At 41.5% G+C, this 41836-nt stretch carries 32 protein-coding genes; 16 read left to right on the top strand and 16 right to left on the bottom strand.

The genetic code is table 11. The annotated features are described in order from the left end of the window. The 4 genes from F9K23_18020 to F9K23_18005 form a co-directional block, all read left to right on the top strand. The coding region (locus tag F9K23_18020) for a class I tRNA ligase family protein (protein ID KAB2913124.1) at positions 1 to 918 on the top strand (918 nt) is incomplete at its 5' end. A gap of 1 nt (position 919) precedes the next feature. Beyond that, positions 920 to 1312, top strand: a complete 393-nt coding sequence (locus tag F9K23_18015; GenBank protein KAB2913123.1) for a TraR/DksA family transcriptional regulator — start codon at positions 920 to 922, stop codon at positions 1310 to 1312. Between the two features lie 22 nt (positions 1313 to 1334). Then, positions 1335 to 1976: a lipoprotein signal peptidase gene (locus F9K23_18010; GenBank protein ID KAB2913122.1), complete on the top strand. Its 642-nt coding sequence runs from the start codon at positions 1335 to 1337 to the stop codon at positions 1974 to 1976. A gap of 102 nt (positions 1977 to 2078) precedes the next feature. After that, positions 2079 to 2729, top strand: coding sequence for an ABC transporter ATP-binding protein (locus F9K23_18005; GenBank protein ID KAB2913121.1), 651 nt, complete (start codon positions 2079 to 2081; stop codon positions 2727 to 2729). A 7-nt stretch (positions 2730 to 2736) separates the two neighbouring features. Here F9K23_18005 and F9K23_18000 read toward each other — a convergent pair whose 3' ends face one another. Then, the gene (locus tag F9K23_18000) at positions 2737 to 7194 is read right to left on the bottom strand and encodes a PKD domain-containing protein (protein ID KAB2913120.1); all 4458 of its coding nucleotides are present in this window, start codon (positions 7192 to 7194) and stop codon (positions 2737 to 2739) included. 151 nt (positions 7195 to 7345) lie between these two features. Here F9K23_18000 and F9K23_17995 point away from each other — a divergent pair, with 151 nt between their 5' ends. From F9K23_17995 to F9K23_17980, 4 genes are read left to right on the top strand one after another with little or no spacing between them, the layout of a single operon-like run. After that, positions 7346 to 8377, top strand: a complete 1032-nt coding sequence (locus F9K23_17995) for an ATP-grasp domain-containing protein (GenBank protein KAB2913119.1) — start codon at positions 7346 to 7348, stop codon at positions 8375 to 8377. Positions 8378 to 8386: 9 nt separating this feature from the next. Continuing rightward, entirely contained in the window at positions 8387 to 10315 is a 1929-nt protein-coding gene (locus tag F9K23_17990; GenBank protein KAB2913118.1) for a RecQ family ATP-dependent DNA helicase, read from the top strand. Continuing rightward, positions 10291 to 11397 carry a glycosyltransferase family 4 protein gene (locus tag F9K23_17985; protein ID KAB2913117.1) on the top strand — a complete coding sequence of 369 codons (1107 nt, stop codon included), beginning with the start codon at positions 10291 to 10293 and terminating at the stop codon, positions 11395 to 11397. The genes F9K23_17990 and F9K23_17985 overlap by 25 nt, the downstream gene beginning before the upstream one ends. Next, positions 11378 to 12514, top strand: coding sequence for a glycosyltransferase (locus F9K23_17980; GenBank protein KAB2913116.1), 1137 nt, complete (start codon positions 11378 to 11380; stop codon positions 12512 to 12514). Before F9K23_17985 ends, F9K23_17980 begins: the two co-directional genes overlap by 20 nt. On the opposite strand, the gene F9K23_17975 is transcribed toward F9K23_17980, so the two are convergent. After that, positions 12507 to 13190 carry an ATP-binding cassette domain-containing protein gene (locus tag F9K23_17975; protein KAB2913115.1) on the bottom strand — a complete coding sequence of 228 codons (684 nt, stop codon included), beginning with the start codon at positions 13188 to 13190 and terminating at the stop codon, positions 12507 to 12509. The genes F9K23_17980 and F9K23_17975 overlap by 8 nt on opposite strands. 196 nt (positions 13191 to 13386) lie before the next feature. Here F9K23_17975 and F9K23_17970 point away from each other — a divergent pair, with 196 nt between their 5' ends. After that, positions 13387 to 15171, top strand: a complete 1785-nt coding sequence (locus F9K23_17970; protein ID KAB2913114.1) for a hypothetical protein — start codon at positions 13387 to 13389, stop codon at positions 15169 to 15171. A 256-nt stretch (positions 15172 to 15427) separates the two neighbouring features. Here the strand turns inward: F9K23_17970 and F9K23_17965 are convergent, their stop codons facing one another. Together F9K23_17965 and F9K23_17960 are read right to left on the bottom strand one after the other, a co-directional pair. Next, the gene (locus tag F9K23_17965) at positions 15428 to 16117 is read right to left on the bottom strand and encodes a uracil-DNA glycosylase (protein KAB2913113.1); all 690 of its coding nucleotides are present in this window, start codon (positions 16115 to 16117) and stop codon (positions 15428 to 15430) included. Positions 16118 to 16163: 46 nt separating this feature from the next. After that, positions 16164 to 20435 (bottom strand): PKD domain-containing protein, encoded by a 4272-nt coding sequence (locus F9K23_17960; protein ID KAB2913112.1) that lies wholly within the window; start codon positions 20433 to 20435, stop codon positions 16164 to 16166. A 101-nt stretch (positions 20436 to 20536) separates the two neighbouring features. Between F9K23_17960 and F9K23_17955 the strand changes: the two genes are divergently transcribed. Further along, positions 20537 to 21022 carry a hypothetical protein gene (locus tag F9K23_17955; GenBank protein KAB2913111.1) on the top strand — a complete coding sequence of 162 codons (486 nt, stop codon included), beginning with the start codon at positions 20537 to 20539 and terminating at the stop codon, positions 21020 to 21022. On the opposite strand, the gene F9K23_17950 is transcribed toward F9K23_17955, so the two are convergent. Then, on the bottom strand, positions 21017 to 22381 hold the full coding sequence (locus F9K23_17950; protein ID KAB2913110.1) for an NAD-dependent succinate-semialdehyde dehydrogenase: 1365 nt from the start codon (positions 22379 to 22381) through the stop codon (positions 21017 to 21019). The genes F9K23_17955 and F9K23_17950 overlap by 6 nt on opposite strands. A gap of 90 nt (positions 22382 to 22471) precedes the next feature. Here F9K23_17950 and F9K23_17945 point away from each other — a divergent pair, with 90 nt between their 5' ends. Continuing rightward, positions 22472 to 23107, top strand: coding sequence for a PorT family protein (locus tag F9K23_17945; GenBank protein ID KAB2913109.1), 636 nt, complete (start codon positions 22472 to 22474; stop codon positions 23105 to 23107). 34 nt (positions 23108 to 23141) lie between these two features. Here F9K23_17945 and rocD read toward each other — a convergent pair whose 3' ends face one another. From rocD to F9K23_17910, 7 genes are all read right to left on the bottom strand, one after another. Continuing rightward, on the bottom strand, positions 23142 to 24371 hold the full coding sequence (gene rocD / locus F9K23_17940) for an ornithine--oxo-acid transaminase (GenBank protein ID KAB2913108.1): 1230 nt from the start codon (positions 24369 to 24371) through the stop codon (positions 23142 to 23144). A gap of 123 nt (positions 24372 to 24494) precedes the next feature. Continuing rightward, complete coding sequence (locus F9K23_17935) at positions 24495 to 24971, bottom strand: toxin-antitoxin system YwqK family antitoxin (GenBank protein ID KAB2913107.1); 477 nt, start codon at positions 24969 to 24971, stop codon at positions 24495 to 24497. A 141-nt stretch (positions 24972 to 25112) separates the two neighbouring features. Further along, a complete protein-coding gene (locus F9K23_17930; GenBank protein ID KAB2913106.1) occupies positions 25113 to 25451 on the bottom strand; it encodes a carboxypeptidase-like regulatory domain-containing protein in 339 nt (112 codons plus the stop codon). A gap of 154 nt (positions 25452 to 25605) precedes the next feature. After that, a complete protein-coding gene (locus F9K23_17925) occupies positions 25606 to 26436 on the bottom strand; it encodes a mechanosensitive ion channel (protein KAB2913105.1) in 831 nt (276 codons plus the stop codon). 130 nt (positions 26437 to 26566) lie between these two features. Beyond that, complete coding sequence (locus F9K23_17920) at positions 26567 to 27595, bottom strand: hypothetical protein (protein KAB2913104.1); 1029 nt, start codon at positions 27593 to 27595, stop codon at positions 26567 to 26569. Between the two features lie 24 nt (positions 27596 to 27619). Next, a complete protein-coding gene (locus tag F9K23_17915; protein KAB2913103.1) occupies positions 27620 to 28117 on the bottom strand; it encodes an OmpA family protein in 498 nt (165 codons plus the stop codon). A 73-nt stretch (positions 28118 to 28190) separates the two neighbouring features. Continuing rightward, complete coding sequence (locus tag F9K23_17910; GenBank protein KAB2913102.1) at positions 28191 to 29789, bottom strand: hypothetical protein; 1599 nt, start codon at positions 29787 to 29789, stop codon at positions 28191 to 28193. Here F9K23_17910 and tilS point away from each other — a divergent pair. The 3 genes from tilS (at position 29608) to F9K23_17895 (ending at position 33471) form a co-directional block, all read left to right on the top strand. Further along, complete coding sequence (gene tilS, locus F9K23_17905; GenBank protein KAB2913101.1) at positions 29608 to 31188, top strand: tRNA lysidine(34) synthetase TilS; 1581 nt, start codon at positions 29608 to 29610, stop codon at positions 31186 to 31188. The genes F9K23_17910 and tilS overlap by 182 nt on opposite strands. 249 nt (positions 31189 to 31437) lie before the next feature. Further along, a complete protein-coding gene (locus F9K23_17900) occupies positions 31438 to 32067 on the top strand; it encodes a TetR/AcrR family transcriptional regulator (GenBank protein ID KAB2913100.1) in 630 nt (209 codons plus the stop codon). Between the two features lie 63 nt (positions 32068 to 32130). Next, the gene (locus F9K23_17895; GenBank protein KAB2913099.1) at positions 32131 to 33471 is read left to right on the top strand and encodes an AarF/ABC1/UbiB kinase family protein; all 1341 of its coding nucleotides are present in this window, start codon (positions 32131 to 32133) and stop codon (positions 33469 to 33471) included. Between the two features lie 126 nt (positions 33472 to 33597). On the opposite strand, the gene F9K23_17890 is transcribed toward F9K23_17895, so the two are convergent. Next, positions 33598 to 34146 carry a DinB family protein gene (locus tag F9K23_17890; protein KAB2913098.1) on the bottom strand — a complete coding sequence of 183 codons (549 nt, stop codon included), beginning with the start codon at positions 34144 to 34146 and terminating at the stop codon, positions 33598 to 33600. Positions 34147 to 34257: 111 nt separating this feature from the next. Between F9K23_17890 and F9K23_17885 the strand changes: the two genes are divergently transcribed. Beyond that, positions 34258 to 36114, top strand: a complete 1857-nt coding sequence (locus tag F9K23_17885; protein KAB2913097.1) for a M1 family metallopeptidase — start codon at positions 34258 to 34260, stop codon at positions 36112 to 36114. 2 nt (positions 36115 to 36116) lie between these two features. Here the strand turns inward: F9K23_17885 and F9K23_17880 are convergent, their stop codons facing one another. Beyond that, on the bottom strand, positions 36117 to 38612 hold the full coding sequence (locus tag F9K23_17880) for a gliding motility-associated C-terminal domain-containing protein (protein ID KAB2913096.1): 2496 nt from the start codon (positions 38610 to 38612) through the stop codon (positions 36117 to 36119). 156 nt (positions 38613 to 38768) lie between these two features. Between F9K23_17880 and F9K23_17875 the strand changes: the two genes are divergently transcribed. Next, positions 38769 to 40058 carry an NAD(P)/FAD-dependent oxidoreductase gene (locus F9K23_17875; GenBank protein KAB2913095.1) on the top strand — a complete coding sequence of 430 codons (1290 nt, stop codon included), beginning with the start codon at positions 38769 to 38771 and terminating at the stop codon, positions 40056 to 40058. Between the two features lie 40 nt (positions 40059 to 40098). Here F9K23_17875 and F9K23_17870 read toward each other — a convergent pair whose 3' ends face one another. Next, complete coding sequence (locus F9K23_17870; protein KAB2913094.1) at positions 40099 to 41103, bottom strand: glycosyltransferase family 9 protein; 1005 nt, start codon at positions 41101 to 41103, stop codon at positions 40099 to 40101. An 18-nt stretch (positions 41104 to 41121) separates the two neighbouring features. Beyond that, positions 41122 to 41556 carry a hypothetical protein gene (locus F9K23_17865; protein KAB2913093.1) on the bottom strand — a complete coding sequence of 145 codons (435 nt, stop codon included), beginning with the start codon at positions 41554 to 41556 and terminating at the stop codon, positions 41122 to 41124. Positions 41557 to 41836 lie beyond the last annotated feature (280 nt).

Below are 41836 nucleotides of genomic sequence, written 5' to 3'. Positions count from 1 at the left end.
ACCTTATACACTTGTCTTAACACAGTTACCAAACTGATGGCAAGCTTTGCACCCTTTTACGCCGATAGGTTGTTTAGAGACTTGAATAGCGTTAGCAAAAAAGAAACCAGCCAATCGGTACACTTAAGCGATTTCCCGGCCGTTAATACCAAAGCGATTGATAAAACCCTTGAAGCCCAAATGCAATTGGCGCAGGATATATCGTCGATGGTATTATCACTTCGCAAAAAAGTGAACATTAAGGTGCGTCAGCCGTTGCAAAAAATACTGGTACCGGTGAGCAACAATACCTTTGCCGAAAACTTGCAACACGTGAAAGACCTGATACTTTCAGAAGTGAACGTGAAGGAGTTGGAATACCTTACCGACGATACGTTGAAGCTGGTAAAAAAAGTGAAACCTAATTTTAAAACCTTAGGGGCTAAATTAGGTCAGAACATGAAAGTGCTGGCTGGCAAAGTGGCAGGACTTACCCAGGATGAAATACGTACCCTTGAAAACGAAGGCGGTATAGATTTACAACTTGGCAACGAGAATTTCCGTCTCTTGTTAGCAGATGCCGAAATAATATCGGAAGATGTGCCCGGATGGCAAGTAGCTGTTAACGGCAGTCTTACGGTGGCATTGGATGTAAATGTGAGCGACGAATTGCTGAAAGAAGGTATTGCCCGTGAATTTATCAACAGGATGCAAAACCTTAGAAAAGAGGCTGGATTTGAGGTTACAGACAAAATACACGTTGCTGTGCAGGAACATCCACAAGTGGGGCCTGCGATAATTGAGTACAAAAATTATATTTGCGCCGAAATATTGGCTCAGGATTTGCAACTTGTTCCAACTATAAACGATGGGAAGACCATTGATATTAACGAGATAGATATTTACGTTACTATAAGCAAAGTACAAACCAACAATTAAAATGGAAAATAACGAGAAAGAAAAAACACGTTACAGTGATTCTGAATTACAGGAGTTTAGAGAACTAATAAACAAAAAACTTACCATTGCCCGCGAAGAGCTGGGAGCGTTGCAGGAAGAAATTTCAAACTCAAACGACCATGGTATTGATGATACAAACAATGCCTATAAAACGTTGGAAGACGGTTCAGCTACACACTCAAAAGAAAATTTGAGCCAATTGGCAGCTCGCCAGCGCAAGTTTATTGATAACCTTGAAGCAGCTATTATTCGTATCGAAAACAAAACTTACGGTATTTGCAAAGTTACAGGTAAGCTGATTGCCAAAGAAAGGTTACGCGCTGTGCCCCATACTACAATGAGCATGGAAGCTAAAAGCGGTCAGTATAAATAAGTATTGTCAATAAATTTTAATAATGTCCGAAACTCTTAAGCGTATCAAGCCATTGTGGCTTGTGGTTACTGTCCTATTGGTTTTAATTGCCGACCAAAGCCTTAAATATTGGGTAAAAACCAATTTTGCCTTCGGCGAAGAAAAACACTTGGCAGGCAACTGGTTTATCCTACATTTTACTGAAAACAACGGAATGGCCTTCGGGATTGGTTTTGGCGGTCAGCACGGCAAACTTATCCTTACATTGTTCCGCATTGTGGCAGTAGGGGGCATTATTTATTACATTATCCATCAATACAAAAACGGCGGTCACAGGGGCTTTTTACTTTGCCTAGCCCTAATACTTGCCGGAGCAGTGGGAAACATTATCGACAGCGTTTTTTACGGTGTATTTTTTGAAGAAATTAACCGTTACCACGGTGGTTGGTTCCATGGTCAGGTGGTTGATATGTTGTACTTCCCCGTTATCGAAACTCATTACCCCGAGTGGTCTCCTTTTAACCCCGGTGAAGAGTTTATTTTTTTCCGCCCTGTGTTTAACCTTGCTGATGCATCTATCAGTGCGGGGGTAATAGCTATTTTTATATTCCAACGCCGCTATTTCAAAAAAGAAGAAACAGCTGAGATTATTCAGCCACCTTCAAACGATGAGGCGGTAGCCTAAGCATAACTTTATTGTATGGGTGTGGTGGTATCATTACACCAAATACTGAAAAGAGCCACAAAGTGGTGAAACTTTCATGCAGTATCCTATCTTCGCGCTTAAATGATTACCGCGCAAAACTTACACAAATCGTATGGCAAGCTGCACGTATTAAAAGGCGTGAACCTCGAAATTAAAAAAGGAGAGATTGTGAGCATTGTTGGTGCCTCAGGCGCAGGCAAAAGCACACTGCTTCAAATTTTGGGCACCCTTGATAATGCCGACGAAGGCAGCATGACTGTGAACGGCATACAAGTAAACAAACTGCGTGGTAAAGAGTTGGCCAAATTTCGCAACAAACACTTGGGTTTTGTATTCCAGTTTCACCATTTATTGCCTGAGTTTACGGCACTGGAGAATATTTGCATTCCGGCCTTTATTGCAGGCACCGGTAAAGCCGAAGCTGAAAAACGCGCTTTGGAATTACTTGACTTTTTAGGCTTGAAGGAACGCGCCAACCACAAACCATCTGCACTTTCGGGGGGCGAGCAGCAACGCGTAGCCGTAGCAAGAGCGTTGGTAAACAATCCCGATGTGGTAATGGCCGATGAACCTTCGGGTAACTTGGATTCAAAATCAGCAGGCGAGTTGCACCAGTTGTTTTTTGATTTGCGGGATAAATTCGGGCAAACCTTTGTAATTGTAACCCACAACGAAGCCTTAGCAGACAGAACCGACCGCAAGCTGGTAATGAGTGATGGTTTGATTGTTTAAGCCGGAGTTAGCGCACAACATTAATAGTGCCGTATACCGATGATTTCAAGCGGCTGTAGGCCTCGGATTGCAGCAAATACATATAAACACCCTCAGGCACGGGTTGCCCGTCATAAGTGCCGTCCCACGCGCAATTTTCACATTGTAGTACTACTTGCCCCCAACGGTTAAATATGGTAAGTGTATAATCTTTTACTCCAACACAAACCGGGGCAAAATAATCATTTAGGTAATCGCCGTTGTTAGGTGTAAAGCCGCTGGGAATAGTACAATTAATCTTATCAAACAGTTTAATTTGCTTGCTAAGAGTATCCTTGCAGCCTTTATCATTCTCTGCAATTAAGCTAACAATAAAAGTACCCGAATCTTTATAGGTATGTATTATATCCTCTCTGTTAATCTTAAAAAGGGTTGTTCCGTCTCCAAAGCTCCAGTTATAAGCAACGGCATTTTGACTATGATTAAACAACAATACAGGTTCCTCAACTTCTGTAATGTCCGGTTTTACGGTGAACAAAGCATTAGGTTTTTCAAATACTGTAATGCTGTTGTTTTTTTGTAAAAAGTCAGTGCAGCCCAAAGTATTACTCACCGTCAAGCGTGCTGAATACACTCCTTGTTTAATAAAAGTGCGGGCGAAGTTTCCAACACCCGTGGTTTCGGTTAACTCAACTTTCCAAATGTTTTGTATGGTATCGGTATTGGTTGAACGGTCTGCAAAAACAACATTCAAAGGAGGGCAACCTTGCGCCGGTGAGAAATCGAAATCAGCCTTAGGTGCCGGGAGAACGATAATCTGTTTTGATACTGAAACAGCAGGGCTACAATTATCAGTCACTTTGGCTGTATAGGTAGTTGTTACTTTTGGGGTATCAGTAGTTTGAGTTTGGGAAGAATTCCAAGAACTGTTATCAGCAAGCCATAATAGTGTGCGAGCAGCAATATTACCGCCCGAAACTGCAGCAGTAAGCAAAACTGTTTGGTTAGAGCAAATACTGTCTTTAGCTATGATGCTTAGAGAAAGTTTAGGGCGAACAGTAATAGTTACAGACGTGCTGTCATTGGGAGTGGTGCAACCGTCGGAAATAACAGCTTTGTACCGTGTTGTTGCTGTTGGGTATACTGATATGGTATCGGAGCCTGAAATTAGCCCGACTGCTGTGTCAAACCATTGGAATTGATATGTTGGTTGATTACCGCCTGCTGCCATAGCTTTTAGTTTAACTGTTTCGCCAAAACAAACAGTAGTATCCTTAGCTGTTATAACTGAAAGAGGTAACCGTACGGTTACTGTAATTGTAGCAGTGTCATCAGGCGTTGTGCAGTTGTCAGCCAACACAGCTTTATATGCAGTAGTTACTTTGGGAGAAACAATATTATTATAAGTTGTTGAAGTCCAAGAGCCGCTTGTTTCATACCAATGTATTTTATAACTCGTTACATTTCCACCTTTAGCAATTGCTCTTAGTTCGGCACTTTGCCCTACACAAATTGTAGTGTCAGCATTTACTGTTATGTCTAACGCAGGGCGAACCGTTACTGTTATTGCGGCACTATCATTATTAGCCGAACAACCGTCGCTTAATACAGCTTTATATGTGGTAGTAGTTTTTGGGGTAATCGTTTCCGTAAAACTGTTACTTGTCCACGGGGTATTATCTGCCGTCCACAATATTTTATAAGCAGAGGAGATACCTCCCGATGCAGTAGCATACAGTTGTGCGTTTTCTCCAAAACAAATGGCTGTATCAGCGTTCACACTAATTTTTAAAGGGGGAGTAACCGTAACAATAACTTTAGCAGTATCGCTTAACCCGTTAAATTTATTAGTGCCAATTACCATATATGTGGTAGAGGATAGGGGAGTAATAGTTTTGCTGGAACCTTTTCCCAAACCATTGTCCCAAACATATTCCATTTGCGATGTGTCGCAACTACTTACAAAGGCCTCTAAACTCAGGGTTTGCCCATGACAAATAACCGTGTCGGGAGATACACCTACATCAAAAATATTGTCAACACTAACTTTTATTTCAGCAGTGTCGCGTAATAGGGAGCGCGTATCGCTCAATATCACTGTGAAGGTAGTTGTAGTTTGCGGAGCTACCGTTATTGTATCGGTATTACCTATCATAGTAGGGCTTCCGGTCTTGTACCATTCATATTTGTAGTATTGCGAATCGCAACCGATGCCGGCTACTCTCAAAGTACTGCTTTTACCCTTACATATAACCGTGTCAGGACTTGTAACAGCGGTTAATACTGTATTTACATACAGCGTAAAATAGGAGGTGTCTATTTTATCACCGCAACTGTCTCCCACAATTGCCATGTAAGTAGTAGTTGAGTGTGGGGCAACAAAAACAGAATCTTTGGCCGATAACGTGGTACCCGAACCCACTGTTTTCCAGCGATACCAGTATTTACTTTCATTACCTCCGGTAGCAACAACACGCAGGTATTGGGCAAATCCTTTGCATACAGTACTATCACCCGTTATTTGGGTGTTAATGTATGGACGTACATTAACCATAACGTAATCCGTATCGGTAGCTCCGCAACCGCTGCTATCACTAATAATGATGCGGTATTGAGTAGATTGGGCGGGCTTTACTACAAGTTGTCTTTTAGCACTATCGGCAGGGTTTAGTAGCGCTGAAGTCGGGCTCCAATGCCATTTGCTTCCTCCCGTTGTTCCCAATCTGATGTTTTGCCCGCTACAAAGAGTCGTATCAGAACCGGCATTGGCGGTATCTTTACTATATATTAGTAATCGTAAGCTATCAAAGCGGTAATAGCTTTGTACAACAGGGTTGGTACTTATTATCCGTATTCGGTATTTGTTGGTGGTAGCTACATTAAACAGCGGTACTCTGCCGTTTACCGTTCCGCTTTCAGTACTTGTAAGCCTTCCTAACTCTATTTCAGCACCCTCAAAGTTTCCTGCACTATCACTCAATTCAGCAATAAACTGGTTACCTGTGTTAAAATATCCTCTTTTTACAAAGGGTATTTTTATTGAATCCCCCGCACAATACGGACCTGCACTAACAAAACCTCGGTTAATAGAAAAGTCGAATATTTTAGCGGTAAACAAGTCGGGCATTGGCATATTTGCGTTTGAAGCCAAGCCGTTTTTCAGCTTATTAAACACCTTAATGCTTTTATAAAAATTACCGGTAATAAGCACATCTCCTTCATTATCTACTGATACATCAGCAAGTTGGCTAGTGGCAGTGGTATCGTCGTTAATGGTAGACCAAAGAAAGTTTCCCAAAGCATCAATTTTTGAAATGAAAAACTGATAGGAAGTTCCTGTATTAGATAGAACGGTACTTCCAAAACGGGATATTCCACTCATAGTCCCTCCCAAATAAATATTATTGTTTTTTATGGTAACAGTTATTGGGAGAGCATGCATTCCGTTTGATGCTACAGTATCATTTTTCCGGGCCCACTTTGCAGTCAATGTCGAATCATAATAGATAATGCCTGTTGTAGCTGAGGGTTGAGAGTATCGCCAAGGTGAGCGCAGATATATACCGTTACCATAATTCACTGAGTCGTACACAAAGTGAGTAACTACTAAATTGCCATCACCTTTCACCGCCATGTCGCCGTGATAGAATAAAAACTTGTCGTTTATGTCGGTCTTCTTTCCATTTACAGGAATTAAAGAGGGATTAAGCTTTAGCAATACATAGCCGGAATCAGTGAGGTTTTGTTGGCCAAAATCGAAGGTGCCTGAAGAAAAGCCAAAAGCATATACTGCGTTGGTATTATCCGTACCAATGCTAACAAAATCATCATTGTTATAACCTCCTATGCTAGTGCCGGATACAAATGTGCCCGAGTTAGAGTATTTAAGTAGGGCGATATCACTACCTCCGTTTGAAACAAGTTGCACCGACGACCCACCCATAGTAAATGCATTGTTAAAACTAAATCCCAAGAGTACATTTCCGTTTGCATCTGTGGTAACACGTGTGTTTTGGTGAAGGATACCTCCAGAGGATTTGGCCCACTGAATAATGCCGTTACTGTCATATTTTGCTATAAAGGAACTATTATACCCCGAACTGATTGTCACAGTGTTGCCAAAATCAACAGTACCTGTAAATAAGCCCGTAGCGTAAATGTTTTTGTTGTTATCGGTAGCTACATCAAAAACGCAAGAGTATGCCGCTATCATTTTAGGTGTAGCAACCCATTTTAAGCTTCCTTGTGCATCATACTTTATAATGAAGAAATTACCCTGTTTTAAGGTATAGGTACTGATAGTAATTGAATCAATGGCACGACCACCTATGATGGCGTTATTAGTATTATCGGTTGTTATTGCAGTAACATATAGTCCTTTGTTGTGCGCAGCAGTTTCAACTGTAAGCCATTCACAGGTTTGTGATTTGCTGTATAAAACTGCAAACAACCCCAGTAAAAAACACGCTATACTCTTAATGTTCACGCAATGAATCTGTTAAATAATATCAAAGATATTACTTTGTGGTGGGGGTATGAAGATGTTGTTGTGTTTTTAGACAAAAGTGGGAGTAAGTATTTCTACGCATTGCTGCGTGGTATTGTAGTTATATTGTTTTGAAGTAATTTTGGGACGAATGAAGCAAAAGGTATTAATGACAGGCGGAGGGGCTCCCGGTGCAGCAGGTATTTTAAAATGCTTGCAGCAGGATAGCACAATTGAGGTGGTGGTTGCCGATGCCAGTCCTGATTCTGTGGGCAGATACCTCAATCCTGTTTTTGAACTGATACCCAAAGCCACCGACGATACTTTTATTAGTGCCATTGAAAACTTGTGCCAAAAACACAACATCAATGTGATATTGCCTTTGGTAACCCGTGAACTTTTTGCATTTAGCGAGCATAAGCAAGCATTTGCGCAAAAGGGGATTAAGGTTATCGTTTCGGCTTATGAACAATTAAGCATTGCAAATGATAAAGGCAAGCTGTACACCCAATTGCAAGCCGCAGGAATACTCACCCCGCAGTTTAGCATTGCTACTACTGTTGAAGAGTTGAAGCAAGCCGTTACTCAACTGGGCTATCCCGACAAAACAGTATGTTTTAAACCTTGCGTATCAAATGGTATGCGTGGGTTTAGGGTGATTGACGATACCAAAGACGAGTTTGATTTGCTGTTTAATTACAAGCCCACCAGTGAGTACATAAAACTGGATAAGGCTATCGAAATATTGAGCAGCCGTCCGTTCCCGCCGTTGTTGGTTAGCGAGTATCTGCCCGGCGAAGAATACACCATTGATTGTTTGGCAAACAACGGTAACTGCCTGTTGGCTATTCCGAGGTTGCGCAAAAAAATGGTGCAGGGCATTAGCGTAGCAGGTGTGATAGAGAACAACGCTGAAATAATAAACTACTGCGAGCAAATAATAGAGTGCTGCCAGCTGCACGGCCCTATTGGGGTACAAGTGAAGCGGGCCGTTGACGGCACCTTCAAAATACTTGAGATAAACCCCCGCGTACAAGGTACTACGGTGGCGTTGTTAGGAGCAGGTGTGAATTTACCTTTACTTGCTGTGAAACAAGAAACAGGTGAAACCATTAACCCCGATGCAATAGAAGTGAAATGGGGCACACAATTTACCCGCCATTGGACAGAGGTATTCCATTAAACCCTAAATTTGCTATCAGGCAAGCCACTTTCTGTTCTGAAACCCGATATACACGACATATTAAAGCAATACTGGGGGTATGATACTTTTAGACCCCAACAGGAAGAAATCATCCGTTCAGTACTTGCAAGCAATGATACATTGGCACTGCTGCCTACGGGCGGCGGTAAATCCGTTTGTTTTCAGGTTCCGGGTTTAGCTTTAGACGGGCTAACCATTATCGTTTCACCATTGGTGGCACTGATGAAGGACCAAGTAGAAAACCTCCTTCAACGCGATATACCAGCCACAGCTATACATTCAGGAATGTCGTTTCGGGAGATGGACATTGAACTGGATAACTGCATTTTTGGCAAATACCGATTTCTATACGTATCGCCCGAAAGGTTACAAACTGATTTATTTATAGCCCGTGCCATACAAATGCCCGTGAAACTGATAGCGGTGGATGAGGCGCATTGTATTTCGCAATGGGGGTATGATTTCAGACCCGAATATTTAAAAATAGGGGAGTTGCGGGCACACTTTCCCCATGTGCCGGTTATCGCCGTTACAGCCACTGCCACCCCCGATGTGGTAGACGATATACAACTGCAACTAAAGTTTGCTGCGCCCAATGTATTTCAATCAGGGTTTGGGCGAGATAACCTGCATTATTTAGTATTGGATGAAGAAAACAAAATGCAGCGGTTGCTGTCCATCATCCAAAAAACAGCGGGCAGTGGCATTGTGTATGTGCGCAGCCGCTACCAAACCCAGCAGATTGCCAAGTTCATCACCCAAAATAAAATAAGTGCAACATATTACCACGCGGGTTTAAGCCATGCTGACCGTGATAAACGCCAAGCCGAGTGGACCAACAATACTACACGGGTAATTGTGGCTACCAATGCTTTTGGGATGGGAATTGACAAACCCGATGTGCGTTTTGTGGTACACATGGATGTACCCGATACCTTAGAGAATTACTTTCAGGAGGCCGGCCGTGCAGGCCGTGACGGACAGAAGGCTTATTGCGCCCTGTTATACAGTCCTGCGGATGGAGTAGAGGCCGTTGAGAAATACGAGCAACAACGGGTAAGTGCCGAAGACGCTAAAAAGGTACTAAAGCTGATGCACAACTACCTGAATATTGCCGACGGTAGTGGTGATGGCGTAAGCCATGATTTCGATTTACAGGCATTTGCTACTAAATACAATACACAGGCCACCCACGTTTACAATACCATAAAAGTACTTGAACAGCAAGGGATAGTGTCGTTTACCGAGAATATATATGTACCGCCCAAGATTAAATTTTTGGTAGATAATTACACCTTGTACGAGTACCAGATTAAATACCCTGTGATGACGGAGTTTGTAAAAGTGATTCTTCGCTCATACGGAGGTGCTTTTGAGAATTACGTACCCATAAACGAGTCTGAATTAGCCCGACGGGTGAACTTAAAGCGCGACGAAGTGGTGAAAGGGTTGGCGCGTTTACAGCAAAACGGGATTATAGATTATCGGCCGCAGAAAGAGTTGCCTCAACTGGTGCTAAACTATCCGAGGGGCGGGGAGTTGATTGACGGGAAATCTATTGAACAACGGGCAACGCTTCTAAAACAAAAGTTACAAGCGGTAATAAACTATTGCGCCCAAACCCAAAAATGCAGACAACGTAAGTTGCTGGAATATTTTGGAGAGCATACCTCTGCTGATTGCGGCAAGTGCGATGTGTGCATTGAAACCCGCAAAAAAATAACCAGCAGTAACGAATTTGAAGAATATCGCACTATTATTGAAAACGTATTAACACAAGGGCCTGTGCAGTTAACAGCGTTTGCTTCGGCAACCGGAATACAACACCAAACACAGTTAACGGATGCCTTGCGGAAAATGGCCGAAAGCGGCCTATTGACGATTAAAGACGGATGGGTACACCTGAACGGAAAATAATTTTTACGGTTATTAACGACCTAACCTACGACCAGCGTATGTACCGCATTTGCAGTGCATTGGCAGCCGCAGGGTATAAGGTGCAATTAATAGGCCGTAAGTTACCTGATTCACTTCCCGTTAAGCCGCAACCCTATGAGCAAACCCGCTTGTGGTGTTATTTTACCAAAGGGAAACTCTTTTACATCGAATATAACCTCCGCCTACTGTTTTATCTATTGTTTAAGCGGTTCGACATAGTAAGCGCGGTGGATTTAGATACCCTTGTACCGTGTTTCATCAATGCCAAACTAAAAGGCAAACCGATTGTGTACGATGCCCACGAGTATTTTACCGAAGTGCCCGAGGTGATTACCCGCCAAGCTACTAAAAAGGTTTGGGAGTGGGTGGCAAATACGTTTATTCCCAAGCTAAAATACTGCTATACCGTGGGTCCTATGTTGGCCGAAGAGTTTGAGAAAAAGTACAAAGTGAAGTTCGAGGTGATAATGAATGCTCCGCTCACCAAAGAGTTTTCAAACATTGAAAGACTTGAGAATGTATTGTTGTACCAAGGTGCGCTTAATAAAGCCAGAGGTATAGAACACTACATTGATATGATGGAGTTGTTGCCCGGGTTTGAACTGTGGTTAGTAGGAGAGGGGGATTTGAGTCAAGAGCTGAGACAGAGGGCAAAAGATAAGAACGTGGAAAACAGGGTGAGGTTTTTTGGCCGTGTTGAGCCTGAAAACTTGCATCAAATTACTGCAAAAGCATATATTGGCCTCAATATTTCAGAGAATGCAGGTTTAAGTTACTTTTATTCGCTGAATAATAAATTTTTTGACCATATACACGCACAACTACCCACTGTGGCCAATAAATTTCCTGAGTATATACGGATGAATGAGGTTTATAATATAATGGTTTTTGCCGATGCTAACCCACAATCTGTGGCAGAGCAAGTAGAACTATTGAGTAAAAATAATAGTCTTCATAATACGTTAATACAAAACTGTATACACGCCAAAACAGAATTGTGCTGGGAAATTGAACAACAAAAGTTGGTAGCTTTTTATAATAATGTTGGGGAAAGAGATTAATGTAATAGCGTTTGATGTTCCAAGCCCGCCAAACTACGGCGGTGTTGTGGACATATACTACAAACTGGAGGCTATGCACGCGGCAGGTATTCAGATACACCTGCACTGCTACCAATATGGTCGCAGTATGGCGGCTGACTTAAAGAAAATTTGCAAAACAGTTACCTACTACCCAAGACGTACTTTCCGTAACCCGTTTTATGGGAAACTACCCTATATAGTTGCCACCCGTAACTCAACGGCGATGATTGAGAACCTAAACAAAAACGATTTCCCGATTTTGTTTGAGGGCTTACACTGTTGCTATTACCTTACCCACGAAAGCCTTGCCCAAAGGTTAAAAATTGTGCGCACCCATAATATTGAGCATGATTATTACAAAAACCTTGAATTGGTAGAGGATAATTTTTTCAAGAAATACTTTTTCAGGTTAGAAAGCGAGCGTCTCAAGAAGTTTGAAGCATCACTGAAACACGCCGATGTTATTGCGGCCATTTCGCCCAACGACCACAAATACTTTTCAAAACACTTTAAGCGGGTGATGTATTTGCCGGCTTTCCACCCCAACCGTGATGTTGTATCAAAAACCGGTAAGGGAAACTATTTGCTGTATCACGGTAATTTGGGGGTTGGTGAAAACGAAGAGGCAGCAATGTTCCTGATAAAGAACGTGTTTTCAGGGCTTGAGTATCCTGTTATTATTGCCGGAAATAACCCTTCCTTAGAGTTAAAAAAAGAGATATTAAATCACCCCAATATCACATTAAACGATAAAGCAAGTTCTTCGCAAATACTATCGCTGATAAAAAATGCGCAGGTAAATGTGTTGCCTACTTTTCAAAGCACAGGTATAAAGTTAAAACTGATTAACAGTTTATTTGTAGGCAGGCATTGTGTGGTAAACGACAAAATGGTTAAAAATACAGGCCTCGAAGAATTGTGCCATGTAGCAAATAAACCTGCTGATTTTATAAAACTGATAAAGAAGCTTTGGGATAAAGAATTCACCAAAAGTGATATTGAAGCCCGTAATGAGTTGTTACAGCAAGGGTTTTCAAATACTCAAAATGTAAAAATACTGGAAAACGTGCTCGAAGAAGTAAGCACGATTAGCTAATCGTTGAGGCAAACACTTTACCTCCTTCACAGCGATACACCTTACCGTAAAATTTATTAATCAGTCTGTAATCGTGTGTAGCCATAATAACAGCAGTGCCCTCAGCATTAATTTGCTTTAATACCGCCATAATATCATCCGCCACTTCAGGGTCAAGATTTCCCGTAGGCTCATCGGCAATAATCAACTCTGGGTTATTTAATAACGCACGCGCAATAACTACCCGTTGTTGCTCACCACCACTAAGTTCGTGAGGCATTTTATGCTCTTTTGTTGCCAAACCTACTTGTTTCAATACTTCGGCAACACGGTTTTTACGTCTGTCAATTTCATTCCACCCCGTAGAGCGTAGCACAAAATCAAGGTTATCAAACACAGTACGGTCATATAACAATTGGAAATCTTGAAAAACAATACCCAATTTGCGTCGTAGCTGTGAAACTTTTTTGCGCGAGATATTATCAAGGTCAATCCCTGCAACAGTAATGCTACCCTCCTTTAAAGGTAAGTCTGCATACAATGTTTTTAATAAACTCGATTTACCACTGCCGGTTTTTCCTATAAGGTATACAAACTCTCCGGCATCAACTTCAAGGTTCAACTCATGTAAAACCAAGCTGTTATTATGCTGGAAAATATTTGCGTTACTAATACTAACTACCTTTGTGGCTTCCATACAGTGCAATAATACTGATTTTCGAAAAGAAAATAACTGTATTTAAAAACAGAATAGGGCTCTGATGGCCTGCTGGCGTTAAAATCTTAATAAATACTTTACACGTTTCTTTAAAAAATTTGGGTCGATTAAAGATAAAATATATACATTTGCAGAGATTAGAACTTGTGCAACGTTACAAACGTTAATAAAACCTATGAAATTATTCAGCATTAAGAAGGTAAATTTACCGGTAGCAGTAGTAGCAGTTATATCTGTTGCGGCTTGTACGAACATTAAGAAGGCAGCGAAAGACTACCAAGAAAATGTTAAAACAGAGGCTACCCCTAAAGTATTGGAATTGCACGGCGACTCAGTAGCATACGAAGTGTCTGTTACTGTTCCAGCTAAGAAATTTCACAAAAAGGCATCTGTGAAGATTGAGCCTATTTTGCAATACAGTAACGATACAGTTTCACGTCCTCCTGTTACAATTAAAGGAGAAGAAGCTCCCGGAAAAGGAAAACTAGTAATTGACTCTAAAACCGGTGGTACTGTTAAGTTTGAAGATAAGTTTGCTTATAACGACAAAATGAGCAAATCTAAACTGGTTGCAGCTGAAACCTTCATGATTGCAGGTGATGAAAAAGAACTTGACCAATGTATCATAATTGAAGATCAAAGACTGTTGGCTGACGGTATCATCACTACTTCACGTATGTTGAAGGCTGATGAAGACGTTTTGTTGTCAGTTGATGAATATGTACCGGTTGATAAAACTCAAAGCATTACCGTTTATTACCTAATAAACAATGCTACTTTCAATCCTAAGTTTAAAGATAAAAACTCAGGCGTTGATAACGATGTACAAATAGCATCTCTTAGCACTTTGCTAAAAGATCCAACGTTTGAAATCACAGGTCTTAACTTTAACTCTTTCGCTTCTCCTGATGGCGAAATGGATCGTAACGAAGAGCTTTCTAGCGATCGTTCAGAAGCTACTGTTACTTGGTTCAAACAATACCTTAAAAAACTAGGTCGCTATGAAATGTTTGACAGCAACTTTAAAGCTGCTAACCACTTCAAAGAAGACTGGAAAGGCTGGAAATCATTAGTGCAAGCTTCAGACTTGTCTGATAAAGATGCAATCTTGGCTATTATGAATAACAATAGCCTTACTGATGATGATAAAGAAGCTCAGATAAAAAGCAAGCACGCTGCTTCATACGAAAAAATGAAAAACGTGTTGCTTCCAAAACTTCGCCGTACTGAAATTACCTTTACTGCTAAAGGTGGTTTGAAAACCGACGAAGATCTTAAAGCACAAGCTAACTCACTGGATAACCTTAACCAAGATGAAGTAATGCAGTTGGGTAAAATTGTTAACAATGTTAACGACCGCAAACGCATCTACGGTTACTATGTAAGCAAATACAGCAACGACTGGAGAGGTTACAACAACCTAGCGGTTGCTAACTTGCAAGCCGGTGAAGTTGAAGACGGTATGAAAAACCTTAAGAAAGCTGATGAGCTTTCTGCAAACAATGCTTATGTATTAAACAACATGGGTGTTGCTTACAAAATGCAAAAACAATACACCGAGTCAGAAGAGAAATACCGCGCTGCTAAGTCTAAAATGGACCGCAACGTAAACCCTGACTACAACCTAGGTGTTCTTTATACTCGTATGGGTAAATATACCAACGCATCTGAAAGCTTCAAAAACACTACTTGCCGTTACAACGTAGCTCTTGCTTACTTGTTGAAAGGTGATTATGACAATGCTGAGAAAACTTTCAACTGTATCCCTGCTGAGAAAAAAGACGCTGATACTTATTACCTAATGGCTGTTACTTCAGCTCGTAAAGGTAAATTAGACGGTGTTGCTACCAACCTTGCCCGCGCTATCCAAATGGACGGCAAATTGAAATCAAAAGCTAAAGATGATTTAGAGTTCCGTGATTTCAAAGGCAAATCAGAATTTGACAACCTGTTGCGATAACCTGCTTTAGTAGCGGAAAAATATAAAGCCCCTTTTTAGGGGCTTTTTTTATGGGGTAAAGTGAACACTAAAAATCACTGTGTAGTCAATAACTCTGTAGCTAATGAAGCCTTAGCATTCCTCGTTTGATAGAAACTATTGATCGTTGATTTCTATAATCAAGCATTAGCCTTTAGCATCTTTGCGTTAAGGCAATAGAGTTATCAGCTTCGTAAGACTATAGAAGCACAACTGTAAGCCTAATGAAAAGCTTCTGTTAACGTATCACCCAATCGATAGGCTCTTTGCCTTGTTGTTGAAGGTATTGATTAGTTTTAGAGAAGTGCTTGCAACCGAAAAATCCATTGTATGCAGAGAATGGTGATGGGTGCGCGGCTTTCAGTATCAGATGCTTGCTTCCATCAATAAGACTTTCTTTGTTTTGGGCAAATCGTCCCCAAAGTATAAATACCAAACCACTGTGGTTGTTAGATACCGTTTTTATTATTTTATCGGTAAAGGTTTCCCAACCCTTGCCTTGATGTGAACCTGCTGTGTTTGCCCGCACGGTTAATGTAGCGTTTAAAAGCAATACACCTTGCTTGGCCCAGCTTTCAAGGTTGCCTTTAGTGGCAGACATTGGCTCACCAATATCACTTGCAATCTCTTTAAATATATTAACCAACGAAGGGGGCTGACGTATTCCGTCTTGCACTGAAAAGCACAAACCATGTGCTTGCCCAGCACCGTGATAAGGGTCTTGGCCTATTAATACAACTTTTACTTTATCAAAAGGGGTAAGGTTTAGCGCATTAAATATTAATCCGCCCGGAGGATAGATGGCATACTTTGCTTTTTCATCAAGCAAAAATGCCCTTAATGCCTTAAAGTAAGGAGCTTCAAACTCAGGTTGTAAGTATTGCAGCCAGCTTTCGTCAAGCTGAATTGTTTTCTCAGCAGAAGTCATGTAAAAGTTTTATCAAATATAAAACCTGCACATGAAAAAATGCGCATTAACGCAATAGTGTTACTGTACCTTTATAATCGTAATCAACCCCATTGAAGCCTGTGATTTTTACCACATAAAAATACACATCTTGTTGAACGGGGAACTCTTTGAAGTTACCATCCCAACCTTCGGTAATATCGGTAGATGCATACACTGCCTCTCCCCAACGGTTAAAGACAGTTATTGAGAATGCCGAAACACCGTCAGCAGATATCCAGAAGCGTTCGTTTTCAATACGTCCGGCTTTATCAGGGGCAAATGCATTAGGTATAAACACAACAATATCCGGTAGTATTACCAATTCACGGCCTGTTTGGCTTTCGCAACCGTGGTTACTCACTACTTTCAAGCTTACCCAGTATTTACCTGAGTCTGTAGGATATTCAAACGTTGGGTTTTTCTGGTCAGAGAATGAACTGTCAGGGTCACCAAAACTCCACAAATAGCTTGTGATATTATCCGGAGCATCAATGGTAGTGCGGTCGGTAAACGTAATAATGTTTTGCACTATAGTAGTAACCCAATTGTTTGCATCCATATCAGCAACGGGCACAGGGTAAATAATGGCTTGCGCAGGAGTTGCATTTTGAGAGCAATTACGTTCAGAAGTAACTTTTAGGTTAATGGTATAAGTTCCGTTGGTTTGGAACGTATGAGAAGGTAATGTGTTAGTTGAAGTATTGTCAAGGCTTGAAGGGTCACCAAAATCCCATTCGTATTTAGCATTGTTGGGTAAATCGGTTTGGGCTTCAAAGCTTACAGTATGTGGTTCACACCCGTTTGCATCGGTAACAATAATGTTAGCAGTAGGGGTGGGGTAGAAACAAACATTGATTGTATGAGAAGCAGCAGGACAAGCTCCATTGGGCAAGGTTGAAGCTGTAACATCAATACACTTATCGCTCATGGCCGGTTGGTATATGCTAACTGTATCGGTTGCAGGGCTAAATGAACCTGCACCTGTTGAAGACCAACCCATTGCTGCGCTGTTTTTATAGCTGGCTTTTACTGTAATAGGTTTTCCTTCGCATGCTGCGTTAGGAGGGGTTACAACAATTGTAGGAGCCGCATCAACGTTTATTGAGCCTGTGATAAAGTTCTTACATCCTTCGCTTGAAGTATAATCATACCTTAAGCTGTATTGACCTGCCGGTTGGCTGGCAATAAAATCACCATTGGGGTTAATGCCGGTACCTTTCCAAACACCACCGGTTGGGTTGGCATAGGTCATTAAGTTAACGATTCCTGCATTTGAGCAAATACCGGGTATTGCTGAAAGGCCGACACTTGGCACAGGTTTAACTCTCAGAATTAAGTAATCTGTAGCGGGGCAATTGTTACCGGGTATATCGTAAGTATAAGTCAATCGGTGAGTATCGGCTAATACCAAAGTAGGATTAAACCAATCGGTATTAACAATACCACCCGATGCACTTTGCCAAATTCCACCCGCTGGTGAAGCAAAGGCTTCATTCAAGCTGAAAATTGTATCGTTACCGCATTTAGGAGCAAGCGCACCTGCATCAACTACAGGAACAACCCGTGAGCTGATATTACCGCAGTTGGTATTTACACAACCAAATATGTTGGTTAGCTCAAGGCACATTACATAAGTTTGGTTTTGTGGTACAGTTAATAGATTAAATAAGGCATTTTGGCCGTTATTTTCAATACCAGCACTGCCGCCTGAAGTCGCTGTTGACCATTTCCAAGTACCGGGAGTGGTAGTGGTAGGAGGCAGGGTAATGCTCTTTAAGTCAACCTTGCCTTTATCGCCGCACAATGAGGTGTCTTTCAATACAACATCAGGCAGACGTATTACTCTAAACGTAGTTGATTTATTGGCCTTGCAGTTGTTTTGATCGGTAACAGCATAGTTTACCGTAAGCACTTTAAATGCCTGAGTATTATCTACAACAATTGAATCAGGATAGAAATAAGTACCTCCGCCAATCCAATCAGGGTCTTCAGCGCAAGTCCAGATACCATTGGTAATAGTTGGGAATGCCAATCCTTCGGCCAAGCTAAAGGGGGATGCTTTTTCGCAGCGGTCTTTAATTGGAGTAAATGTAATGACGGGGAGTTGGTTAATTGTTATTGCAACAGTGTCTTCATTTTCACAACTCACCCCACCATGTATTCGTACAGCATTCAACCTGTACGTTTCAGGCGTTGTCATAATTTCTTGGATTGTGCCACTGCTTGAAAACGGAGTGGTACTGGGTAATTTATACCATTTGTATATATCAGCACCGGATGCTGTTAGCCTTAACGTATCGTTGTAGCAAATGCCTTTATCAGGGCCTGCCGTAACAGGAACGGTATTGACAAAAAGTTTGTAGCTGGCGGTATCAGTACAGCCGATAGAGTCTCTTACTATAGCTATATAGGTGTTGCTATCCTTCACGGTAATTTTGCGTGAAGTATCGTTTGTATTCCAACGGTATTTGTAATTGGCAGGGAAAGTATCGTTTCCGGCATCCAATTCAACAAAGGCATTGTAGCAAATGCGTGAGCCGGTATCCAAATGGATTAAAGGCTTCATGCGGTACAATATCTTCATCGAGTCGCCACTGGTACATCCTTGTCCGTCAGATACACTTACACGTATCACTGTATCTTTAGTGGGCACAAGGGATATTGATGTAACGGTATCTCCGGTGTTCCATAAGTATTTATAAGGAGCCGAACCCAAAGTAGTTTTTGATTGGATGGGTAATGAACCTCCTTCGCAAATAAATGTGTCTTTAGGCAGTTCTACTTGCACATAAGGGTCAATATAAATGGTATCTGCAAACGCATTTACGCAGGGTGTAGTTGTTTTCAAACTTATGGTGGCAATGTTCATACCCGGCTTCATCTGTATGGTGTCCTTCATTTTGCTACTGGTGTAGTAAGTAGCACCTGTAGAATCTTTAAACCTCCATTCTGAAATCAAGCCGCCGGCATAGTTTTTTGCAGGTGTTGCTTCCATTGCAACCCTTCCGCAAGTGAGTTTCACAAAGTTTCGTGTAGCTTTTGGTGATTCACGTACGGTGATAGAAAACGCCCTTACAGCCACCCCGTTTAGCGGGCAGGCATTGTCTCTGGCGGTAATTGTAAATGTATAAGGCACGTTACTTACATCCGCTTCGGCAGGAGTCCAACACACCTTGCCCGAAGCAAAAGCAACGGTATTGTTATTATGAGTAAATGTAGCACGCGGTATACCCCTGTTCCATGAAATTACAACCGTATCACGGTTCACATCCGCATCGGTAGTAACAATGTCTAAACATATTTGCTGCCCTACACAGGCTTTGGCCGAAAAGGGTGGTTTGATAACAGGTATGTTGTTGTTGGGGCAGTTCACTACAATTACCTGCATATCCCGTCGCGTTCGCCCTATTTCTACCATAGTACCGTTAATACGCCGCCATTCCGTTACTTCAATTACAATAACCCCCGTTTCGTTCACTTTGGTAGGCCTAAAGCTAAGGTCACCCGTAATAGAGTCAAGCCTGAAACCTGCGGGTGAGGTTAAGCTTGCATTGGGGAAACCTAAGAACGACATCGGTTTTGTAGGAGTAAAGCTACCTGAATAGCTTACAGTAGTTGAAGGGCCTTGGTACGCAGGTGCTAATGCGTATGAAAGAGAATCACCGTTATCTAGTGTATCAATAGCACCGTTGTTAAACACAAAATCCTGACCTACGCATATAATTGCTACAGGGTAGCTGGTATAAGCAGGTGAGTTGTTACAAATACCGTTACAGGCATCAATAGTGGCATCGGTATAAAAGCCTTGGTTGGCAGCTCCTGTACTGATGGTGGTTGAGCGTACGTAAATAGTGGTTGAGATTTTGAACTTACAGCAGCCTTGCGCAATGAACGTTGATAAATCTACAACTCCCTTGTATAAGTGTTCTTCGATACCGTAAGGGAAACTACCGTTTTGGCAGGCACTTTTAGCTGAACCGCACAATTGGGTAATATCTGTAATTGAAATACGGGTAATGTTAACCGTACCTAACGATTGGCCGTTGCAGCTTCCGTTGGCTCCTGTGATGTTAAGCACAGGATGGGGGCAGTTTTGTCCGGTACCGCCGCCACCGCCGCCCGAAACATTACAACCATTACAATCACGGTAAAACTTAAAAGTGATTTCAAACTTACCGTTACCCAAGCATTTATATAAGATATCAGACCCCACCACGTGGTCGGCAAATGCTGAAAAGCAAAATACCAAACTGATACCTAGCGAAAAGATTAGCTTTTTTGTGTTTACGAAGCGCATAACTTAATCAAAGATACATTTTTATGACGTAAAGTTGCTTGGATGTAACGGGATTAAGAATTTAAAATGAACAATGTGTGAAGTATTAATTTTGCAGCAGGATGAGCACTAAGAAACCTGCTAAAAGCTGGAAGCTGAAAATGGAGAAACCCTCCGTGCCTGAAATTGTTGAACTTCCACCAAATATGCCTGCCGGATGGGGGCAAGGTACCATGGTAATTGTAACTCCTAAAATTATAGATACATTGGTAAACAGTGTACCCAGGGGAAAGCTTATCACTATTGGTGCAATGCGAAAAAAGTTTGCACATGATTATGATACTGCAACCACCTGCCCTTTAACAACGGGTATTTTTTTACGGATTGTGGCTGAAGCAGCCGAAGAGAACAGGCAAGAAGGAAAAACAAACGTAACCCCTTATTGGAGGGTAGTAAGAGATACGGGTGAAATGATTGATAAATTTCCGGGTGGGATTGAAGCCCAAGCAGAAAAACTAAAGGAAGAAGACTTTGAAATACTAATTACAGGGCGTAAAGGAAATAAGCTGGTGGTAGCTGATTTGGAAGAGCATTTACAACCCTTATGAAAGTGTTGTGTAAATGCCTTTAATGTTTACAAACTCAGTGATACCGTACACTGAAAGTTCACGGCCATACCCTGAGTTGTTTATTCCGCCAAAAGGAAGCTCAGGCACACTGCGTACCATTTCGTTTATATACACCATACCACTGTTGATTCCTTCGGCAAAATGACGCGCTCTTTCAGCGCTTTGTGTCCATACCGAAGCTCCTAAGCCGTACACTGTATAGTTAGCCAATTGCAGTGCTTCCTCATCCGTATCTACCACAAAGATGGGGGCTACAGGGCCAAACACTTCTTGGGTAAATGCAGGAGAAGTCAGCGGTACATGACTGATTACTGTAGGTTCAAGCACCGCAGGACCGATGCGTTTACCGCCAGTTAACAATTTAGCCCCTGCTTTCAACGTAATTTGTAGTTGTTCTTCAACCTTATCGGCCAAGTCAGGGCGTGCCAGTGTGCCCATCGTAATACCTTCTTCAAACGGGTTACCTTGTTTTAGCCCCTTTACTTTTTCTACCAGTAAATGCGTAAAACTATCGGCAATCTCCCGTTTCACAATAAAACGTTTAGCCGATATGCAACTTTGCCCGCTGTTTTGAAAACGTGAGCGTAGTGCCGCTTTTAAGGTTTTTTCTAAATCAGCATCTTCAAGCACCACAAAAGCATCGCTACCGCCTAATTCCATCACACTTTTTTTAAGATACTTGCCAGCCAGCATAGCAACAGAAGACCCTGCTTTTTCGCTGCCTGTTAAGGTTACCGCTTTTATTTTACTGTGGGCAATAATATGTTCAATGTCGTCTAATCCTGCAAACAGGTTTTGCAGCACCCCGTGCGGAAATCCGGCTTCTTCAAACAAACGTTGGATGTGCAACGAGCATTCAGGCACATTAGGAGCGTGTTTGAAAATGGCGGTATTGCCAGCCATTAATGTGGGTATGGCAAAACGAAGCACTTGCCAGAAAGGAAAGTTCCAAGGGAAAATCCCGAAAATTACCCCTAGGGGTTGGTATATAATCTCGGCTTGAAGGTCGCTACCTTTCAATAGCTGTCCTTTTAAAAGTGGTTCGGCATTATCTGCATAGTACAGGCAGGCGGCAATGGTTTTGTCTAATTCAGCACTGCTTTCACGCAACGGTTTGCCCATCTCAAAAGTAAGTGTTGCGGCTAATTCACTCTTCTGAGTTTCCATAAGAGTTGCCAATTTTTTGAAATGTTCACCCCTGCGGGCAAACGACATGGTTCTCCAATGGGTAAAGGCTGTTTGGGCAGCATCAATTGTGGTATCAATTTGTTGGCGGCTGGCAAAAGGGTAGCTTGATTTTATTTCACCAGTGTAGGGGTTTTTAGACACAAATTCCATCGCTCGGTTCGTTAATGATTAAAATGGGCAAATTTTTCAGTTTCAATTGCTCAAACTTATTGCCAAATTTGAACCACAAAATTAACTGCTATGAAACGATTAGGTATAGTAAGCCTGTTATTATTTTTTACTTTAATAGCCAATGCCCAAAAGGGACTGCCCAAATTTCAGGCAGGTGTTCGTTTTGGCTATAACTACGCCAACTTTGCCGATTTAAAAAATTCTGATTTACTAACTATTGATAAAAACCGCTTTGTGATGGCGGGTGCGTTTGCTCAAGTGAGAGTATTGAAAAAGTTTGGATTGCGTGCAGAATTGCTATACAATCCGCAAGGCGCATTGGTTAATTACTACGATAGCAACAATGTGAAGGTGGAAGCGATACGAAAGTTGAACTATACTGATATTACCTTATCAGCAGTGTACAATTTCAAAGTGCTGAAACTGTTAGGCTTTTATGCTTTTGCGGGATATAACTACGGTAGCTTAAGCTCAGTGAAAGATGCCATACAGCAACCTTATACAAATACTAAAACCGTTACCGACAGGTTTGAGAAAAACTCTTCCGGTATCATTGGCGGTCTTGGATTGCGTATGCACATCTCCAACATTAATATTCTACCCGAAGTACGTTACTTGTATGGATTGAGTGATGTGGAGAAAAGTAGCGGAATAGCTAAAAACAGAGTGTTTACTGCTTCAGTCGGTATTTCTGTTTCGTTGTAACAAATCCCACCGTGAGTATAAATTTAGAAAACCATTATCCCAAGCGGGTAATGGTTTTTTCAATTATATCGCAGGCTTCGTGCAGCTGTTCTTCGTTAATAGTTAGGGGAGGGGCAAAACGGATAATATCCCCGTGGGTTTGTTTGGCAAGCAGCCCGTTTTCTTTTAGCGCAATGCACACATCCCAAGCTGTTTTGCCATCGCCGAAAGGTTTTATCACAATTGCGTTCAGCAAGCCTTTACCGCGTACAGCAGTAATTAAATCTGACTGAATTGATGCCATACGCTCACGGAAAATTTTTCCCATGGCTTCTGCGTTCTCGGCCAGTTTCTCGTCTTTAACCACATCAAGCGCAGCCATAGCAACTTTGCAGGCTAATGGATTACCGCCAAACGTACTGCCGTGCTCACCGGGTTTAATGGTTAAAATTATTTCGTGGCTGCTCAATACCGCAGATACAGGTAATACACCTCCCGAAAGTGCCTTCCCTAAAATCAAAATATCGGGTTTAACTTCCTCATGGTCGCAAGCCAATAATTTGCCTGTACGGGCAATACCAGTTTGTACTTCATCGGCAATCATCAATACATTGTATCGGTTGCACAATTCGCGCACAGCTTTTAAGTATCCTTCATCAGGTATCACAACGCCTGCCTCACCTTGTATCGGCTCAAACATAAAGCCCGCAACATTCGGGTCTTGAAAAGCCTTTTCCAGTGCTTCGGTATTATTGTAGGGCACAATCTCGTAGCCCGGTACAAAAGGCCCGAAGTTAGCAGTGCTGGATGGGTCGGTACTGCTTGAGATGGCGGCAATGGTTCGTCCCCAAAAGTTACCTTCTACAAAAACTATTTTGGCTTGGTTGGCGGGTATGCCTTTTATGGTATAGCCCCAACGGCGGCATAGTTTTATAGCGGTCTCTCCACCTTCTACGCCTGTGTTCATGGGCAACACGCGTTCATAGCCAAAATATTCAGTAATGTATTTTTCGTATTCGCCCAACACATTGTTGTGAAAGGCGCGCGAGGTAAGGGTAAGTTGCTGTGCTTGGCTAACCAATGCTTTGATAATACGCGGATGGCAATGACCTTGGTTAACAGCACTGTAGGCCGAAAGAAAATCATAGTATTTTTTGCCTTCAACATCCCAAACAAAAACGCCTTCACCTTTTTCAAGCACAACCGGCAAAGGGTGGTAGTTGTGGGCACCGAAGTTTTCTTCTAAATCAATATAATACTGGGTGTTTTCTTTTGTCTCAACCATAGTACAAAGGTATTGTTTATATCACTGACGGCAAAATGACTCTATATGTGGTATAAAACACAAAACCCGCATTGCTGCGGGCTTTATGAAAAGAAAAATTAAAAAGAAACTCGTGCAGGCTGCTTAGTTGTAGGTTTGTTCAGCCACCAACTCGCCTTTATCGTTCCATTGCTTCCAAGTACCTACTTTTTTATCCATGCTGTAGTGCATTTCAAAAAGCAGTTGGCCTGCATTGTTGTATATTTTCCATTCGCCATCTTTTTTGTCATCCTTAAAATTGGCTTGGCTGACTTTCTTTCCGGCTTCGTTAAATTTAACCCATTCGCCTTGGCGTTGGCCATCGACATACTTACCCACTTCCATCATTTTTCCTGATTGGTAATAGAAGTAGGCTTTCCCTTGGATTTTACCCTCCACTATATACAGTTCGCTTTCAACAAGGCCCCCTTCATAGTACGTGTAATACATCCCATTGTAAAGATTACCATTTTGGTCATAAAAGATTTTTACATTGGTTTCTGTGGGATTAGCATTTAGTGCTGCACTTGAGAAAACCAATGCAAACAACATAATTACTGCGTTAAACATTGATTTTTTCATTGCTTTATTTTATTAAAGTGTTTGATGAATATTATAAAGCAAAGATAGAATAATGTTTAACAATTACATAACATTAGAGTAAAAATTATTTAATATGCAGAAAAGCCGCTGTAAACAGCAAGATGATAGTATTTATAGGTGTTAACCTAGTTTTAGCTTTCGTTTTTGTAGTTTTACTACTGTTAACTCAGGGTTGGATTGTATAGTTTTGAATACGTTTTTAGCTTCATTATATGCCACGTATGAAAACTTAAGCGTATAGGTTCCGCTTTTTAATTGGTTCACCTCAAAATTGCCGTCAAAATCAGTATAAACTTTTTTGTCTAGTCCTTCAACAAACACTTCTACACCTGCCAAGGGGTCTCCCTTTTCGTCTGTAACTTGTCCTTTAATGCTGTATTTAGCTTCAGGGTCAGTATTTCCGGCAATAGCTATTGTATTTGTTATCAGCAGCAAAACTGCAAACACTATGTTTTTCATTCGGCAGCAAAAGTATTTCGGAAATGTTAATCAGATATTTCTCAAATGTTAATCGAACATTAAGGAATTGTTCTTAACATTGAAATTGGGACAGGCAATAAAAAAGCGGCAATGCTAGAGCACAGTCGCTTTAACTACTATTCAAGGGATTATCTCAATCGTTTTTTAACACCATTACACGGGTTACAGGTTGTGGGTCGCGTACGCCATTTGCTATTAATGCTTTCCGCAGGTTATTAAGTGTAGTAAAATGCACATCCCAATAATGTTCGGGTGCGGCATAGGGGCGTATTGTAAGTTGCAAAGAAGTGTCTCCGTAGCCAACAATAAACACATCCGCAGCCGGATTTTTTAACACGTTAGGGTCGTTGTTTAATTCTCTAAGGATAATTGAACGCACTTTTTCAAAGTCTTCTGTAAAATCAATGCTTAGTTTCATTTCAACCAACAGGTTGCCATGCTTGCTGTGGTTGATGATGGTGCCGTTTGAGATGGCCCCGTTTGGAAAAATTACGGTGCGGTTATCAGGGGTAAGGATAATGGTATTGAATATCTGGATTTCTTTTACCTCGCCAAATTCTCCGCTCAGTGTAACCAAATCCCCTACTTTAAACGGACGGAAAATTAGTATCAAAACACCCCCTGCAAAGTTTGAAAGCGACCCCTGCAATGCCAAACCCACCGCTAAACCAGCCGCACCAAAAATGGCAACTAATGAGGTGGTGGGGAAGCCCACTATTCCCGCGGCTGTTATTATCAGCACTATTTTGAGACCAATGCCTATAAAGCTGCGTAAAAAAGTTTCGAGGGATATTTCATAATCGCGGCGTTCAAAAAAGCGGTGCAGTATTTTATCAACTACGCGCACCAGCCAAAAGCCAATGGTAATCAGGGCTAAAGCTCCTAAAAGATTGGGTAGGAATTGAATGGCCGAGTCGGCCCATTGCCTCAAGTATTCTTCAACGGATTTAAGTTCTGCTTTCATGTATTTATGAAGGCAAGATTATAATAGAACTGTGATTTTACAATTACTACTGCATGATTTTTTATTGGGACAAACAAAAAGCGCACTGAAAAAATTTTCGGTGCGCTCCATTAATAAGATTATGTAGTTTTTAGCGGATAAACTTATGCGTTTCGTACAACAGTATATTCTTTCGGTTGTAGCGTTTGGTAACCGTATTTTGTCCTTTATCGTCATACACGTATTCAAGTCGGTAATTATGTGGCGTGTATTTGCTTGAGGTGAACGTGTGGGTTATTTCAAGTCCCTTATCATTATAGGTGTGAGTTTCTTTATAGGCCTCTTCACCTTTAGGGTTGATTGATTTCCATTCAATCAGTTTACCCTGTTTGTTAATGATAGAAATGCTGCGCCACATTTTACCGTTTGGGTACACAATTTCATTGGTAATAATTTTATTGCTGTCAGCGTCGTACGTGCTTTTAGTGCATGATGCCGCCGTATCGCTGTTTTTATTGTTTGATATAACACCAACGGCCAAGCAATCGTATTTAACTACTGAAATCAGTTTACCCTTTTTGCCATAGTGCCTAACCTCTTTTTTGTTGCCGTCTGTATAGTAATCGGTTTCTATTGAAGAGAAGACTTTACCTTTCTTATTGGTATGTACTGTTTTAGTGGGTTGTCCCGCATCATTATAAGTAATAGATTCTGACCACGATACAGCGCTTTCCTTTTTATTATAAAAGGTGCGCTTCTCAACAAGGTTGTTTGCATTTACAATGTACTCCCAACCGCTGATGTAGTTCCCTTTTTTGTCAAACTTTTTAAAAGCTGTTTGTATACCCGAACTATTATAGGTGTAGTAACAGGTGTATTTTGGGCGACCCTTATAATCATAAAAGGATTTTACAACAAGGTCGCCTTTATTGTCGTACGTTTCTTCGGTAGCAACCACATTACGGGTAATGTTTCCTTTTTTATCAAATTGTTTGTAGTAGGTGGTAACGTTGCGAATGTTATTTTTAATGATACTATCCCTTATTTGGCTGCGCTTTTCAATGTACATTTTTACTGCTTGGGCATCGCCGGGGGTAAACCAATAATATTCGCTTTGCGAATACGTGGCGGTTGCAAAAAGCAACACAAAAACAAAAAGAATAATTTTTTTACGGTTCATAGGTAGTGTAGGTATTAACGGTGCTTAATTTTCTTTTATTGCAATTATGCGCAATACGGTTCTTCGGTTTTGTTGATGCTCGGCTTCTGTACATTTCCGTTCATAGTCAGAAAGCTCACAATTACATTTTTTGATGAATAGATTATCCTCGCCGATGCCTACTGCTTTAATACGCGAGGTATCAACTTGCTTATCGATTAAATAGGCCATCATTATATCTGCACGACGTTGAGTAAAGTCTCGGTTATAGGCACTATCTGCTCTGCAATCACTATGTGATTCTAATCTGAAAATCAGGTTAGGATAGTTTTTTATGACAGTAATCACATGTTCGTCTAAATTTTTAGCGACATCAGGGTTAATATTTGGTGAACAGCCCCATAAAATAGGAATTGTTAGGTAATCACCTACTTTGGGATTATTGAATGGGTTATAGAGCGAGTCACTCGTACGCTGTGATTGGGCGGTGCTGCTAAGACAAAAGAATACTATTGGTATGAAAAATAAACTCCATTTTTTCATCTACCCTATAATCGCATTAGGGTATGAAAGATACAGGGAAGTTTTATTTTTTATGAACGGATAGTTGAGAGGCTTACTTTTTGGGTTTGTCCTTTGTGTCCTTCTTTTTCTTCTCTTTTTGTTTAGGAGCAGGTTTTTCAGGCTGCTTCTCAGGAACATATACGGGGATAACATCCGTTTTGCTATTGGGACGTATGTTTGCCAGCCACCTAAAACCTTTTAGTCTATCCTCACCCGCAGGTATTTTGTCCATCGGGTGCAAATCTCCTACCGGCGAAAGATGGTAAAATACCTTGCCCACCTTGTTACTGTCTATTTCAATACGCAAACTGCCGCAAATCACTTTTTGCATTCCAATGTATTTGCCGGTATCCTCTTCTACATAATATACATTCTCTACATCTTGGTTCACGGTTACTTGTTTCAATCTCCTGTCTGCAAAATAAGCTTCCGCATTACGTCCCTTTATTTGGTTGTACTTCACGCTGTCGCGTTCCATCACAATAAAGGTATTTTTCATCATGCGCATCATTTGCAGCTGGCCGTCTTTCATATAAACGCGCAAAGTATCGGCGGTGATTTGGTTTTTATCGTTCCAAAGCACAGGGTTACCCTCCATATTTATTACCGAGTCTTTAAAAGAGTATTGCAACGAGTCGCACAATCCCTGCATATCCTTTTTATAAAACTTGGTTTTGTGGTAGGTATATAAGGTACGGTTGCGCAAAATGGTATCGTAAGTAGTAAGTAACGTATCCGCCGTAACAAATAACGTATCCTTTTCAACCTGCATACTTGCATACGGAGCTTTGGTAACCCACGCTTTGTTGGTATTGCGGTTGTATGTGCCCCGCTGCCCGTGTATTTCTATCTTATTAGTGGTATCCACCAGCAAAATATTTCCAAAGGCTTCGTCTATACCTGTTTTGCCTGTGTACACCATACTATCGGCAAACAGTTTCTTGTCTTCAGTAAAAATATAGGAGTTCTTTTTAATCTGCGAATAGTTGATTTTGGTATTGTACCAGCCTTGTTCGCAATACACCAGTGTTGAATCTTTGGTATTTATTATTCGTGTCGGGCCAAAAAAGTACGCATATTGGTTAGAGGTATTATACTGTAGCGTGTCGCAATACATTACGTACTCAGGGTTTATTAATACCACGCTGTCCTTAAACTCAAACGTTTTGCTTTTGGTGTCATAGCTGCCTATGCGGCTATCCATTGTATTTTCCTTACTCACAATGTGGCCGTGTGTGTTATAGTAGCCTATCCCCACATTGGCATCATAATTAATAGCATCGGTAGTAAGGGTGGTTTGCCCGTCGTTTAGCGTAACCACTTTACCTTTTAGCAGAGCCGTGCGGGTGTTTCCTTGGTAGTAAAGCGTATCACCAAACAAACTCACCGAGTCTCCCTGATAAATTTTCACATTACTGTACGCCGTAAACGTATTGTTTTCCTCGTTTTGGTAGGCACTATCGCAATACATGGTTACGTCTTCGTGCTTAAAGCCCACACCGCCAATCAATCGGCGCACTTTGCCAAATTGGGGTTCTTTGTATTCAAGGTATTCAGCCCCTAATAATTCAATTTTGGTTTGGGCACTCAGCGCAATCGTTATAAAAACAAAAACTACTGTTATCGATGTTTTAAAAAGGGCTTTTATCATAGGGCTTAATGCCGTTGCTTTGGCAAAAGTAATTTTTAACGACCTTTGTTCACAAATTATGCCAATTAGTTTACAGGCTTTCGGGGCTTTTATGCAAAATCAGGTTAAAGTATTGCCTGCACAAAAAATACTGTTGGCTTTTAGCGGGGGAGTTGACAGCGTGGTATTGGCAACATTATTAAAGGAGAACGGCTGTGATATTGCCCTTGCGCACTGTAATTTTAGTTTGCGTGCTGAGGAGAGTGACGGCGATGAGGATTTTGCCCGAACCTTTGCCCAAAAACTTCAAGTGCCTTTTTTTTCTATCCGGTTTGATACCCTTAACTATGCTAAACAGCATAAAGTGTCTACACAGGTAGCGGCAAGGCAACTACGCTACAATTGGTTTCATGAGGTGATGAGTAATGAAGGTTATGATTTACTGGCTACCGCTCACCACCAAACCGACCAAGTAGAGACGATACTATTTAATATAAACAGAGGTTCGGGGTTAGCCGGCTTGCAAGGTATGAAACCGCGGGAAGGTAATTTAATCCGCCCGTTGCTATTGGCTACCAGAGCCGAGATTGAAGAGTTTGCCAAAGCCAAAAAACTTAAATGGCGGGAAGACAGCAGCAACAGTCTTAATAAATACAGCCGCAATAAACTTAGGAATGTGGTTTTGCCCGTACTAAAAGGCTTAAACCCCAATTATGAGGAGAGTTTTTACAACCTATCAACCTTGGTAGGCCAATACCGCCAACTGATAGATGAAGTAATTACTGCTAACACAGCTGCCATAACCCACAGAGAAGGGGAGGGGTTGATGATAAACAAAGCGGGCTTGCTGGCGTTACCGCAACCGCAGGTGTATTTATATGAACTATTGAAACCCTACGGATTTAGCAACGATGTAGTAGCGCAAATGGCGCAAAGCCTTTCAGGGCATAGTGGAACAATTTTTTACGGGGAGAACGGCGAGGCGTTGATAGACCGCGAGGCAATTATTGTGAGGCCGCTTGAACAACGTGAAAAAGAAACCACACAATTTGTTATTGAAGCAACAGCCACGAGTTTTTCGTTTGCCGGTAAAACATATTCCATACAACGGTTGGATGCAAAAGGCTATGAGATTTCAACAGACTCAGCCATTGCTCAACTGGATGCAGAGAAATTACAATTCCCTTTATCAGTAAGAGGCTGGAAAAAAGGGGATTACTTTTACCCGCTGGGAATGCGGAAAAAGAAAAAAGTGAGCGATGTATTTATCAATTTAAAAGTACCCGTATTTAGCAAAGGCGAATTCCCGTTACTTTTTTCGGGAGAACATTTGGTTTGCATTGCAGGATTGCGTGTTGACGACCGTTTTAAAGTTACTCCCCAAACCAAAGAGGTGTTGGTAATAACGCCTGTTCAGTAAATAGGTACGACAGTCTTAAAATAATTCTTAAAATTTTATCAAACCGGTCTAACCTTTTCAGCGCATAGTTGTTGAAAGGATATAGTCAGGCATTCGGGCTATGTATGTTCGCCCTCCGTTAATGCGGGTAATTATGCACTTGATACAGCAAATCGGAGTGTTGATGCAAATGCAATAACATACCACCCTGATAAGCCTTAAACTTTGCGGTACAATTACGGTTATAGATAAAAATCATCCCTTAATCTCATGGAACAAAAAATAATAGATGCTTACATAGCCTACTTGCTCGAAAACGGCGAGCAACCCAAAAGTGTTTTTACGTTTGCAAAAAGCCTCGATATGGAAGAGAGCGAATTTTATAAATATTTCGGCTCGTTTGCCGCCATAGAAAAACACATTATGGGACATTTATTTGCTGCCACTAAAGAAAAATTAGAGGCCGACGAAGTATTTAAAAATTACGGTGCCCGAGAAAAGATGTTGGCATTATTTTTCAGTTGGGTAGAAAATGCCCGCAGTTACCGTAGTTACCTACTGCACTTGCACCAACGTAACAAAATACATACTCCCGTTCCCCGCTATTTGGATGCGATAAAAGACGATTTCAAAGCCTTTACACAGGTTATCATAGGTGAAGGTATTAACAACAATGAAGTGGCCGACCGAAAATACCTTTCAGATAAATATGCCGACGGTTTGTGGCTACAATTCGCATTTATCCATCAGTTTTGGCTAAAAGACGACAGTAAAGATTTTGAGAAAACCGATGCCGTTATTGAAAAATCGTTGCACTTGGCGTTTGAATTGTTGGGCAAAGGAGTATTAGACGCCGCGTTGGATTTTGGGAAATTCATGTTTCAAAACAGGTCGATGTAGGAAGTTTCGATGCAGGTTTGTTTTTAATATTTCCACTCACAATTTCTAATCATCAGCCCTAAAATGAAGTATCAAGATAAAATAGCCACATCAAAAGTTGACCGTAACTTAAAATTTGTAGGCACAGGAGCGAAAATCGGGGGTAATTACATCAAACACTATGTGAAAAAAGCGTTTGACCCTGATTTGGATAAAGAAGAATTACACAAAGAAAACGCCGAGGATATTTACAACAGCTTAAGCCAGTTAAAAGGCAGCGCCCTAAAAGTGGCGCAAATGCTAAGCATGGATAAAGCCGTATTGCCAAAAGCTTACAGCGATAAATTTACGATGGCACAATACAGTGCCCCGCCGCTTAGTGGCCCGTTAGTAGTAAAAACATTTACCAAATCGTTGGGGAGAACACCTCAGGAACTGTTTGACAGTTTTGAGATGAATGCCACCAACGCGGCAAGCATAGGGCAGGTACATACTGCCTACAAAGACGGGAAGAAACTGGCGGTTAAAATACAATACCCCGGTGTGGCCGATAGTATTAAAAGCGATTTGAAAATTGTGAAGCCCATCGCTTTGCGGATGTTTAATCTTACCGAAAAAGAATTGGCTAAATACCTGATAGAAGTTGAGGGCAAACTATTAGAAGAAACCGATTATTTGTTAGAACTTAAACGTTCACAGGAAACTGCTGAACAATGCGCCCACATTGAGGGGATTAAGTTTCCGAAGTATTACCCGGAATACTCTGCCGACCGTATTATTACGATGGATTGGATGGACGGCAAACACTTAAACGAGTTTTTGGCTACCAATCCTTCGCAAGAAGTGCGTAACAAAATAGGTCAGGCGTTGTGGAGTTTTTATGAATTTCAAAACCATACGTTACGTTCAATTCACGCCGACCCACATCCCGGTAACTTTTTGTTTAACGACGATGGTTCAGTGGGAGTGATTGATTTTGGCTGTATAAAAGTGATACCCGAAACGTTTTACTACGATTATTTCGGGATGATTATACCCGAAGTTACAGCAGACGATAAAGTGCTTGAAGATATTATGCGCCGAATGGAGATCATTTATGACAACGATAGCGATCAACGCAAACGGTTGTATAAAGATACGTTCAGGAATTTGATACAATTATTGGCGCAACCCCACCTTCAAGATAGTTTTGATTTTGGCGACGATGACTACATTAACCGCATTTATGCAATGGCCGAAGAGTTGAGCAATAATAAAGAAATACGTGCCGGCGGCGATGGCAGAGGTTCACAACACGGGCTGTATGTAAACCGCACCATGTTTGGGTTGTACAGTATGCTTAACCAGCTAAAAGCAAATATTAATACCCGTATGGGCGATTGGAAAGATAAAGTTGTTGAGCACCATTTGGAGCTAGCAGTTTAAATTGCCTTGATGGGATAAAAGTATTTATACTAAATTAAAAAACAATGCGCCGAAGGGTTTAAAATCCTTCGGTGCATTTTATTTTAAAAGGAATGAATTTTACATTCAGAAAGCTATCGAGAAAAATTACCCTCTAAGTGCCAAAACATTTTTGGCTTGCAAAAAGTGACGAATCTCGTGCTTACTCAAAATAGCCATTGTATCGGCTAATGAATAAGTAATAAACCTTGAAACAGGAGATTGTATTTTTTGTGTAGCGTCCGTTTCCATGGTTTTATGCAAAAATCCTTGCAATACTTGTTGGCTTCTTTCAAACCGGGTAATCAACGTAGGAATTTCAACCACCGGTTGGGGATTAAAAATTTTCGGGGCTTTAGATTTGTGTGATTTCATACGGTCAGGGTCAACCGCCTTATAAAGTAATTTGCCCCAAAAAGTAGGTCGGTATGGCTGCTTATTCTTCTCTTTCCCTTCCAGCACGGCAAGTTTATTTTCCAAAGCCTCAAAATAGCGGGTATTACTCACCATAATGTGCTCAATACATTGTGCCGCACTCCATTTATCAGGGGCGGGCTTCCACAGCAGCTCCTTGTGGTTGTGAAGAAGGTGCCTTATGTCTTCATCGGCACGCAAAAAATCTTCCTTTGCCCTTTCCAAAACATCGTGTACCGTCATATGGTGTAAAGTTAGCAGATATTCTTTTTTGTTCGTCTAAATCATCAAACATATTGCATTAAAACCCGTGCAAATAGTTAAACTCGCGCAACAAATTTTTTGTACACAACAATGACAAGGTATTTTTATTTGGCAATTTGTTTAGTAGTGGCATCGGTTGCAAGCGCCCAACACGGTTATTGGCAACAACGTGCAGAATATGTAATAGATGTTGATTTTGATGCGGCCAAGCACCAATACAAAGGCAAACAAAAGCTAACCTACTTTAATAACTCGCCCGATACCTTGTATAAAGTGTTTTATCATTTGTATTTCAATGCCTTTCAGCCGGGTAGTGAGATGGATGTGCGCAACCGTACCATACAAGACCCGCAAAAAAATATCGGCGATAGGATTAGTAAGCTTCGACCCGAAGAACAAGGATTTCAAAAAATCAACAGCCTAAAGCAAAACGGAACGGATGTGAAATTCACAACACAAGGTACAATACTTGAAGTTGAGCTGGATAAACCCATTTTGCCCGGAAAGAAGGCAACATTCGAAATGGACTTTGATGCACAAGTACCGGTGCAGATACGCCGCAGCGGACGTAACAATGCCGAAGGGATTGATTACAGCATGGCGCAATGGTACCCAAAAATGTGCGAATACGATGTGCAAGGTTGGCACGCCAACGAATACATTGGCCGTGAGTTTTATGGTATCTGGGGTGATTTTGAAGTAAACATTACTATTGATTCGAATTTTATTATTGGCGGAACAGGCTATTTGCAGAATGCAAACGAAATAGGGCATGGCTACGAAGCAGAAGGAGCGAAGGTTAAACGTGCCGACGGTAAAAAACTGACTTGGAAGTTTAAAGCCCCCAACGTACATGATTTTGTGTGGGCTGCCGACCCTGATTATGTGGTAAAAAGCCGCAAATGCCAAAACGGCGTAGTGTTTTATTTTGTGTATGAAGACAACGATACTTTGCACCAAACGTGGAGCAAGTTGGGCGAGTACATGGAGAAATCGATGAATTGGATGAACAGCCATTACGGAGAGTACCCTTACAAGCAGTACAGCTTTGTGCAAGGCGGCGATGGAGGTATGGAATACCCGATGGCGACACTGATTACAGGAAAACGCGGGTTTTCGAGCCTTGTTGGAGTTTCTGTCCATGAAATGAACCACAGTTGGTTTCAAGGCGTACTTGCGTTTGATGAAAGCCACTACGGTTGGATGGACGAAGGGTTTACCACTTACACCTCGGATGAGGTGATGAACCACTTAGGGTATGATGACGGCGAACCTTTATTTTTTGCTGGCTATAAAGGCTATTGGGCGATGACTGAGTCAGAATTAGACGAGCCACTAACCACTCACGCTGATTTCTTTAACTCTAACGGCGGATACGGTTCATCGGCGTATAACAAAGGCGGGGTGTTTTTGCACCAGTTGCGTTATATAGTGGGGGAAGCCAACTACCAAAACGGGATGCTGCGCTTTTATAACGAGTGGAAGTTTAAACACCCTGATGCAACTGCCCTAAAACGGGTAATGGAAAAAGTAAGCGGCCTTGAACTGGATTGGTATTTTGAGCAATGGGTGAATACTACCAATACGATTGACTACGCAGTAAAATCGTTTTATACCACAAAAAACAAAACCAATATTACGCTTGAGCGCAAGGGTAAAATGATGATGCCTTTAGAAGTATTGGTTCGTTTTGCTGACGGCAGCAGCCAATGGTATTACATTCCGCTAACGTTGATGCGCGGTACAAAAACTGATTTTGGCAAAGTAAAGGTTAATACCTTAGCCGATTGGCAGTGGGTAAACCCGTTTTACACCATTGAAATTGACGGTAAAAAAGAAGTAGCTCAAATTATTATCGACCCCGGTTATTATTTAGCAGATACTGAACGCGAAAACAACGCAATGATATTACCCGACGATGCCGAGATAATGATTGAAGGGAAATAAACTTACCTCATAATTGTAAGGTTGCCTCTATACTCGGGTTTTGTAGGGAGTTTATCAAAAGTGTAGTCAATCAGAACTCCATAAACACCTTCGGGTACTGCCTGTCCTTTGTAAGTTCCGTCCCATGTGGCAGTGGGGTTATTGGTTTCAAACATTACCTCGCCCCAGCGGTTAAAAATCCACAAACGGTATTTAATCAAACCGCAATATTCACTCACATAAAAAACATCATTCAAACCGTCACCATCAGGCGTAAAAGCATTGGGTACAAACAAATCACAAATGCACTCGTTCACTATAATAGTTATATCGTCGTTGTACACGAAACCGCAGGTATCCCGCACTTGCAAAGCATAATTGCCGGGTTGTTTGGCAATAAACTTTGGCTCCGTGCTACCTGTACTCCAATTGTAGTGGGTATAAAAACCTTTCGGGCTTAAATCAAAACCATCTGCAAAATGGTGGTTACAGATGTCAGTATCGTTGGGAAACTTGAGCGGCGTTGTATAGAACGCCATTACGTTTATGGTGTCCTTTATTACATTTTTGCACCCATAAGTAGTTACCATTACAGAATAGGTGGCTATGGTATCGGCAACAATCGTGCGGGTAGTGTCGCCCGTGCTCCATAAATATTTAGCCTTATAAAAATAACCTGCATCAAGCATAAGGTTGCTGCCGCAAAGCAAAGAATCGTTGCCTAAATCAATACTTAGTACAGAATCTTGCACAAACTCTACATTAATAGTGTCGGCCTTTTTATAACAAGCATTTTCAGCTTTTAGCCAATACATTCCTGTTTTATTAATAGTAAGGGTAGAAAATGTATCGCCTGTATTCCATAAATAGTTTACCTGCGGAGCCGAGGTTGTACCAAGGGTGTAACTAGTGCCACAAATTACAGTATCGTTACCCAATTGTATAGGTGCAATACTGTCTTTAATAAGGGTAACATTAATGGTATCGGTTATCAAACCGCAGGGGGTATTTACCTTTACCCAATATTTTCCGCTTTGAGTAATGGTAACACTTTTTGCTGATGATTCATTGAACCACTTATAGGTAACTCCATTAGGAGGTGGGGGTAACTCAAGCGTGTGTTGTTTATTACAAACAATAGTGTCTTTACCCAAATCAATAGTCACCCCTGCGTTTTTCTGAGTTACTTTAATAGTATCGTAGCCTACCTCGCAGCCTGCGGTTATTTTTAACCAATAAGTACCGGAGGTAGCTACAGAGATAGAAGTTGTGGTAGCTCCTGTATTCCATAAGTATGTTCCCTGCAAAAGGCTTGATGGTTTTATAGTTATTGAGTTGGAATTACAAACAGATGTATCGGGTCCCAAATCAACAGATAGGCCAAAAGGATTAGGGTTTTCAATAAAATTGGGTAACCCTAATCTTACAAAAGTCAGCATACCGGTCATGACAATTCCACCTTCAACATAGCCGCATCCTACCCCTTTTTGGTTAGGATTTCCAATCACATCCAGTTTTTTACTGCTCATTACGGCCACATATATCTTTCCGTCAGCAGCAAGTTGCATGGCTCCCAATGTTCGGGGTGTACCCGGAGTTGTAGAAATTCTTGTTTTTGAAGCAACAATTTCTGCATCGGTGGGTAGCGAAACATCAAATTGGTAAATACCACCGCCGGTTAGCGATGCTGCATAAAACAACTTACTGTCAGGTGAAAATGAACAGCCATAGTAATATGGACCGTTTGTTGAACTGTCTAGCAACAAGTGGTTAGATAATTTTCCGGTTGCATTATCAAAGTCAAAAATCTCAACAGCTCGGGCATCTACTATACAAGCGGCAATTTTTTTTCCGTCGGGTGATGATTTTAAATAACCGATAAAGCCCATTCCGCTGTTTTCATACACGTGACCCTGATTGCTTATCACCGGAGTAGGGTCAAGTCCGGTTGAGGTTAAATGATAGCTGTGGAATGCATCGCTTCCTATGGGGTGTATAATAATCCAAAAACCGCCCGCATTATCTTTTACACAAGTAATCTTTTCTGAAGATCTTCCGTTAAACAAAACGGTGTTTTTTTCAACCACTTTGCCCAAACCGCCGTTGTGTTGCATTTCTACTACCGAGTAATGAGAAGCATTAACGGGGCTTTCAAGACAATCGGCAGTAAAAATATAGTACTTATCTGTAGTACACGGTGCCTTAACCACCACCGACGATTGCGTGGCAGAAGAATTGCCCTTTAGTCCGGTACCGCTATCCATCACCGTATGGTTTTTATTCCAAACAGAAATGCCATCGGTATAAAACAGCAAATTGCCTTGTCCATCAGAAACCGAAGAACAACCCTCGTTGGTGTTTATTTTTCCGTTGCTTAAAGGGGTAGGAGGGGTAGTTGAAAAATCAAGCCCGCAGCCCACACCAAAATACCAGATATTATTTTCTTTTTGGGCCTGCGTCAGCATGGGTAAAATCATTAACCCAAGTAAAAGTAAAAATATACAAGCCTTACGTTTCATCGTTTCTATAAACCTTGATTACATATTCTACCAAATTGTTGCATGTGGTATAAAATCAAGATGGATTATGACAATTGCACAGCAACAAAATTGTAAGCCTAATTAAAATAAAACCCAAAAAAACATTGACCTTTGCAGTAACCAATCCCTACTTCCATGACGTTAGCTTTTAACGAACTTCCGTACCCTACGGTAGTTATCATTGGGGGCGGTTTTGCAGGCCTAAGGCTGGCAAAGCAGCTAAACAAATCAAAATACAAGGTATTTCTTCTTGATAAACACAATTATCACACGTTTCAGCCACTGCTGTATCAAGTAGCTACGGGTGGTTTGGGTAGTGATGCCATTGCTTATCCGTACCGGAAAATGATAGGCCCCATGCCCAATGTTGCTTTCCGAATGGCCGAGGTGCAGCAGGTGGATGCAAAAAACAATACGGTTATTACCAACGTAGGTAACTTTTTATACGATTACTTGGTAATTGCAACCGGTGCTACTACCAACTTTTTCGGCAACCAAAGTATAGAGCATTGGAGCATGCCGTTAAAGAGTATTCCTGAGTCATTAGATATTCGCAGTGATTTATTGCAGGAGTTTGAAAAAGCCATGGCGGCACCTACTATTGCCGACAAGCAACGAATATTAAACTTTGTAATTGTTGGGGCAGGCCCCACAGGGGTAGAGTTGGCGGGGGCGATGGCCGAAATTAAGACCAACGTGCTTCCGTACGACTATACCGAGCTTGACCCTAACCTAATGTCGATACACTTGATTGAAGCAGGACCGAGGGTGCTGGCAGCAATGAGTCAGAACGCATCCGATGCGGCCTCAAAGTTTTTGAGAAACATGGGTGTGCACGTACTTGTTAATACCGCTGTACAGGAATACGACGGGCAAGTGTTGAAGTTAAGTAACGGCACTACAATGAATACCGAAACCGTAATATGGTCGGCAGGGGTGAAAGGGAAATTGATTGATGGGTTGGATGTCGGGTCTATTGAGCGGGGTAGGTATAAAGTAGATATATATAATAAGGTAAGTGGGTACGATAATGTATTTGCAATTGGTGATGTAGCTGCAATGGCTACCGAAGATTATCCCAAAGGACATCCAATGGTGGCACCTGTTGCCATGCAGCAAGCAGCCAACTTGGCTGTCAACTTAAATGGTCTTAGCAAAAACAAACCGTTTAAGCCCTTCAAGTACTACGATAAAGGTAGTATGGCTACTATTGGCCGTAACAAAGCCGTGGTTGATTTACCTTTTATAAAGTTTAAAGGGTGGTTTGCTTGGTACGTGTGGATGCTGGTGCACCTGCTGATGTTAGTGGGCTACCGCAACCGCTTTGTAGTGTTACTAAACTGGGTATGGAGCTACTTTAGCTACCAACGGGCAATACGTCTTATAATTCGTCCGTATAAAAAGGATGCTCCCACGGGAGATTAATAGTATATAGTATAGTTATAGTTATTGTTATAAGGTACTTTTAACGGTTAACTGTAAGTGCTAAAGCTGCTTTAGCAATCCCGGCCGAGTTTTGAGCTTCCATACAGTCAAAGTGTCCCTTGGGGCATTTATCAAATCCTATTTTAGAACAAGGACGGCATTTTAATCCCATCACCTCAAACATCTCGGCCTTTAAAGCAGCCGTTGACCCATCTTTATAAAAAGGATACATACCCAATTGCGGTACAGTATTTCCCCATATAGATAATATAGGTACATCCAAAGCAGCAGCAATGTGCATCATACCCGTATCGTGGCTAATCAATCCCTTTGCGTTTTTGGCCACCCATGCCGATTGGTGTAAGCTTAGTTCGTCACACAAATTAATAGCAGGGCAGGAGGGAGCCTGTTTTAATATAGTATCACCGTTTTCCCGGTCTTCTTTACCGCCCAGCAACACCACCGGATAGTTCAGCGCTTGCAAAACCTCCGCAATCTTATGGTTGGGCATCTTCTTAGTAGTATGCTGCCCGCCAATAGCATACGCTACATAACCCTTGGCAAACACATCCGGCCATTGCGTCAAGTCCACTTTAGTATCAGCGGGGATAAAATAATCCATACCCATTCCGTCATACTTCACCCCCAGCTTCCTCATCGTTGCCATATAGCGGTCCACAATATGAACCTTTGGCATGCAATCCACCTTAGTGTTCACAAGTAACCACTTCTTAAGGTTCAGTTTTGCAAACGAAGCAGAAGGGCGACGCAGCAACGTCTTCACCCGTAGGGTACGCAAATTGTTATGTAAATCAATAACCTGGTCATAGCCCTCTGCCTGCAATACCTTAATAGTATCACCAAGGCTATCCTCCAAACCAATTACCTTATCTATATATATATTAGTAGTAAGCAGCGGGGCAAACTGCTTTTTGGTAAGAAAATGCACCACAGCCCCCGGTACCTGCTGTTTAAGGCAGCGTACCACCGGCGTAGTAAGCACAATATCGCCAATAGAACTGAAACGGATAATAAGTACCTTCAAAATCGGGCGTAAAGATAATCAGAATACAAGTTCTTTGGCAGCAATAGCCTCATCAGCCTCAATCCACAACGCCGTTAGCGGGTCATTATTAATACGGCCAAAGATGATTAAGCGTTCTTTACCGTTGTCTTCCTTCACCGTTTGAAAGCCCACCACCTTAAACTTCTTGCCCGAGTATTCACAGCCCAACCTGCGGCTGTCAAAGTCACCCTCATTAAAAAAGTAATAGTAAAACCCCGCCCCCGAAACACTGTCATAAGGTATTCCACGGTCAATCCAGCGGGTTTTGGTTACAATGTCAATCCCCATAAAACCATACTGCGCATGGCTGCAAGCCCCTAAAGTAATGGAGTCTCCTACCTTCAAATCCACAAAACCACTGTCTCGTTGGCCGTTTACAAAGCCAACAACACCTATATATAATAGCAGCGTACAAACAATTCTCATCATCATAACTAAGCAAAACTATCAATAATTATGCTAAAACCATTGATGCACCTTAGTTCTTTAACGTTGCACTGATAAAATATACCGCTGAGAAACAGGTAGTAAGCATACTTGTTAATCAAAACTTAACAATAGTGCTTGCAATCTTCAAAATATTCATACCTTTGCACCCCGTTCTGATAGAGAGTAGATGCTGTGACGAGAAAAAAGGTGAAAATAATACTTGACAAAGAAATGAAAAGTATTACCTTTGCAGCCCTTCAAATTTTGAAGGGGGAAGTTCTCT

The sequence above is a fragment of the Bacteroidota bacterium genome (genome assembly GCA_008933805.1).
Taxonomy (GTDB): domain Bacteria; phylum Bacteroidota; class Bacteroidia; order UBA8524; family UBA8524; genus SB11.
The sequence above is the reverse complement of the archived record's forward strand: the minus strand, read 5'-3'. Positions and strand labels throughout refer to the sequence as shown.

Excerpts from the sequence above, each read along its gene's own strand:
- F9K23_17970 (KAB2913114.1), top strand. The coding sequence starts at position 13,387 with ATGAAATTATTCAGCATTAAGAAGGTAAATTTACCGGTAGCAGTAGTA.
- F9K23_17945 (KAB2913109.1), top strand. The coding sequence starts at position 22,472 with ATGAAACGATTAGGTATAGTAAGCCTGTTATTATTTTTTACTTTAATA.
- F9K23_17865 (KAB2913093.1), bottom strand. The coding sequence starts at position 41,556 with ATGATGATGAGAATTGTTTGTACGCTGCTATTATATATAGGTGTTGTT.
- F9K23_17965 (KAB2913113.1), bottom strand. The coding sequence starts at position 16,117 with ATGACTTCTGCTGAGAAAACAATTCAGCTTGACGAAAGCTGGCTGCAA.
- F9K23_17875 (KAB2913095.1), top strand. The coding sequence starts at position 38,769 with ATGACGTTAGCTTTTAACGAACTTCCGTACCCTACGGTAGTTATCATT.
- F9K23_18015 (KAB2913123.1), top strand. The coding sequence starts at position 920 with ATGGAAAATAACGAGAAAGAAAAAACACGTTACAGTGATTCTGAATTA.
- F9K23_17925 (KAB2913105.1), bottom strand. The coding sequence starts at position 26,436 with ATGAAAGCAGAACTTAAATCCGTTGAAGAATACTTGAGGCAATGGGCC.
- F9K23_17995 (KAB2913119.1), top strand. The coding sequence starts at position 7,346 with ATGAAGCAAAAGGTATTAATGACAGGCGGAGGGGCTCCCGGTGCAGCA.
- F9K23_17975 (KAB2913115.1), bottom strand. The coding sequence starts at position 13,190 with ATGGAAGCCACAAAGGTAGTTAGTATTAGTAACGCAAATATTTTCCAG.
- F9K23_17985 (KAB2913117.1), top strand. The coding sequence starts at position 10,291 with ATGGGTACACCTGAACGGAAAATAATTTTTACGGTTATTAACGACCTA.
- F9K23_17920 (KAB2913104.1), bottom strand. The coding sequence starts at position 27,595 with ATGAACCGTAAAAAAATTATTCTTTTTGTTTTTGTGTTGCTTTTTGCA.
- F9K23_18005 (KAB2913121.1), top strand. The coding sequence starts at position 2,079 with ATGATTACCGCGCAAAACTTACACAAATCGTATGGCAAGCTGCACGTA.
- F9K23_17950 (KAB2913110.1), bottom strand. The coding sequence starts at position 22,381 with ATGGAATTTGTGTCTAAAAACCCCTACACTGGTGAAATAAAATCAAGC.
- F9K23_17960 (KAB2913112.1), bottom strand. The coding sequence starts at position 20,435 with ATGCGCTTCGTAAACACAAAAAAGCTAATCTTTTCGCTAGGTATCAGT.
- F9K23_17895 (KAB2913099.1), top strand. The coding sequence starts at position 32,131 with ATGAAGTATCAAGATAAAATAGCCACATCAAAAGTTGACCGTAACTTA.
- tilS (KAB2913101.1), top strand. The coding sequence starts at position 29,608 with ATGGTTACGTCTTCGTGCTTAAAGCCCACACCGCCAATCAATCGGCGC.
- F9K23_18010 (KAB2913122.1), top strand. The coding sequence starts at position 1,335 with ATGTCCGAAACTCTTAAGCGTATCAAGCCATTGTGGCTTGTGGTTACT.
- F9K23_17935 (KAB2913107.1), bottom strand. The coding sequence starts at position 24,971 with ATGAAAAAATCAATGTTTAACGCAGTAATTATGTTGTTTGCATTGGTT.
- F9K23_17900 (KAB2913100.1), top strand. The coding sequence starts at position 31,438 with ATGGAACAAAAAATAATAGATGCTTACATAGCCTACTTGCTCGAAAAC.
- F9K23_17885 (KAB2913097.1), top strand. The coding sequence starts at position 34,258 with ATGACAAGGTATTTTTATTTGGCAATTTGTTTAGTAGTGGCATCGGTT.
- F9K23_17980 (KAB2913116.1), top strand. The coding sequence starts at position 11,378 with ATGTTGGGGAAAGAGATTAATGTAATAGCGTTTGATGTTCCAAGCCCG.
- F9K23_17930 (KAB2913106.1), bottom strand. The coding sequence starts at position 25,451 with ATGAAAAACATAGTGTTTGCAGTTTTGCTGCTGATAACAAATACAATA.
- F9K23_17890 (KAB2913098.1), bottom strand. The coding sequence starts at position 34,146 with ATGACGGTACACGATGTTTTGGAAAGGGCAAAGGAAGATTTTTTGCGT.
- F9K23_17955 (KAB2913111.1), top strand. The coding sequence starts at position 20,537 with ATGAGCACTAAGAAACCTGCTAAAAGCTGGAAGCTGAAAATGGAGAAA.
- rocD (KAB2913108.1), bottom strand. The coding sequence starts at position 24,371 with ATGGTTGAGACAAAAGAAAACACCCAGTATTATATTGATTTAGAAGAA.
- F9K23_17880 (KAB2913096.1), bottom strand. The coding sequence starts at position 38,612 with ATGAAACGTAAGGCTTGTATATTTTTACTTTTACTTGGGTTAATGATT.
- F9K23_17915 (KAB2913103.1), bottom strand. The coding sequence starts at position 28,117 with ATGAAAAAATGGAGTTTATTTTTCATACCAATAGTATTCTTTTGTCTT.
- F9K23_17910 (KAB2913102.1), bottom strand. The coding sequence starts at position 29,789 with ATGATAAAAGCCCTTTTTAAAACATCGATAACAGTAGTTTTTGTTTTT.